Below are 43,713 nucleotides of genomic sequence, written 5' to 3'. Positions count from 1 at the left end.
TCTCGCCCCTTTTCCGCAGGCGTCACCGCCTTCCGTTCCAATCAAGGGTGTTTGTTAGAAGAAGAGCTCGTTGACGCACAGAGGTCATAAAATAAATAACCGAAAAAAAGCGGTGTTCGTCATGAACGTATAGCTTGATTTATGGGCGTTCAGTCATCGCCCTATATGAATGTTCAAATACTTATCTATCCGTTGTCTGACGTTAACCTTGTCAATTGAAATATGACATGTCGTTTAAGTACTTTCTAGGGATGGCACCATAAGAAGCGGCATTCCATCGGCAAGTACCTTGAACTCAAGCACCAATACGGGTATGAAATCGCTTCATTCTCGGGACTCTTAAGTATGGAGTTGAAGGATGCTTTTGCCATATTGAGGGTGAACATTAAACGAATTCTCAAGTTAATGTGGTTATAAATTTCAAAGAAATTCTAAAATCATATGGAGATGTGTATCTGTTTTTTTTATATGCTCTGGTCTTTTAGGAGCAAAAAGCTGTTTTTCAGTGGTAGAACGTCTTAGTGCAAATGGCAGATAAGTTTGAAGTTTCAATATGATATAGTGAAACGAACAGAATAAGTTTCAGGGGTGGTTGTTCACCTGTATTCCTCTCGTCACGTCTAAGGTTTATTCGTCGGTGCTGACGACTGGGAGGGGGTGAGGCGTTTATGTATCTCACTTACGAAGCTGCTACTTTAATCGTACTTGTGGCAACCTTCGTATATATGATCGCAAAAGACGCGAACAACACAAAAAAAGTGACCACCCCTGGCTTCCAAACTAGCGGGTAGTCACCGTCACTGGTGAACATCGCCCCAAAAGGGACTTGTTCTGTAGCGCTCTTGGATGTATCAGCATCCAGGAGTGCTTTTAAATTATGCGAATTCTCGATTCATTATACGTGTAGTGTAGCAGATGGAGCAGATTGTAGCAAATTAGGTAAGGCAGTAAATCATGTAATTTGATAAAGAGAAAATCAAAATGCAGTCGTCAACAGATGAGCGAAAGGAGCACAGGAAAACGTGCGAATCGTATCCGCAAATCAATTACCTAGTGGTAAAGTTGAGGAGTTTCTTATTGAACAATGGGGTAGCAAAGAGATGGTACTATCAACTGGTATATTTGATTGTACGACGTTAGACGGGTTTGCAATTGTCAATGCTAGTGATCAAATTCTCGCCTATTGTACATATGTCCTTGATAAAAAAGAATGCGAACTCATTTCTATTGACAGTTTGGAAGAAGGGAAAGGGCTCGGGTCTTCCTTGCTTAGAAGAGTGGAACAGGCAGCAAAGGAACGTCGATGCAAAAAAATCAAGCTGATTACAACAAACGACAATTTACATGCATTAGGTTTTTATCAAAAACGGGGGTATTACTTAACCGAGGTTTATCCAGGCGCTGTAAGGATTGCAAGAGAGAGAAAACCTGAAATCCCTTTATTCGGGAGAATGGCATTCCAATTCATGATGAAATCCTTCTTACAAAGCGATTAGATGAAAGCTTTGAGTAAAAGTGATACTTCGAAGCATGGGACGAGAATTTGAGGTTTAATTTGTCGGAGAGTTCGTATTAATCTTCTCGTTATCTCGCTCTTCTATAGTTGAGGTTACTAAGACTTCATTAGTTTTATAGGAGGTCGAAACATGAGATTTAAACCAAAAGACGTCATCATTACGTTGCTACTTATTGCAACAACCTTAACAATTGTAGTGATTATTAGTGCAAGTTTGACTAGTGTAATCTTCGGTCAATCTGAACGTACTGCAGTTATGACAGTAGGAGTTATTGCATTGATCACCTTGATTTTCTCTTACATTATTATTGATCGAATTATGTTACGAAGAAACAACCAAGGTTGGCAGGCATTAGGGTTTCGAAAAATTTCACTAAGAAAATCAAGCCATTTATTATGGCAAATTCCAGTTTTTTTATCTGTTTAGCCTATTAGCACAGGGAATGATTATGGTCATTTATCATGCATTCTTCCCCATTTCGCTGACAAACCTGGAAGGAACAACGAATTCACTATATGTAGATGTATCAGTTTTCCCGATCGTGTTCTTTCTTGTTGTCATCTTTGCGCCACTTTTTGAAGAGGTTTTCTTAAGAGGTGCTTTGCAAGAGACATTAACGAGGCGGTATGGAAAAAACGTTGCGATTATACTTGGTGCCTGTATTTTTGTATTGATTCATGCGTTTTTAATTGTATTAGCTCCAGCGTACTTTTTATTTGGTTTCTTTCTTGGTTACCTTTATTACCGTTATCAAAGCATCTATGCACCGTTGTTGTTTCATGTGTTTATTAACTTGGTCAACGTGTTAATGGTCTTTTTCGTAACCGTACTTTAATCATGTAAGTCTAAAAAGGCGTTCCTTGTTAATCAAGGTACGCCTTTTTTTTGGTGAAGGGCGTATCTTTATGAACGTTCCTTTCGTTATAGCAAATAACAAAGGCTAAAAAATTGAAGGAGATGATTTGTCATGGACGTATTAGTACTCGGAGGTTCAAGGTTTATAGGAAAACACATCGTTGATCGACTGCTTCATGAAGGTCATGCCGTTACCGTCTTGAATCGCGGAAATCATTCGTATACTTGTTCTAATGTTGAGCAATTAATTGGTGATCGAGACGGTGATTTAGACGTTCTAAAAGGTAGAACGTGGGATGCCGCGATTGATGTTTCTGGTTATATTCCGAGGACGGTTGATAAAGCAAGTGCATGTTTAGCTCAGGTTGTTGCTCATTACACGTACATTTCGAGTATTTCCGTTTATGAGGACTTCTCGAAGGTGGGCTTAACAGAAGAAGATGCGACAAAGCAACTTTCGGAGGGTGAAATCACAGAGTTAACAAAAGGAACGGCAGGCCCCATTTACGGACCGGACTATGGGGGATTAAAAGCAGCGGGTGAGATCGTTGCAGAAAGAAATATACCAGGCCGTACACTAATCATTCGAGCTGGCTTAGTTGTTGGTCCGAATGATTATAGCGACCGATTGCCTTATTGGCTTCTGAGAATAAAACAAGGGGGCGATGTAATTGCGCCGGGAAATCCAAAGCAACAAGTGCAGTTTATCGACGTTAGAGACTTGGCAAGGTGGATCGTCAGTAGTGTAGAGCAGCAAGTTACTGGGATCTATAATGTTACCGGTCCATCACACGTGATGACGATGGAAGACGTATTAAAGGCATGCAACCGTGTATGCAACGACAACGCAAATTTTGTCTGGATCGATGATGAATTTCTGATTGATAAACACGTATTGCCGTGGGAAGAGCTCCCTTTTTGGTTGCCATCGTCATTAAGCGGCGCAGCTTCAGTGAATAATGAAAAAGCGATCAACAAAGGGTTGTCATTTTCACCTTTAAATAGGACCATTCAAGACACTTACGAATGGTTAAGTACCGTTGAAAATATGACACTTTCCAATCTTAAGGCAGGAATGAGTAAAGAAAGGGAACTAGAAGTCATTTCAGCGTGGCATGCGAAGTAGTTGTTAATAAATAGGAGATCGCTGTTTAGCGCTGCTCACAAATCCGTCAGTTTGTTAGTAGCGTAGCACAAAAAGTGAACGCAATGAGGGCTTCTACTCACATAATGAAGGGTTCTGCACAGAAAACGTTAGTTATGGTGGCAGAACAGACTGACATTCTAGTAATTTGTACCGGTCTGCTCACAAAGTTCAGCCGCTGGTGAGTGTCTAAGTCTATGAGTGTTGAAGCGATTAGGAGGATAACCAAAATGAAAATTGCTGCGATCTATGATATTCATGGGAACTATCGGGCGCTAGATGCTGTCTTACACGCAATCGAGAAAGAGAAGGTCGATAAAGTAATTGTAGGAGGAGACATAGCCTGGGGCCCGCAACCGAAGCAAGTAGTGGAACGACTTTATGCTAAGAAAGATGAGTATCATTTTGTAATGGGAAATAGTGATCGAGAGATTTACGAGCAATACAAAGTAACTCCTCGAGTTATTCATACGATGGCAGAAGAAGTAAATCAATGGTGTATTGAGCAATTATCGGATGAGCAATTGGAGTGGTTAGGTTCGTTTGGATTTTCTCATGCTGAAGAAGGGGTCCTGTTTGTACACGGTTCGCCGAGAAGCGATGTTGAAGCGATAAGAATTAACACACCTGTTAAAGAAATCGAACAGATGATAAGTAATACGAAGCAATCGACGATTGTGTGCGGTCATACACACATCCAATTTAAGCGAATGATAGCTTCGAAAAACATCATCAATGCAGGAAGTGTCGGTCTTCAGAGTCGATCACGAGGCGCTTGCTGGTTATGTATTGATTCAAAAGAGATCGAATTGCGAATGACAGAATACGATGTGGAACGTGCAGCAGAAGAAATTCTTCAGGAGAACGCACCGTACAAAGAAGAATTTGCTGCCCATGTGAGAACTCCTCCATATCAGGGACCATAAAAAGTTAAACGCCTACTATTATCTAGATAGAATTATTTTATGAATCTACGGATTCCATTGCAAAACAAGTCAGTCTGTTAATCGAGAGAAATTAATAAAAAAATAAAGGATTTCGCATCATAGTAAAGAAACAAATCAGGTGAGTTGCTTAGTTACTAAGGAGGTTTTACGATGCACGATCTATGGTTTTCCGTTCAAGAACTTCATCCGAATACATATGCCATAAGTGAATACGGACATTGGGAAAAGGTGCATTCTTTTTTGTTAATTGGAGAGAGGCGAGCAGCATTAATTGATACGGGTCTTGGCATTGATTCAATTAAGCGAATGACGGATCAATTAACAGATTTGCCAATCGATGTGATCACTACGCATGTTCACGTTGATCACATTGGGGGTCATGGGGAGTTCGAACGATTGTACGTCCATTCAGAAGAAGCAGATTGGTTGGAAGAAGGAATTAAAGGCTTAACACTCGATCAAATTCGAAAAGATATTGGACGAGATTTAACAAAGAGTCCACCACAATCTTTCAATCCAGATAAGTTCACGCCCTTTACTGGCAAACCGACAGGACTTCTAGAACACAAAGATCGATTTGATCTTGGCGGTCGCACGCTTGTCGTTCATCATACGCCTGGTCATTCACCAGGACACCTAGTCGTTGAAGATCTGACAAATGGGTTGTTATTCACAGGCGACTTATTGTATATCGACTCTCCGATATATGCGTTTTATCCGACGACGGATCCAGTGAAACTGCTCGATTCGCTGGCGTACATCTCTCGTATTCCGAACATTAACAACGTATATGGTTCACACAACACTTTGAGCATCCCAAATACCATTTGGACCGACGTAACCGAAGCTGTTCGCGATTTGTGTGAAAAAGACTTGGCGCATTTTGGGACAGGTGTACATACATATGGTTTGGTAGAAATTCGGTTTTAGGTTTTTTTAGTTTTAGCAAAAAAAAAGACAACCCCTATCAATCAAACATAAAGGTTGTCACTTGAGAACGTTGCTCATAATAGTGCGTGTTCCTTAACCAGCTCAGAGGGATCCTGCATGACTCTCTAATAATCCAATTCTGTCACAGATGTATAAATCAAGTCGCCGACCATTTTAAGTTTCTCGGTGCTGATTTTATCGATGGTATCCTCTGGCGTGTGGTACCATGGCTCTAAGCTATGTGTGCCTGGTTCTCTCCAAATAAAGTTGGCTGCATCGATGCCGACTTGGTGGAAGGCAACGTGATCGGAGGCGCCACGTTGGAATAGGAACAAGATGTCATTGTTTAACGTGTTTGAGGCAGCGTTTGCCTGATGCCACACGTTATTTGCTTGTCCATCGACGACATTTACATACAGTGTGTCTGCAGGTTCCCAATTGGTTGCGACCATGTCCATATTAAAGTTTCCGAAGCTGCGGTTGATTTCTTCTTCAGTGAGTGTCTCTGCATAACGATAGGCCCCAACGAGACCGATTTCCTCAGCGCCAAGAGCGACAAATCGGACTTCCTTATCAACAGGAATGTCTTGCATGACACGAGCAAGTTCTAGTAATGCTGCTGTGCCGGAACCGTTGTCATTTGCACCAGGGGCATTTGGAACACTATCATAATGAGCCGTCAAATAGACAATCTCTGGGTCCTCAACGCCCTCAGCTTCTTTAATGGCAATAACATTTTGTGATTCTTCAGTACCGTTTCTGATATCGAAGTATTCGATGGCTGTTTCGTAGCCAAGGTCAATAAAAATATCTTCAATGTATTCTGCGGCCTCAACTTCTTCTAAGCTACCAGCGACACGCGGACCGATTTCTACACTTAAGTGTTCGATATGGTCCATCGCAAGATCTTCATCAAATGGTAAGTATGCTGCTCTTAACGATTCACCGTGATGAAAAAGCAGTTCGAAAGCATGATCAGAGATCGCATCTTTTTGGTGATGGAGCAAGTTATGGAACCCACCAGTGTGACGAACGAGCTTTTCATTACTCCCTTGGTTTTCATAATGTGAGAGTGTTGTCGCATGCACAGAGAGCTGACGGTATACGTGACTAGAATCAAAATGACCCTCAGCTTCTAAATCAGTAATCAACGATTGGAGCTCTGAAGCGGTATACGGAGAATCTTCAGCTGCATAACTAGGAGTGGTCGTCATTAAGCCCCCGGCTAAGACAATCATTGCTAAACGTGAAAACATTTTCATGTAAAGAACAACTCCCTCTTTTATAATTATTAGAATTTTAAGTAATTAAATCGTACCATATCAACCATTTGGTACTTGAGAACGGAGGGGTTGAATGACAAAAGTATGAGTAAGAGACTATGTCAAAATATCTTTAAAAGACTAAAGGTAGAACATTCAATAGGGTCATAGGATCTGTAGGAGAAGGTCTAAAATCATGTTGAGAAAATTCTTTCTAGGGATATGTTGCTGTTATTGCGTACTTTATGACTATCTATGAAACGACTACTCTATTCAATGTGTTGTTATTACTAGGAACGTTAAAGATTCAAGAACAAAAAAAAGCTAACCCCAGGTAGGGATTAGCTCTATCTATTCATAGCTTAGTGATTTGCTCTGACACACGATTTCCTAATGATGTTGAAGCTGAACACAAGTAGTTAATGACAGTTTGTTGGACTGAGCGATCAATTCCTGCAAGGGCGACGGCGATATTCATGACAAGGTTTGTTTTTTCACTGGAGTTAAGAGAATGATAGTACTCTCCTGCTTGTGAGAAGTCATCGGTTTTCTTAATCGTGGATCGTGTGAGGTGACCTTCGACAAACCGTCCCTCACCACTTGTCACAAGGTTATTTGGTGTCCAGTTTTTTTGAGCATTGACGGGAACTTTCCGGAATTCTGGACCGATGCGTCTACGTTGTGAGTCGAAATAAATGTTCGCTCTGCCTTGTAACATTTTATCATCAGATAGTTCCGCACCTTCAAGTAAATTCGTCGGTGAAAAAGCTAGCTTTTCAATTTGTTCCATGTAGTTTGTTGGATTTTCATTTAATGTCAGCTTTCCGACGGGATGGAGTGGAATGTGTTCCTCATCCCAAACTTTCGTGTCATCTAGAGGGTCAAACGGTAACAAATGAGCATCTTCAGGGTCAAGAATTTGCACGTATAATCCGTATTCTACGAGCTGACCAGAGGCGATTGTATCGTATAAATCCTGACCAGAATAATCTGGGTTTCTTGAAGCTAATTTTTCGGCTTCTTCACTTGTGATGTACTCTTCCCCTGCAAATGGAATCCATGTGTATTTAATGTAATACCGTTGTCCGCGAGCGTTTCGCCATACATACGTATTAACGCTATGCCCTGGAATTTTGCGTAAGCTTTTTACTGTACCTGCATCTGAATAAAGACGAACGACAAAATGAATCGACTCAGGTGCGCGGGCGACAAATGCCCAAAAGCGTGTCGGGTCAATAAGGTTGTTTGTTGGAGAAGGAAGGAACGCACGAATGGCTTCTGGAAAGCGGATGGCATCTCTAACCGAAAAGACTGGAATGTGGTTAAAGACTAGATCGAATACTCCCTCTTTTGTATAAAACTTCGTCGCAAAACCGCGAACGTTACGGGACGTATCAGGTGTTCCTTTCGTACTAACAGCGAGTGAAAACCTCACCGCAATTGGAACGATTGTTCCTGGTGTTTGCAAAAACGGAATCTTTGTGTAGTTGCTCATAGAACTCATCGTTTCAAATGTCCCAAAAGCTCCAAAGCCTTTTACATGAACAGGTCGTTCAAGAATTTTTTCATAAACAAGGTCTTGGTTTGTTTCGTGTGCAATGCTATCTTGTTCTAGAGTTGGACCATTTCTGCCTACGGTTTGAGAATGAAACTTTGCAGGGGCATCGCTCTCCCACTTCGTATGTGTTGAAGGAGATTTAGGATGACTATGATCGGGGTTACGAACCGGTATTTTCTTAAGGGGTTGCTTTTTCGATTGATCGCTCATGAAACCCTCCCGTAATCGTTGACGTTATGAACATCATATTGAAAAGGTCGGAAGGTTATGATTGAGTGGAGTAAGGATCGTAGAAGCAAAGAGGTTTTTTATATTAGTGGAGGGCAGCCAATCGTCTATAGCCTGATTAGGTAGTAAACAACTACCCTCCAAATCGATAAATACCCGATTTGTGAAAAACAAAACATGAAATGTAGTGGAGGTAGAAAAATGATTCGTTCTTATTGCACCTCAGATGTTCCGTATGTCATTGAAGCCCACCGTAAGATTTACAAAGAAGAATATGAATATGATGAATCCTTCGTTATGTTTATCACGCAAAGCATCACATCGCTCCATAAGCGGAATTATCACCGAGAGAACGTATGGATTGTTGACGAACAAGGGCAACAACGAGGCTCAATAGCGATACAAGAAGCCTCGGAAAAGATTGCAAAGCTTGGATTATTCTTAGTAGAGCCTGTCGCTCGGGGCAAAGGATATGCAGAGCAGTTGTTGCAGACTGCCATACGCTTTTGTATCAATCAAGGGTACGAACAAATTGAACTTATTACAAATGCGAACTTATTAGCTGCCAGAAAATTGTATCGTAATAACGGATTTACTCTTATTGCGTCTTGGACAGAAGAGAAGTCGGGCCAAGTGCTTGAAGAAGAGCAGTGGCGTTTGGAACTCTCACCTATTGCTCTGGGTCATTCATTGCCTTTACAGCAACCTTTGTAACGAAGTATGTGAATGAAAGAATAGCCGTACAGATTACTAAAGCAGTTGGTAATGTCATTGTGATGACTCCTGAGTGGTTGTTAGATACAGTTTGCCATCGTTTTTACACTTGTGGGCGAGTTTATCGGCGAAACGCTTTTTCTAATGACTAAGGTGTCGTTTTTAGTACATAAGATGCGTAGAACGTATATCGCTTAAAATAGGGGATCGTTGAGTTTACAAATTTCTTAATTTTACCAACTGAACAAACAGATATGGTAAATTAAGGGCGTAGGAGATCTTGTTATTCTCCATCCTATTAAACCCTCGTTAGTAGTTTACCAGCAAAAACCACGCGCCCTGCACGCGTGGTTTTTGTATGGATAAGTCCCTATGGTGAGATTGTTACTGACGTACCATTGGAACGAGCCTTGCAAGTTCTTCTACATCTGCGTTATGCATGCGAATGCATCCGTGAGAGACAGCATGACCGATCGATGAGGGGTCATTCGTCCCGTGGATTCCGTAATGTAGTTTTGATAAAGAAAGCCACATCGTTCCGAACGGTCCACCGGGATTGGGTTCACGATCGACAATGACGAAGCTTCCAATGGGTGTTGCAGTAACCATTCGACCGACCGCAATCGGGAAGGTTCTCATTACACGACCGTTGTAGTACAGCGTTAATGTACGAGAATTGACGGAGATGTGGATTGAGTAAGGGACATTTGCAGGATCAGGTAAGTTAGGGATGATTATCATTTGACCTGGGTAAATCCGATTAGGATCAATATTTGGATTTGCTTGCAAGATTGAGGGAAGGGAACGTCTGTAATTGGCGGCGATTGTAGTAAGTGTTTCCCCAGGAAGAACGGTATGACGGTACAAACAATCACACCCTTTCAGTTTTTACTAGTATATGTATCACTTGAGTAATGAGTCTAATATAACAAAATCTAGGACTATATTTTTAATCTTTGTAACTAAAATGTAAATCGTCAAACGAACTTTTTTTACAGTACAATTTTACCCAATGGAGTTTATGGACAAGGGTGGTTCAATGAAACGTGTTGGGTTAATGGGAGTACTTGCTTTCATATGCATAGGTGGGGTTCAACAAGTAGAAGCGAGTGAACAACCACAATTAGTTAGTGAATCAGCAATATTAATGGACGCCAAATCAGGGGAAGTCCTTTACGATAAACAAGGGAATGCACAGATGTATCCGGCGAGCCTTACGAAGATCGCTACGACGATTATGGCTTTAGAACGAGGCGATTTAGATACAAACGTGACGATTACAGAAGAAGCAATTGATGTAGTAGGGACGACGGTTTTTTTAATGGAAGATGAGGAATTACCTCTAGAACAGTTGGTAAAAGGAATGCTCATTAATTCTGGAAATGATGCAAGTAGTGCAGTTGCCTTGGAACTTTCAGGTTCTAAAGAAGCATTTATTGAAGAGTTTAACGAGTATTTACAAACCACGGTCGGTTTAGAAGATACATATTTTACGAATCCACATGGGTTATTTCATGAGAACCATGTAACGACGGCGTATGATCTTGCGACGCTCACTCAATATGCGATGCAAAATGAAGAATTCCGGGAAATGTCAGCAATTGAAACACTTGATTGGCAGAGTGAAAGTTGGGAAACGACGATCATCAACCATCATCAATTGGTGCGCGACCATGAAGAAATTCTCGGGGTGAAAAACGGTTTTGTCTCGCAGTCAGGCTTTACGTTATCCACATTTGCAGAAGTGGACGACACAGAGTTGGTGGCGATTACGCTAAACGCACCAACGGCTGATGATACGTATCGTGACACACTTGAGTTGTTTCGTTATGGTTTTGAAAATTACGCCACTGAAACATTACCAGAAGGGGAGCAGTTCCAAGGCTCAGATGGGTTAACCTACGAGGCAGCAGATGAGATGTTTTATACGACTGCTCGTGCAAATGACGTAACGAAAGAAGTGCAAGACGGTGGCTTACTCGTTGTAAAAAAATGATGATCAAGTTGTCTTAGAAGAGTTGTTAACCCCATTTGAAGAACAAACGGTTCAAGCTAAAAGTGAGAATAAGGAAAGTGAAGACACATCATTTTCTCTTTTTAATTGGATCAAAGATTTATGGCCATGGTAAAGGTGACTTCCTGAATCAGAAGTTTATTTACAGTGTCGAATCAGTGCTGACGGTTAAATTGAGGGAATTTCCGTGTTAACCCCCTCAATTTAGATATAAAATCGCCACATACAAGCGTTTGTGTGGTGATTTTTAAGTTTTATGATGGGATTTTAAAGATTTATCTTCAATTTAAGGGTAAAAATCCAACAGACATGAGGTCATTTGCATTGCTTTTGTAAACATAGCTGTTGTGGTAGAGACGCCTACACCTAGTAAGTGAATGATGAGTATCTAGACCTCCCTAAGGGGAGGTTTTTTAATGTGATTTACATTGTTAACAGAAAATTTATACAATTATTGGTTTATTTATCACAAATTCAAATGACCTCAACATTCAACCGTTACACTAACGTTGATCATATTGATGGAGGGATCATAAATGTTGACGTTGGCGTTAATAGGGGATTTGCATTATCCAGTTTTAGAAAATGAAAGTATCGAGTTTCAGACGACAAGAGAACGATTCTTCAGTAAGTTTATGAATGATTCTTACGTATTCCTGCTGATTATCATTTGTCCATCGGTGATTTGACGCACCATGGGAAACAGGATGAATTTAAGCAAATCTATAACGAAATTACCTCAACAGAAGCAAATTGGAAGCATGTGCTTGGCAATCACGACCTGTATTCACTACGTAAGAAAGAAGTTGAAGTGTTAATCAATCAACCTCGTTACCAAGCCTTTACGACGGAAGAAGGGTTGTTTGTACTTCTTGATACGACAAGGGAAAGGCGACCTGATGATTGGAGTGGAATTATTGATCTTGAGCAGTATGAGTGGCTTGAGAAATTGGTCCATGAACATACTGACCTTCCGATCTTCGTGTTTGCCCATCATCCGTTATACAATACGACGACTCGTTCTGCTGAATGGAATGGATCGATTGTTCGTGAGGATGCTGTTCACCAACTGCTTACGTCACATAAACGTGGAGGCTATTATTTCTGTGGTCATTGTCACGTGCATTCCATCTTCAAACAAAATCAATGGAGCTATATCCAGACAGCAGCGGTGTATGATCATCCAGTTGCAAGGTTGGTAACGATTCATAATGGAAGGCTCGATACGAGTCTTTATGAAATTGGGGATGATCAACTCCTTAAGGATGCTCAATTTATTCACCACAACGTGTACAAACAAGAAACACCATTCCATACACTCGGACGTTATGAAGATCAAAAACGAACGCTCAGTTTATCTTAGGAGGTGAGCAGATGGCAGAGATTCGTTTTGAAAACGTAAAGAAGACGTATGGTGAAGATACGATTATCCCAGATATGAACATGACGATTAAAGACGGTTCTTTTACGGTCATTGTAGGTCCATCGGGCTGTGGGAAATCCACGACGCTTCGAATGATTGCAGGACTTGAAACACAAACGGAAGGAAACATTTACATTGGTGATCGACTCGTAAATGACGTGAGTCCTGGGAAACGAAACGTATCGATGGTATTCCAAAATTACGCACTATATCCAACGATGAGCGTGAAAGGCAATATTGAGTTTGGATTGAAAAACCGTAAAGTTCCGAAAGCAGAACGACAGAAGCTAATTGAAGAAGTCGCAGAGATCGTGGGTCTAACTCCTTACTTAAATAAGAAGCCTCAAAAATTGTCAGGAGGGCAGCGTCAACGTGTGGCACTCGCTAGAGCCATGGTGAAAAAAACCAGATGTCTTTATCCTTGATGAGCCGTTGTCGAATCTTGATGCAAAATTAAGGCAACAAATGCGTTCCGAGCTCGTTCAACTCCATGCCAAGCTTGGAACAACGTTCGTGTATGTCACCCATGATCAAGTAGAAGCAATGTCTATGGGGGATGAAATTGTGTTATTAGATCAAGGGGAAATTATGCAGATGGCACCGCCACTTGATTTATACAATTATCCAGCAAATCGCTTTACAGCACAGTTCATCGGTACACCACCAATGAATCTTGTGTCCGTCGATCAGTTGCCATCTGCGGGTTTTAGTGAAAAAGCTGTCGAACAGATTGGTTTTCGACCAGAAAAAGCAAAATTACGACATTTCCCGGGAAATGATCAGTTTTCAATGCCGTGTACGATTTTAAATCGGGAAACCCTCGGTTCAGAAATCATTTATCGACTGGATACGTTCGCAGGGAAGTTGTATGCGAAGACGTTTAATGAACCGGTCGTTGACGACGAGCAACTATTTGTATCGGTTAATAATGAAGATATTTATTACTTTAAAGAAAACGGTCGTTGCATCGCGCCATACCTTAATCGAGAGACTCCAATAAAAGTGAGGAGTACAGTGTAATGAGTCGTTGGTTGGAACGTTTTCGGCCGTATCTAATGGTCGCTCCTGCGATCATCGTATTCGTTTTGTTTTTTTATCTATCCGATTGGCTATATGATTTATTTAAGTTTTCATGAATGGGACTTTATTAGCCCGGACAAACAATTTGTCGGGCTAGATAATTTCGCTGGATTAAGTGAGCATCCCGAATTCCTGAAATCACTAGAGAATACGTTTGTGTTTACGTTTTTTTAGTGTGGGGATTACGACAGTCTTAGCACTTCTACTGGCCCTTTGGATTAATCGTCCGACGAGATTCTATGGATTTGTTCAAGGTGCGGTTTTTAGTCCACATATTATATCACTCGTATCCATCGCCATGCTTTGGATGTGGTTAATGGACCTCAATACGGACTTCTAAACTGGGGCCTAGAAATGTTTGGTCTGCCTCAATCAGAATGGCTTGCTTCACCTGAAACCGCGTTGTACTCCATTATTCTTGTCGCAATTTGGAAAAGCATTGGGTTCAATACACTGATCATTATTGCAGGTTTACAGAGCATTCCGCCTCATCTGTATGAAGCAGCAGCATTAGATCAGAGTAGTCGGTTTACGTCATTTGCGAAGATTACGTTTCCGATGATTTCACCGACGTTGTTTTTCTTAATTATTATGAATCTAATTGGGAGCTTTCAAGTATTTGAAACGATCGACATCATGACGCAAGGTGGACCACTTCAATCAACAAATACGCTCGTCTATTACATTTATGAATACGGGTTTCGCTTCTTCCAACTCGGTTATGCGTCATCAGCAGGTGTCATCTTACTAATCGTTCTATCGATATTAACGGTTCTTTATTTCTTCCTCATGAGTAGGAGGGTGCATTATCAATGAAAACGAGTCGCTTTGCTTTAAAAGGATTAAATGTACTCGGTTTGCTCATCGTCATTGCGATCTTTGCTACACCATTTGTGTGGATGGCAGTGACCTCGGTTAAATCGTTAAGTGAAACGATTACGTTTCCGCCTGTATGGGTTCCTGAGACGATTCGTTTTGAGAACTTTGCGCTCGCATGGGATTCTGGTCCGTTTCTTAGGTATTTTGTGAACAGCCTTATCGTTACCTTGTCGATTCTCGTGTTGCAATTGTTCACGATTGTGCCTGCTGCTTACGCGTTTGCAAGGTATCGTTTTTTTTGCTGATCGGGCGTTGTTTGCACTCACGATGATTACATTAATGATCCCTACTCAGCTAATCTTTCTTCCAGTGTATTTGCAATTTAGCTCTTGGGGTCTTTTGGATACACATCTAGCGTTGATTTTACCGTTTGCTGCCAATGCGTTTGCGATTTTTATGCTTCGACAGACGTTTAAGCAAGTCCCAGAAGAGTTGTTGGAAGCCGCTCGCTTGGATCAAGCTAGCGAGTGGAAAATTATGTATATGGTTATGGTGCCGATGGCAAAGCCGACGATCATTACATTGTTGTTATTTAGTTTTATTACGCATTGGAATGATTATTTTTGGCCGCTCGTTATGACGACAACGGACGCTAGCCGGACGTTGCCGGTAGGAATTTCTGCGCTTACTAACGTTGAAGGTGGTGTTGCGTGGCACATTATGATGGCCGGCAACATGATTCTAGTTGTACCGATTCTGATTATCTTTTTTTATCGCACAACGTCATATTATTCGTGCATTTGTGTACACCGGTGTGAAATAACGTAAAAGGAGGCATCATCTGATGCGAAATTATCCACTAGCATTTGCAATTGCTTCATCAGCAGCACTGATTCTTGGAGGTTGTACAAATGAGTCAGAGGAGAGTGCTGCACAGTCAACGCAATCTGGAGACGGTCCGGTAGAGATTGAATTTTGGTATGCGTTTGGTGACAAAATTGGTGAGAACAACGAGGCGCTTGTTGAAGAGTTTAATGCTTCTCAAGATGAGATCGTCGTTAATGCCCATTATCAAGGGGATTATGCTGATCTTCACTCACAGACACAAGCAAGTGTTGCTGCAGGGAATGCGCCTCACGTCACGTTAAATGAAATTGCATCGATGGGGGCGTTTGCTGAGGCAGGAATGACCGAGGATTTGACACCTTACATTGAGAATGATGATGTAGACTTAGATGACTTTGTTGAAGGATTAATGGGCAATTCCTACGTTAATGATGGCATCTACGGATTACCATATTTAAGAAGTACACCGATTCTTTACTTAAACAAGACGTTATTAGAAGAGGAAGGGTTGGACCCAGAAGGTCCACAAACGTGGGAAGAATTTGAGCAATACTCAGAAACGATATCTAATGATGAAGGTCGAGTTGGGATCACACTGCCAGTTAACGTCTGGTTCTACGAGGCTTTCGTTAAGCAAAGCGGTGGGTCGGTCCTAAATGAAGATGAGACAGAAGCTAGCTTTAATGAAGCACCTGGCGTTGAAGCAGTCGACTACATTAAAGGGATGTATGACAGTGGGAGCATTAAAGTACCAACAGGAGATGAAGCAGGTCAAATCGCATTGCAAGACTTCTCAAATCAACAATCTGCAATGGCGTTTAGTTCAACAGCAGATCTAACGAATTACATGTCCATTGCCGAAGAAAATGGCTTTGAATTAAATACTGCATTTATGCCGAAGAACGAACAATTTGGCACGCCTACAGGTGGCGCGAATCTCGTTATGATCTCGAGTCATCCTGAAGAAGAAAAAGCAGCTGCTTGGGAATTTATCAAATGGATGACTGAGCCAGAACAAACGATCACAGCTAGTCAAAACACAGGTATTTACCAATGCGACAATCTGCCATTGAAAGTGATGAGATGCAAGCTTTGTATGAGGAAGTTCCCCAATTTAAAGTTGCCGTAGACCAATTAGAATATGCTGGACCAAGACCATTAAACGCTAACTATTCAGAAGCACAAAACATTCTCAGAGATGCAATTACATCTGCACTCATTCAAGAAGACGTTACTACTCAAGAAGCTCTTGATGAAGCGGCAGAACGAATTAATGGGTTATTGAAATAAAGGCAGAAGGAAGGAGAGACAGTCTACATGTCCCTCCTTCTTTTGTGTGTGTAAAAATATTTTTCATACAGTTTTTCGATCATTTAGTTGATCGGACTTGTTCAGGAGCAATCTAGAACCCTTTGATACATAAGGAGTTTCTACTGACCAACATTTTTTACGATGCAACATAGGTTTGCTTTTGGAGAAAAAGGTTTCTGTAGACCCACTTGATTTGGCTTTGCTAAGCTTCGATTACAAGATTGTGAGGGTGGGGAGTAGCGATGGAACAAAAGCGTTATTCTGATTTGAAGCGCGGTGAGCGAGGGGCATATTTAAGTTTAGTCACCTATATTTTACTAGCTGTTGTGAAGATTTGGGTTGCTTACATCACAAGTTCAGCCGCTTTACGAGCAGATGGTCTAAACAATGCAACGGATATTATCGTTTCAATCGCAGTTTTAATCGGATTACGTATTGCGCAAAGACCACCAGATCACAATCATCCGTACGGTCATTTTCGCGCAGAAACAGTCGCATCACTTGTTGCATCATTTATTATCATGCTGATCGGTTTGCACGTACTATTTGAAGCAATGATGAACTTGTTTTCAGGAGAAGTGGTCAAGCCTGATTTAACAGCGGCTTGGGTCGGGGCCGTGAGTTTCATTGTAATGATGGGTGTGTATCGCTACAACGCCAAGTTAGGAAAACAAATCAAAAGCCAAGCAATCCAATCTGTTGCAAAAGACAACCTATCTGATGCGCTCGTTAGTGCTGCAGCAACGTTAGGAATTTTAGGTGCACAGTTTGGATTGCCATGGTTAGATGTTGTGTTGGCGGTCATTGTCGGTGGAATTATTTGTAAGACGGCCTTTGACATTTTCCGTAAAGCAACGTATCACTTAACCGATGGTTTTCAGGAGCAGGAGTTACAAGCTTTTCGTAATACGATCTTGTCAATCAGTGAAGTTGAACAAGTCAAAGAAGTGAAAGCGCGTTATTATGGAAGTAGTAGTGCAGTGGAAGTCGTCATTGCAGTTGATCGTAGGCTTGATATTGTCGATGCGCATAACATTTCAACAGCTGTCGAAAAACGAATGATTGAAGAACATGAAGCGATTGGTGTCCTCGTTCACGTTGAGCCGTCTTGAGTCTTTTCCAATTTACGTTTTCGTTTATGCGCTTCAAAATCCCATTTTGACAGGAATTTCGTAGCGGAATCGTAGCCCGATTGGTAAAGGAAGGCAAGCATGTCTTCTGATAGATCAAAGTCAGTAGCAGTAATATCGCCGGTTGGAATTTTAATCGTACGATCTGAAGTGGATGCGGTAAAGTACTTCATATCATGAGCTTGCATCATCGTTTTGAAGATGCTTTTGGCAAGGTGAATGGGAGTTGCAATCGTTGCTTGTACATGAACTTCATCTTTTACGAAATGGAAACCGAACGTTGGAAATTCAGGATTCTCACGGTCAAATAACCAAATCGGAAAATTACTCAAAATCCCTCCATCAATAATATAGGATTTTTTAGCGTTGTTTGTACGCCAAACGACAGGACGATAAAAGAATGGAAGTGACGTACTCATCGCAACCGCTTTTGAAATGTTGAACTGCTCGATATCAATGCCATAACGGTCCAGGTCATCAGGAAATACAATCATTTGACCGTTTGTAATATCTGAGGCAATGATTTTAAGTCGTTCTTCAGGTAAATCTGCAAAGGTTTGCACACCTTTAGATAAAAGACGCTCATGAATCCATCGCTCCAAGTAATCGTTGTTATAGAACCCTAAATGAACAAACAAATGAATCACGTTTCCAATAATCGGGATACGATTGAGCCATGTGCGTCCTTTAAGTTGGTGATAGTCAAAGTCGAGTAGTAGCTTACGAATTTCTTGACTTGAATATCCAGCAGCAAGGAGCGCAGCGATAATTGAGCCGACTGAAGTGCCTGCTAACCGGACCCATTCAACATCATGTTCTTCCATTGCTTGAAGGCACCGGCAAACGCAATTCCACGAATGCCTCCACCTTCAAAAACGCCATCAGCTTTCATAGAGTTCACCTCATTTTTTTAGCATATGCTCATCCCATAAAGGTAAATGCAGAAAGGATATGCAACATTTTATCGAGAAATGGGTGAAAAGGTTGTCAAATGATATGAAAGGCGGATCGCAACCCATATTTGAATTATCGATTCAATAATGAGTTATAAATCCAACAATAACGCCTTTATCGTAAGCGCTTTCATTTGGTATGGATTTTGCATCTACTGTAATGCAGATAGAAAGGAGGAGGATGAAGGTGAGTAGGATAAAACTTGGAGTTGGATTACTTACATGTAGTTTATTGTTAAGTTCTTGCCAGTTAGGCGGTGAACGTAGCGATTATCAACATGCACACATTTCAGGACCGACAGGATCTGGGTGGTACCCTCTGTCGACGCTTTTCTCTGATATATGGCTTGATGAAATTGATGAACTGCAGGTAACCGTTGTTGAGGGCGGAGCAATTGGCAACATTCGTGAAGTTAACACAGCAAGAGACGTGCAATCGGGATTTGCGTTTGCATCAGATTTCATTGATGCACTGAATGGTCGTGGTGCTTTTGAAGGGGAACCTCAAGAAAATGTACGAGCACTCGGCGCTTTTTACCCGACGATGTGGAATTTCGCGGTACTTGAGAATAGTCCGTATGAGTCACTTGATGATGTGCTCTTGCACGGGGCAGATGCGATCAATGGTAACCCTGGTGATGCAAGTGAAGCGACATTTCGTAGGGTGTTTGAAGCGATGGGGTATGACCATGTAGTTTTAGAAGAAGAACATGATGTAGGCATTAGTTATGGGGGTTACGGAGATGCAGCGAATCAACTCCGAGACGGTTTGATTGACCTTACGGTACAGGGAGGTGGGCCTGGAGTGCCAGCGTTAACAGAAGTTGACGCAATGCGTCCGCTCAGGTTGTTAGAGATTCCTGATGAAGCGCTTGAAGCACTCGAAGAAGGCGGGTACGGCTACTCTACCGATTTAAGCATTCCAGCTGGAACGTACTCGAACCAGACGGAAGATGTGAATACAGTCGCAAGTTGGGCGATGATGGTCGTTAATAAAGATATGAATGAAGATCTCGTATACGAGATGACAAAACAAATTTGGGAACACGTCGATCGGGTTCAAGATGAACAACCGAGTCGGGGCGCCTGGTTTGATCCTGAGATGGCAGTTAGTGTGATTGATGATCCTGAGGAGAACTTCCACCCTGGTGCACTTCGTTATTATGAGGAGGTTGGTGCATTTGAAAGGGGGAGTGAGTCGTGACGAACAAACTAAAGCTAACGCCAGATGGAAAAATAGATTTAAAAGTTGCAGAAGAAAAGAATAATACAGACATCGAACGTGCGTTTAATAACCCTGATGGAGAAGTAGGCTGGAGAAGAATTCGACGTTTCATTATTGCGGCGATTGCGATTGGACTCGCGATATACGTTCTTTATTATGCAGCGTATGGTGGATTTCCGGCATGGCAACATCGCGCCATCTTCACCTCAATCGGATTAATTCTCTGTTTTGCTTGTTTTCCGTATAAAAAGGGGAAAAAGCAAGGTCACTTACTTTTTGATGTATTGCCTTTAGTATTATCGATTTCCTTATTGATTCATGCGTTTTTAGCTTATCCAGATATTGCATTGCGTCAAGGAGCGTCCTCGACATTTGACCAGATCGTTGCAACATTAATGATCTTTTTAATTATCGAAGGTGTTCGCCGTACAATCGGTCATGCAATGGCGGTTTTGGCACTTTTCTTTTGGGCGTATATTTTTATTGGTCCGCTCTTCCCAGGTATTCTCGGTCACCAAGGGTTTAGCTATGGAAGAATGACGGATGCGTTGTTTATTACAACGAATGGGATCTTTAGTGACCCGATTTATGTCGCTTCTACTGTACTTATCATTTTCTTGATCTTTGCAGCATTTATGATGCGTACTGGAGTCGGACAGTTTTTCATTGAGTTTGCCTTTGCATTAACAGGTCGTATTCGTGGCGGCCCTGCACTTGCCTCGGTTCTTTCCAGTGGGTTGCTTGCAACGATTACTGGGAACGGGGCAGCGAACGCGTCCATGACAGGTCCATTTACCATCCACTCATGAAGCAAGTAGGATACAATCGTACATTTGCAGCTGGGGTAGAAGCTGTATCTTCTCAAGGTGGACAAATTATGCCACCGATTATGGGGGCAGCAGCCTTTGTTATGGCAGAGTTTACAGGAATTCCTTACATTGAGATTGCGGCTTACGCATTAATACCAGCGTTGTTGTTTTTCACTGTAGTAGGTGCTGTAATCTATTTCCAAGCAAGAAGACTCGGATTAGAAGGTATACCAAGAAAGCAACTACCGAATTTGAAACATATTCTACTAACAAAAGGGTATTTAATTATTCCACTCGTGCTAATCATCGTGTTAATGGTGTTAGGAACGAGCCCGATGAGAGCAGGGCTTTGGGCATTAGGTTCAGTTATTGTACTTAGTCTATTCAGAAAAGAAAGTCGATTGAATTTACTCTCTGTTTTAGCTGCACTTGAGGCAGGAATAAAAAATGCAATTCCAACTGTGATGGCTTGTGCAGGTGCAGGGATAATTGCAGGCTCGGTGATTATGACCGGACTAGGAATGAGTTTCTCTAGATTCGCCATTGACTTGTCAGGTGGTCAGCTTCTTCCTATGCTTCTTATGATTATGATTGCCTGTATCATCCTTGGAATGGGTATGCCAACCGTGTCTGCATACGTCATTTTAGCAACAGTAGCAGCAGGTGCACTCGTACAACTCGATGTTCCAGTAATCGTTGCACATTTCTTTGTGTTCTACTTTGGGATCTTTTCTGGAATTACACCACCGGTTGCGATTACGTCCTTTATTACGGCCGGGATTGCGGGTAGTAATCCACTTAAAACGTCTGTTTACTCGTTACGAATTGGGATGGCAGGATTTATTCTACCGTATATGCTCGTTTACAATCCTGCACTTTCGTTAGAAGGAAGTACGTTTGATATCGTGTTTGGTATTTTCACAGCAACGTTAGGACTTGTTGCCTTTGCTGCCTTTGTTGAAGGTTGTGTGTTAAAACGAGTGAACATCGTCGAACGCTTAATTCTTCTTGTGTCAGCGATCTTGCTCGTATACCAAGAGATTTATACTGATTTGATTGGAATTGCACTCGTTATTGGAATCTTTGTCTATCAATGGAAGAAAGGCAATTCGACAGATCTTAAGGCGGGTAAGCAATCACTTAACCAATAACTCAATTTTGACTTGATGGTTGGGGAGATGTTGCGGAACGATGGCTTCCTAAGGGTGGCATCGTTTTTGCAATATATTGAATCAGATTCAGATTATTTGAGGAGGAATTTTTGATGGACTTTAAATTAACAGAAGAAAACTTACAGATGAAAACGATGATTCGTAATTTCGTAGATAAAGAGGTTGATCCTTACGCGAATGAAATTGAAGAAAGTGAAGAAATTCCCACTCATCTTCTTGAAAAGGCTAAAGAGCTCGGATTATTCGGTTTAAGCATTCCTGAAGAGTACGGTGGAATCGGTTTAAACACTGTCGGGAAATGTACGGTCTTAGAGCAACTAGGCAGAACACACAACGCCTATGTATCACTAATTGGGGCACATACTGGAATCGGAAGTATGGGAATCGTACGCCTTGCAAACGAACACCTTAAGGAAAAGTACTTACCAGACCTAGCATCGGGCAATAAAATCGCTTGTTTTGCTTTGAGTGAGCCTGGTGCGGGTTCTGATGCGACGAACCTTTCAACGACAGCTGAAAAAAGAGGCGATCACTGGATTTTAAATGGGACAAAGCATTTCATTACGAACGCTCCGTTTGCGGATGTCTTCACTGTTTTTGCATTGACGGATCGTGAAAAAGGCGCTAAAGGTGGCATTACAGCCTTTGTTGTTGAACGAGACTTCCCAGGAATTACAATCGGTAAGCCGGATAAGAAAATGGGACTTAGAGGTTCAAAAACAGCACAAGTTGTCTTTGAAAACTGTGAAGTTCCAGCTGAAAATGTAATCGGTGAAGTAGGCATGGGGTATGTTAGTGCTTTGACAATTCTCGGTGAAGGACGAGTCGGCCTTGGCGCTCGTTCCGTCGGATCATGTGACAAATTAATCGAGTTATCAACAGAATATGCACTCGAGCGTAAGCAATTCGGAAAGCCGATTGCTGATCAACAAGCAGTGCAATTTATGCTCGCTGATATGAAAACGGAAACAGAAGCTGCTCGTTCTTTAACCTATCGTGGTGCTTGGTTACTTGACCAAGGCGAGAAAGCAATTCAAGAATGCTCAATGGCGAAACTGTTCGCAACAGATGTGTACAACCGTGTGGCTGATAAAGCAGTTCAAATCCATGGTGGAATGGGTTATATGGCAGAGTACCCAGCAGAGCGTTACTATCGCGATGCAAGAATTACGAAGATTTATGAAGGGACGAATGAAATTCAACGAGTAATTATTGCAAAGCAGTTACTTAAACAACAAGCAAAGGTTACGAACTAAATGAATCCATCCTTAACGAAACAGAATAGCGTCATCAATCAAATACCAGAAGGTTCTTTGTTTCAGTTTTTAGAAGAGAGTGCCGTAACGTATCGGGATCGCATTGCGGTCATTGATGACGGCAGAGAATTCACCTATGATACGCTCTACAAACAGACGCTACACTTGTCAACGCTTCTTGCATCTAAAGGCGTGAAACAAGGGGATCGCGTGATGCTCATGCTTCCAAATTGCGTCGAATATGTCCTTTCTTATTATGCAATTCTTCGACTCGGTGCCATTGTCGTACAAGTGAATCCAGGTTATCAGAGCGAAGAGTTAAGTCATATGTATTCGATTGCTGAGCCTTGTTTATGGATTGGGGAGTCGATTCATAAAGATAAGGTTGAACCGTTGAAGTTGCAATGTTTGTTCGTTGATGAAGACCTTAGTACACATTCAAATGAAGATCTTGAACGTGTTGACCTACCAGACGTGACCATTAATGCAAAGGAAGATGTTGCGGTCATTCAATTTACTGGTGGGACAACGGGCATTCCAAAAGGAGCGATGTTAACACATCGTAATTTAATGGCTAATGTTGTTCAGACGTTTGCCTTTGCACATGGCACATATGAACGGGGCGAAGAAGTGTTTTTAGGTGTGTCGCCGTTTTATCATGTACTCGGTATGTCGAGCGTGATGAATCAAGGTTTGTACGCGGGTGCAACAATCGTAACGATGAGAAAATGGAACGTGGAACAAGGCTTACGTTTAATTGAGACGTATGAGCGACATACTTTCCAGCGGTTCCAACGATCTATATTAGTATTTTAGACTATGCAAAAGAGCATCCCGTCCATTTAAAGAGTTTCAAAGTGATGACGAGTGGCAGTGCGCCTATGCCAGTAGAAATCATTCGTCAAATGGAGAAATTAAGTGATGGTGGGGTTATTTCAGAAGGCTATGGATTATCAGAGTCATCTCCAACGACACACCGCAATCCATTTAGTGGCTTAAGAAAGATTGGTAGTATCGGCATTCCACTACCAGATACCGAGTGTCGCATTGTTCATGTCGATCATGGCGAGGACCTTGGAATCAATGAAGCAGGGGAACTGCTTATCAAAGGTCCTCAAGTGATGAAAGGCTACTTTAGAGACGTGGAGTCAACCGCGATGCAATTGCAAGATGGATGGCTCGCAACCGGTGATATTGCAACCGTCGATGAAGACGGCTATTACTACATTGTCGGACGAAAGAAAGAAATGGTCATCGGAAGTGGCTATAACATTTATCCAAATGAAGTCGAAGATGTTCTGTACACGCATGAGTTCATACTCGAAGTTAGTGTGTACGGCGTACCTGACCGTTACCGCGGCGAAACGTTAGCAGCATCTGTCGTCTTGAAAAAAAGGAACAGCACTAACAGAAGACGAGTTAAGAGCATGGTGTAAAGAACGCCTTGCCGCCTACAAAGTCCCTAAAATGATTGAGTTTCGAAAAGAATTGCCGAAAACAAACGTCGGTAAAGTATTACGACGCAAGTTAGCTGAAGAACATCGTGAACGTCTTAAAGCGAATGGTAATTAAGGAGCTTTAGCGCGAGAATATGAAATCAAGTTGATTGTAATAAATAAAAAAAAGCCCAGTTATGGGCTTTCAGGTTGTTGAGAGTCTTAAATGTACCAAATGAGTACTCGTAAATGAGCAAGCGGCTTCTGTGGCTACGCTTGCCGCGGGCGTTGCCTCAGCTATCGTGCTTCGCACGATGATCTCGGCTAACGCTACTCCCGCAGGCGTCTTCGCCACGACAGCCGCTTTTATACGGCATGTTGAGTTTACAAAAGCAAAAGTAAAATGTATAACTTCGATACTTTGAAATCTATAAGTCATTAACTCTTCACTTCATTTATACAAGAACAGCACTTTTTTTCGACACTCTGAAAGCCCAGTTATGGGCTTTTTTTATTTATTAGGGGGGTATACTTTGTTAGATACAAATACTCCTGTGAAAACACCAAGTGTAGTAATTATGACGGTTACAATTGTATGGTACGGTGACGGGAGGTCAACTAAATAAAAGAAAGGAAACCCTAGCACTAGAAACACAAACCTGCTGTTAGTGCCGACACTCCTGCTGGGGTTTGAAATGCGCCACCCCGTTTATTCGTCATAAGTATCGCTCCTTACTCCTACATTAAGTATCGTTTCTGAAGTTAGTAGTCAGCGTACCATAAGAATGAGAGTTGCGATATTTCATAATTGTTAAGGATAGGAACTTCTTATGAAGCCATGTAGTGAAGATCCTGGTGGTTAATATGCTCTCTCATATTGGAAATTAAAAGCCCCTGCAAGTAAATACATGCTTTTGCAGGGGACTAAATGGTTGTTACGATTTAAAAATATAGTTGCCGATAATGACACGCTGGATTTGATTTGTTCCTTCGTAAATCTGAGTAATTTTAGCGTCACGCATCATTCGTTCTACAGGATATTCTTTAATGAACCCGTAGCCACCAAGGAGTTGAACCGCATCTGTCGTGACACTCATGGCCATATCAGAGGCAAAGCATTTGGCCATGGAAGAGTGTAGAGCAACGTCTTGTTCACCTTGATCGAGCTTTGTAGCTGCTTGATAGACGAGAAGCCTCGCCGCTTCAATCTTCATACGCATATCTGCCGCCATCGCTTGAATCATTTGGAAGTTGTCCAAGGTTTTCCCGAACTGTTTACGATTTTTAACGTAATCAATCGCATAATCATACGCGCCTTGCGCAATTCCAACCGCTTGTGCACCAACGACAGGGCGGGTTTCATTAAAGACATTCATGAGTATTTTGAAGCCTTTCCCTTCGTCTCCAAGCATATTCTCCTTCGGAACACGAACATTGTCTAGAAACACTTCACGAGTCACAGAGCCGCGAATCCCCATCTTATCTTCTTTGTTTCCAAACGTGAGTCCTTCCATTCCTTTTTCGGCAATGAACAGTGTGATGCCATTTGTACGGTCCTCGGATGTTCTCGTTACGAACACATAGATTTCTGATTCACCGGCATTCGTAATAAACACTTTCTGCCATTTAAAAGATAATCATCGCCATCTTTCGTTGCTGTTGTCGTTAAACTTGAAACGTCTGAGCCAGAAGAAGGCTCTGTAATTCCAAATGATCCGAGAACTTCTCCCCTTGCAAGACGTGGAATGTATTTTTGTTTTTGCTCTTCGGTTCCTGCAAGTAAGAATGGAGCCATCGTTAATGCTTGTGTAGACAGTGCAACGCTCGTTGACGCACAAGCACTAGCAATTTCTTCGATAACGGCAACGTGACTTAACATGTCGCTACCTGCTCCGCCATATTCTTCAGGCACATGAACACCAAATAGCCCATTTTCAGCGAGGACTCGGATGTTTTCCCACGGCATTTCACCGAGTCGGTCGACTTCTTCAGCGTGTTTTGCAACGACGTCACGAGCGATTTTTTTTCGCAACGTCTTTCATCATTTTTTTGTTCTTCAAGTAACATCAGTTAGCGAACTCCTTTGTTGTAAGTTTGAGATTATAAAATGCAAAAAGCATGCCACCTCATGATGTGAATGAATCAGCATAAATCGATGAAGTGGTGAAAAAAAGCACCAAAACCCGGTGTGATAATGCACCGGATTTTGTTACAACTCGTACCGCTGAATCTTTCTAACTAACGTTGAGTGATCAACTCGAAGAACTTTGGCGGCTTCACGAATTGAAGTACTGTGACGAAGCACTTTTTGAATATGCTCTTTTTCTGCCTGTTCTTTGACATGCTTTAATGAATGAATCGGGCCGTCTAACGTAGAGGGTTCAGGGTTTTGACGAATCTCACTCGGTAGCGAATCAACGTCAATTTCAGGACGTTCAGTTAAGATGACTAAATGTTCAAGAAGGTTTTCTAGTTGCCGTATATTACCCGGCCAACTGTAATGATAAAAGGCTTCAATCACGTCTTCAGTCACAACATTCTTTTTATGATATTTACGATTATATTTCGCTAAAAAGTAGTCGACGAGTGGACGTATATCTTTTTTTTCGTTCCCGTAGCGCGGAATCGAAATCGGAATTACTTGTAAGCGATAATAAAGATCTACGCGAAACTGGCCTGCTTGTACAAGGTCATCTAAATTTTTGTTCGTTGCGGCTATGAACCGTACGTCTAACTTTCTCGGCTTCGTTCCACCGACGCGGGTGACTTCATTGGTTTGTAAGACACGTAGTAATTTAACTTGCAAATGTAATGGCATTTCTCCGATTTCATCTAGCAATAATGTTCCACCATTTGCGGCTTCAAGTAGTCCTTCACGTGACGATTGGGCGCCTGTAAATGCACCTTTTTCATACCCAAAGAGTTCAGATTCAATCAAGTTCTCAGGAATTGCTCCGCAGTTAATTTGAATGTAAGCAGCATCGTGGCGGTTACTTTGCTTGTGAATGTTTTTGGCAATAATCTCTTTACCGACACCAGATTCACCAATAATTGTAATGACAGCATCTGTGTTCGCGACTTTTGTAACGAGATCTTGTAGGTGCTTTGTACTTTGTGATTCACCAATCCAATCATCCGTATGTAAAAACTGTGAGCGTAGTTGCTTTAGTTCGGTATATTTCATTTCCATATTTCGCATGTGTTCGGTATACAAGTGATTTAAAGAAGAGAGATCATAATAGTTTGCAATGAAACATTGAATCTCACCGTTACTTCGGTAAACCGGCTTACTCGTAATGAACACTTTCGCATCGTTATGTAGTTTTTGAAAGATTGTGAGCGGATTTTTTTTGGAGTACTTCCATCGATTGTTTAATAATAATTCCTGCTTCTTCCATTTCTTTCGGCGTTTTACCTACTATCTCTTCAAGGGGGGCACCAGAAATTTCTGACACCCGTTCATTTGCATAAAATATTCGACCTTCTAAGTCAGAAAGTAGAATGCCTACATACGATTGGTCGATGCTTCTCATGAAATCTACTTCATTGAGCATGGTAAGGTGGTGCATACAGTCACCTCTACGTTTTCATAATGGTATTAGTTTATCACGAAAGGAATTGTTATGTTCAGAAATATTTTAAAACATTGAAGGATCACCAGCATTAAGTTTAACAAGTGTGATTGAGGGAACATTCTAATAATAAGACTTTTTGTGGAGGGATTAACGATTCGATATCCGACTTGGGTCATTGTTCCGATAAGCGTGGTAGCACTTAGTGGGTGCAATCAGGTGGAGCAACAAGTGCAACAATTGGGTGAAGAATACGCAATCACAATGGCTACAGAGGAAGCCACAGAAGAAGAACAAGAAGAGTTATTGGAATTAGACGTTGAACAAGTGGAACATATGCTGATGTACATTCGAGAATCGCTTGATAAAGAAAAAGCGGAATCCGTCTCTCTATCTAATCCACCATACCGATTAAGAGCTGGCGGTACAACTTCTGTAGAATTGGAAACCCAATATGACCCTGATGAAAATGATCATCCGTTTCACATTAAGCGTCATTTTTCATTTGCCTATGAGCTAGAGGAAAGTGACGTTGACCTAGCTCTCGCAGAGGATGAGGAGTTGCCAAGTTTTGCAGGGTTAATCAAGAAGCGTCTTTTATTACGGGAATGATACCAGGTCTTGAGTGGCATGAATTAACCGCGCAAGTTAGTCCAGTCGGTTATGAAGATTCACAGGAGTTGTCGTTCTCAACGATTGGAGAGTGGCGTGGGGAGTTTATTTATGAAGATCAAAAGGTCGTGTTTACTGCTGAAGATGAATGGGCAGGAGTCATGAGCGTTGAAGAGTGGACACAAGATTAACTTTCTCAGTTTTAGAGAAAAGGGAGAAGGGTAAAGCCAACTACAATCACGTTCATTCTATAAAACGGAGGGTTCACTCATGGCATTTGCAGATGTGACATTAACTCCAATCGGAGAAGGAACAGCGAGTTTCTCACAAGAAATCGCTCACTTTCATGAAGTGTTAGATCGTTATGATGGTATTACGTATGAGAAAACATCGATGAGTACGATCATTGAAGGCGATATGAACGATTTATGGGTTGTTTTGCAAGAGCTACACAAGACAGCTGTAAATCGAGACTGGGAACGGATTTCGATGAACGTTCGGATCGATGATCGCAGAGACGGTAAAGAGCAGAGCATCGAAGGTAAAAAAACTATCTGTACAATCTCAGAAAGCGTAGCTTTTGACATAATAAGCATAGGTTTTTAACCTATGCTTATTTTATTTGAATAGTAAAGGTGACGTATCGTTTAAATGAGCAACGATAGAAATTAGTTTGAAAATGTCTATTGATTTTTCTGAATGCTAGTCGTATAGTGTTTGTATACAATTTTATAGATCTACAACTTCGGGGCAGGGTGAAATTCCCTACCGGCGGTGATAAGGCGAAAGCCTTTCAGTCCGTGACCCGGGTCGAATGTTTTCGATTCGGTGGATCTGGTGAAACTCCAGAGCCGACAGTTAAAGTCTGGATGGGAGAAGTGAGGAAACGGTACAACTGAGCGAGTATGCTTAGCTTATTTGTTATACCGTACGAATGGCACACGTGTATGCGTAGGTGCTCACTTTAACGATTTCTTAAACTTCCTGAAGTTCTCTTCAGGAAGTTTTTTTGATGCCAATTTAGAGGTGTAGAGGAAAGGGAGAAAATGTCTAACCAGAATGAGTATATGAAATTTGCTTTAGAGCAAGCCAAGATGGTAAGTGGCAAACGTCTCCAAATCCGACGGTCGGTGCAGTCATTGTGAACGAAGGTGAGATTGTTGGCGTCGGTGCACATTTACGAGCGGGAGAAGCTCACGCTGAGATTCATGCTCTTCAAATGGCTGGTGAACGAGCGAGAGGATCAACGTTATATGTCACGTTAGAACCGTGTCAACATCAGGGACGAACGGGACCGTGTACAACAGCAATAATTCAAGCAAATGTATCCCAAGTCGTCATCGCCATGCTTGATCCAAATCCTGAAATGCAAGGAAAGAGTGTGAAAGTGCTTGAACGTTCAGGAATTACTGTTGATGTTGGTATGCTTGAAGAAGAGGCAAGGCGTATGAATCGTGCATATATTCACTGGATGAAAACGAAAAAGCCTTACGTCACCTTGAAAATGGCGGGTTCATTGGATGGCAAGACGGCTACCTCACAAGGGGAAAGTCAGTGGATTACAAGCCAAGCTTCAAGAAGTGATGGTCATGTGGAAAGAAAGAATCATGATGCCATTCTCGTTGGGGTTGAAACGGTGATTCAAGACAACCCAGCACTTACGTCAAGAGATCCTTACGTGCAACCAATTCGAGTCGTTTTGGATCGTAATTTACGCATTCCAAGGAGCTCAAAGTTATTAACCGACACTTATCCAACGATTATTTATACGGAACAACCGTCAGTTTTTGAAACAACGAAACAAATCGTTACGCTTTCAAAAGTAACACCCGAATCTGTTTTACAAGACTTAGGGAATCGCAATGTTATATCGCTATTAGTAGAGGGTGGAGCAACGATCCATGGTGCTTTCTTTGCGGATCGTGTTGTACAAAGAACGATTACTTATCTAGCTCCGAAACTAATTGGTGGAACAAATGCTCATGGTTTTATAGCAGGCAGCGGTGCGGTACAGCTTAAGGATGCACTTCAAGTGACATATGAGCGTATTGAACACATTGATGGAGATATAAAAATAACAGCGATTGTAGGTGAAGAGGATGTTTACAGGCATTGTTGAAGAGGTTGGCACGATTGAAGAACTTGAGACGTTCAAGATTCAATAACAGTGACCATCCGGGCAAACGTCGTATTAGAGGATGTGCAAATTGGTGACAGCATCTCTGTTTCTGGCGTCTGTTTGACCGTTCGTACGCACACGAAGACGACATTTACAGCAGACATTATGCAAGAAACGTTACTTCATTCAACACTGAACCATTTGAATAAAGGTAATACTGTGAATCTTGAAAGATCAATGCGTATGAATGATCGCGTCGGCGGACATTTTGTTGCAGGTCATGTAGATGGCACGGGAACGATTCAACAGATGACGGAGTTAGAAGGTTCAACCCTTTATGAAGTCGCTGTTCCTGAGCAATTGACGAAGTACATGATAAAAAAAAGGTTCGGTTGCAATCAACGGTACAAGTTTAACAATTGCAGATATTAAAGAGAACGTGATGACTGTATCCATCATTCCCCATACAAAAGACGTGACACAATTCCAAACCATTATGGTCGGAGACTCAGTGAATCTTGAGGTTGATCAACTTGGGAAATACGTGGAGAAGTTACTCGAAAGGAGAACCTCATGACTTTCCATACAATTGACGAAGCAATCGATACGTTGCGAGCAGGAGGAATGGTCATCGTCTGTGATCGGGAAGACCGTGAAAATGAAGGCGATTTAGTCGCACTTGGTGATCGAATTACGACCGAGACCGTCAATTTTATGGCGACACATGCTCGTGGACTCATTTGTGCCCCGATTACAAAAGCGATTGCGAAGCGCTTGCGCTTGCCACTCATGACGGATGAATCAACCGACCCACATGAAACAGCTTTTACGATTAGTGTTGATCATGCATCAAGTACGACAGGAATCTCGGCTGAAGAACGGGCAACGACAATTCAAGCACTCGCAAACGATTATACTTCCGAGTTTGATATGCAGCGTCCAGGCCATATCTTCCCACTCATTGCAAAGAACAATGGTGTACTAGAACGAGCAGGTCACACCGAAGCAACGGTTGATCTCGCCAGGCTTGCAGGTGCAAAAGAAGTTGGTGTGATTTGCGAAATTATGAATGAAGACGGAACGATGGCGAGAGTTCCAGAGCTCTTGGAATTCTCTCAAATACATCAAATCCCTATTATTTCGATAGAAAAATTGATTGAATACCGTCAACGACAAGCAGCAGCCATCGCAGAAACGACGGAAACAGAGCTCGAAACTGAATATGGCACATTCCAGATTTACATTTTTAAAACAGACGACCATAAAGAACATATGGCCTTAGTGAAAGGTTCGCTTACGGACGCAGGCCCTATTACGACACGCATTCATTCTGAGTGCCTCACCGGTGATTTATTTCATTCTAAACATTGCGACTGCGGAGAGCAACTTCATCAAACGCTCGAAGCGATGCAACGCGAAGAAAAGGCGATTCTTCTCTATTTACGACAAGAAGGCAGGGGCATTGGCTTATTCGAGAAGATTAAAGCGTATGAGTTGCAAAAAGGTGGCTTAGATACGGTGGAAGCCAATGAAAAGCTTGGGTTCAAAGCGGATGAACGCGACTTCTCCATCGCTGGGAACATGTTACACCAGCTGGGTGTAAACACCATCTCTCTTATTACGAACAATCCAGAAAAAGTGGAGAGCATCAAATCACAAGGCATTCACGTGCATCAAGTGATTCATACGAAACCGACGATTTACCCGGCAAACGAACGCTATGTAATGACAAAACAAGAAAAGCTTGGGCATTTAATTCCCTAAGTGAAGGAGAGACTGAAATGACAACGATTCAAGGTTCAGTAGTTGGAACAAATAAGAAGGTGGCGATTATTAAAGCAAGATTTAACGAGTTTATAACGAATCAGCTGCATGAAGGTGCACTCGCGATCCTTGGACAACATGACGTTCAAGATGATCACATCGATACGATTGTCGTTCCTGGTGCAGTCGAAATCGTTTATGCTGCAAAGCAAGCGGTAGAAAGCGGGCACTATGACGGGGTAATTACGATCGGTGCCGTCATCCGCGGAGAGACACCGCACTTTGATTATGTGTGTAACATCGTTTCAAGTGGCATTACTCAGCTTAATACACGGGAGAATAGTAATTGTCCCGTGGTGTTTGGTGTCATAACGACCAATACGAATGAAGAAGCAATCGCGCGAACGGGGATTAAACACGATAATCAAGGAAGTGCAGCAGCCCGGGCAGTACTTGAAATGATAAACCTTGATGTAAAGCAGCACTCAACAGCATTGATGTAGTGGATACGCCTATCTTTTTTTTAAAGGTAGGCGTATGTTCATGTTAAGATGAAGAGCATAGAAAGGAGTGAAGATATGAAACGATTAGATGTTGTTTATGCTTTAATACGAAATCAAAACGATGAAGTCCTCATTGTAGAAAACGAAAACAGTCGCTGGAGTTTACCTGGAGGTGCTGTAGAAGAGGACGAGACGTTAGAACAAGCGCTCATTCGAGAAGTGTATGAAGAAACGGCTCTTCATGTCGAACGAAAAGGACTAGCATTAGTGAATGAGACAAAGTTTCAGGAAAGCGGTCATCATTGCGTATTTTTTACCTTTCATGTTGATGTTGTCGGAGGGACAATTGAACGCCTTTACCCGGAAGAAATTACGAAAATTGAATGGGTTTCGTGCGAGATTGCGAACGAACGGATGCCGTATCTTGCAAGTGGCATCGAGCCATTGTTCGACCAACACGTAACGTATACATACCAGTAGTAAAGTGATGTTAGCGCGCTTGCTGATCAAGTGACGCTTTTTTTGTGTTCAGAATACGACAAAACGAGACAAAAAAAATACATTGGGGGTTTCTTCTATCTGAACTATACTAATAATTAAGATAATTAAAGGGGTGAATGAATGAACACAACAACGTCTATGGACCAAATGGTAAAGCGAGTGAGAAGACAAACCTTAGGTGATCTACTCAAACGAACGAGTGCACGTATGCCAAACAAACTAGCCATCGTGTATGAAAATGAACGGTTAACGTACGAGCAATTAGCAAAGTTAGTCAATCAAACCGCATATACGTTTACGTCTAGAGGGATGAAGAAGGGGGATCGGGTAGCGCTTCTCTCGAAGAACAGCTTAGACTTTGTCGTTGTTCAGTTTGCCTTAGCAAATATTGGGGCGGTTATGGTCCCGATCAATTATATGTTAACAGCATCAGACATTCGCTACATCTTGAACCATGCAAAAATAGAAACGTTAGTCGGATCAACGGAGTATGCGCCATTATTAGAAGAATCATCAATGGAGATGACCATGGCTAACCGCTACCTGATCGACACAGACTCACAGCGAGAAGGTTGGGGAACGCTTCGTGACCAAAGAACGTCACAACCAGACACGGATAGTGAAGTTGAACTTGATGACGATGATCTGGCACAAGTGCTTTATACAAGTGGAACAGAGTCTCGACCGAAAGGAGTTATGCTCACCCATAAAAGTTTAATTAGCGAATATGTAAGCGCTATTATTGATGGCAAGATGGAAACGCGCGATGTAATGATTCAAGCATTGCCACTGTATCATTGCGCCCAACTTCATGTTTTCTTAGGCCCGAGTGTCTATCTTGGTTGCACGAATATCATATTAAGTGCTCCAAAGCCAGAAGCGATGTTTGATGCGATTGAAAAGGACGGGGCTACCCAGTTATTTTGTCCACCTACCGTCTGGATTGCGCTGTTACGTCATCCCTCTTTCGATGAACGCGATTTATCGAATTTAGAAAAGTGCTATTACGGAGCTGCGATTATGCCGAGGGAAGTCTTAAAAGAGTTATCTACTCGTCTACCAAATGCTCGTTTTTGGAATTTCTACGGCCAGACAGAAATCGCACCGCTCGCAACGGCATTGCAACCTGAAGATCAGCTTCGAAAACTTGGCTCAGCTGGCGTGGCTTCTTTAAATGTCGAGACGCGCATTGTTGATGATTATGATCTAGAAGTGCCACGAGGCAAATGGGTGAAATCGTACACCGAACACCACATGCGATGAAAGGGTATTTGGATGATCCGGAGAAAACGGCAGAAACGTTTAAAGGTGGATGGTTCCATAGCGGAGATTTAGGGGTTATGGATGAAGAAGGGTATGTAACAATCGTTGACCGTAAAAAGGACATGATCAATACCGGAGGCGTGAATGTCTCGAGTCGAGAAGTAGAAGAGACATTATATGAATTGGACGGCGTGTCAGAAGTTGCCGTGATTGGTACGCCTGACCCGTATTGGATTGAAGCGGTAACTGCACTCGTCGTTACGAAGGCTGGAAGTGAATTACGAGAAGAGACCGTGATGAAGTTTTGTGAAGAGCGGTTATCGAAATTTAAAATACCAAAGCAAATTAAAATCGTCCCTTCCTTACCGAAAAACCCAAGTGGAAAGATTTTGAAACGATCACTACGCGAAGACTAAAAAAACAGTGGGGTTCATGAACCCCACTGTTTTTAGTCTTCGCGTAAATCTTCAATGGAATCAATGTCCATGTAAGATGGAACAGCTAACCCGATACGAGCACCTTCTAGGTTAGGTCCAAGATCAAGGACGTCATCTTGGAACGACTCATATTGAGCAGCGTGGGTATGCGGAAGCCATGCCGCGACATGTGCATGGGCATCACCTTGTGCGACCGCTTGCCACATAATCGTAACTTCTAAATTATTGACGCTGACTTCATAACCGATTTCTTCTAGAACATGTTTAACGACAGCAGTAGACGATCGCTCTGAATCCCAAGCACCAGAAGCGAGTAGGAACTCATCTCCATCCACAGGTTCTACACCCTCAATCCACTCATCAACTACGTCACGGTTGTCAGTAATCCAATCGATAGCAGCTTCATCGTCGTCAGTTCCTTCGTAGAGTAATCCTTGGACATACCCCATATCATCTTCTGTCCAATAAAAACGATCTAACACTTCAAATGCACTCGGATGTTCTTCTTCAACACTTGGATGAACAACTGTATGAATGTCTTCGGATTCACCAAAAGCAAGCTCTGGGTCATCTAGAAACTTCAAATCATATTCAATGAATTTCCAATGGGGAGTCCAAGCCGTCACGACAATTGGTTCCTCTTCTGCATAACGGGATCCAAGTTCAGACGTCATTGCTGCATCTGAGCTAGAAAGCACATTGAAGTCTAAATCGTACGTTTCAATAGCAACATCAGTAGATGCCATAACGCCGGTTCCCGCATCGATGCCGATAATTTCATAATCTAATTGTTCTTGAACTGTTTGGTTGGATGTGTCTTCATCTCCGCAAGCAGCGAGTGTAAACGCTAGCGCCGAAGTCACACCTAGCATTGTGAACTTCTTTGTATTCATAGTGATGTACCCCTTGTATGTAATTTATTTTAAATGACTATTACATATTAAAGAGATTATTAAACTACGTCAAAGTGCTCTGTGCAGCGTGTAGCATGAAAAATCATGCTCATTCCACGGATACACTATCCACAACTTGCAGACGCCTGTTTTAAACAGAATACGCTGTTTGAAAGTGTAAACGATCTTTCAAATGATTACTTGACGTAGTCGAAGGTTTATTTTATCCTAAGTGTATTAGTTAATGTAGTACACATAGTTCACTTAAGGAGCGAAGCTATGATTAATATTGATCCATCAAGTAAAGAGCCGATTTATCGCCAAATCGTAACGGCATTTAAGGAACAAGTGGCGCGGGGGGTCTTGGAACAAAACGAGAAAATCCCTTCGGTTAGAGAATTGTCTTCGCAGATTGTCGTGAACCCGAACACGATCAGCAAAGCTTATCAAGAATTAGAGAGAGAAGGGATCATTATCACAGTTCGAGGACGGGGAACGTTCATCGCTGAACAAGTGGTTAAAGAGATCGTTTCTAAAGACATAGAAGAAGTAAAAGAAAAGGTAAAACAACTCGTACTAGAAGGGTATTACGCCGGAATTGAAAAAGAAGTGATGCAAGATTGGGTTGCTTGTTATTACAACCAGTTTGGAGGGAAATCATGATCGAAGTACGTGGACTTTCAAAGAAATTCGGGAATAAAACTGTACTAAACAACGTATCGTTTTCTGTCGGTAAAGGATCGATTACGGGAATCGTTGGACGAAACGGTGCAGGGAAAACTACGCTATTAAAGGCACTTGTCACAATCGTTGACCCTGATGAAGGAACCGTAACGGTTAACGACCAAGACATCTTCCGTGAACCAAAAGCAAAAAAACAAAGTGATGTACGTATCAGATAGTGTTGAAGCATTGAAAAACTTCTCCATTCAACAAATTACGTCATTGTACCGCGACGTCTACGATCAATTCGATGAAGCTTACTTCCAAGAACTACTGGAGCGCTTTAAAATGCCGAAAGTAAAGAAGATCAAAAACTACTCTAAAGGACGAAAAGCACTTTTCTCACTCATTCTAGCATTTGCTTCTAAACCAGAATATGTCCTGCTTGATGAACCAACAGACGGATTAGATGTCATCGTCAAAAAAAGAATTGATGCGATTTTTAGTAGATGAAGTCTCCAAAGAAGAGATGACGATAATTATCGCCACTCATCGACTGGATGAACTTGAAACGCTTTCAGATCAAATTCTCGTTATGAAAGATGGCACAATGAAAGAGACATTCCAATTGCATTCATTACAAGAAGACTATCAAAAATGGCAAGTCGTTTATCAGGAGTCGATGCCGGAAGCGCTAAAAGCGGATGTACACATCTTGAATCAGACAGGTCGAGTCTACAGTCTCTTGTTCGAAGGCGAACAAGAAGAAGGAAAAGCAAAGATTGAAGCAACGGAACCACTTTTATACGAAGCGTTACCACTATCACTAGAAGATATCTTCGTGGCGAAATTAGGAGGTGAACAAATTGCTGAATAAAGGATTACTTAAAATAGACATGCGTTCAACGTCGATGGTTTTAGGGATTCTTGCTATTCTCTTATTCTTGCAATATCCACTTCGAGCATTACTTGAATTAGAATGGCTTCGTTCAATTGCAGAAGATCCATTGAATAATCAACAAATGATCAACAGTCAATATGGTTACTTTATTGAAGATTTATTCGGTCCAAGTGCATTTTCTCTTTTTGTGATTGCAGCAATTTTAATTATAGCGGGTATGCTCATTGGATTAGAGCGGAATACGAGACGACATGATTTTAATTTGTCGCTTCCATTTTCTCGCAAAGAGATTTTTCTTACGAAAGCAACGCTAGGTGTAGGGATGATTACACTTTTGTTCTGGTTAAATATTGGATTGACACTTATCATCATTCAGTTCTCTGAGTTTAGCCAAACACTTTCTCACTTGAATGTGCTTGAAATGATGATCGTCCCGTGGATGAGTTTACTTGCCATTTTTATGTTCACGTTATTTATGGGAACAATTTCAGGAGAGATGATTTCACAAATCGTGTTGAGTGTAATCTTTCTTATTTTCCCGTATGGCTTTACGATGCTAATCGGAATTGCTTTTACGGTTCATATGGGGAATATGGGTCGCTTTTGGATTGGAATGGATGAATTTATATTAGCGTTCACAATTCCATTTCACTTATTTAACGTCTATCACGCTATTGATCACATATCAATTGTGTATATCGCTGTTTCCTTAGCAGTGTTCGTACTAAGCTTAGTAGTAGGTACGTTCTTATATGAGAAAGGAAAAAGTGAGAAAAACGGTGAATTTCTGCTTTTCCAATCTCTTGAACCGATCTTTTTAATTGGAATCGTCGCTTGTTTCGGAATGCTTGGAGGAACAATCTTCACATTCTTTATCTGGCATTCAGCGGGGCGATTTTAATCTATTGGTTTGGGGCACTAGTTGTTGGAGGTATTGCCTTTTTGATTACGAGGCGATTGCTACAAATGAATGTTACGTTAAAGACAAATAGGTAAAGGTTTGGGGTGCACTTGGTGAACGAGTGCACCTTTTATGTTTAATGATGAAAGCGTAGCGTATACAATAGTAGCAAGAGACGACGAATTCGATGATGAAAGAGGATCGTATGAATTATAAATATGAAACTGAGAATAAAGATTATCGTGATTTTGCAAGTGGAAGGGTTTTATTGAACGCTAAGAAGACGACAGCTTTCCCCATTCGGATGGCGAGTGAAATTATGCAACATTGTATCGCATCACTAGAGAAAAAGGAGAGCCTCACCCTCTATGATCCTTGTTGTGGCGGAGCACATTTATTGACGGCAATGGGGTTTATACACGGTAAAGCGATAAAATCAGTTTATGGTTCAGATTTTGATCGTGATGTGATTGAGGTTGCAACAACAAACTTGTCTTTACTTACCGACGACGGGTTAATAAAGAGGGAGAATCAGTTATCCTCTCTGTTCGATGCGTACGCGAAGGAATCTCATAAGGAAGCTCTAGAAAGTGTGGAACGATTACGAAGCATGTCTGCACAAATGACTTCACCCATTATCTCGAGTTTTACTTGGGATATTACGAGTGGGCCACCACCTGTAAACGAGAAGGCAGATATTGTCATTACCGATATCCCTTATGGGAACACAGTAGGTTGGCAGACGACGTCAAGCGATCCAGTACAAGATCTACTCGGTCACTTAGAGCCTATCATGAATAAGGAAGATTCAATCATTGCCATTGTAAGTGAGAAAAAGAAACGATCACTCATGATCGTTTTGAAAAAGTGAAAACGATGAAACACGGAAAACGGAAAGTAACCATGTTGAAGCCGAAGTAAAGAATAGGGGAGAGCGATGAACGCAGACATTTATCGTGAAGTTCAAGAGGCTTATGGTTTTAAATCAGCTCAGTTTGACTGCCTAGGAGGCTACGAAGACAACGTATTCGTTAGTGAAGAAGATGACGTTGTCATTAAGTTCCTTGATGCTTCAAGACATTCGCTAGAACAATTGCAACAAGAAGTAGATTGGATGCAATTGATGGACCGAAATGGAGTTCACGTTCCCCGTTCAGTTCTGTCTAAGAATGATAAGGCGATCGAACGAATAACCGGCATTGAACCGTGTTTTTATGTGACCGTTACAGAGCGAATTAAGGCGACAACGTCGAAGTCGTTCCTTAACGATTCTGTTCTAATTGAACGGTGGGGAAGGACGCTCGGAAAGATGCACGCGATTTCAAAGCAACATGCTGATTGGCACTCGTCGTATGCACCGTGGAATTATGATCATTGTCATCGTAATTTTATTCTGACGGCTGATCAAGACGTGCAAAGCATTTGGATCTCGTATCAAGATCAGCTCCAAGCGTTGTCTAAGACGAAAGATACGTTCGGCGTCGTTCACCATGATTTGCATCATGAGAATCTGCTTCTTCAAAACGATGATCTTTATGTTCTTGATTTTGTTGATCTTCGAAACAGTTGGTATGTATATGACATCGCGATCGCAGTGCATACAGCCCTTGAAAACAATCGTTTTCGCCAATTTGAAGAGGAACATTCCTACAAATTGCGTTTTACAGAAACGTTTCTGCGTGGTTATGAGCGGGAAACGTTATTAATAGAAGAAAGCCGGGCATTGTTACCTTTCTTTTTAAAATATCGACTCGTGTATTCGTATATGTATTTCCAGCACACACTTACCGATGCGAAAAAAATTAGAAGTTGCTCAGATCTTAAACGATATGAAAAAAAAGAATCGTATCAGGTGAAACGACCGATTCATGACAAGGAATGTGATTTGTTTATGATAAATCCGAATCTGAAGGGAAAAGCCATTCTCATTACTGGAGGTAATTCAGGAATTGGAAGTGCAATGACTGAACAGTTTGCAGAGATGGGAAGTAAAATTATCATCCACTATTATGATAAGGAAGAGAAAGCGACACAACTCGTACGCACAATTCAAGAAAGTGGCGGAGAAGCAGTTGCTATTTATGCAGATTTACGTCAAGAACAAGACATCGATCAGTTAATGGAGAAGTCCATTAAAGCATTCGGAACCGTAGATGCGCTCATCAATAATGCTGCTGCTTGTGTATTGGATACAATCTTTGATACAACAGGCGAAACGATTGATGAACATTTTGAAATGAATGCTCGTGTGCCTGTGCAACTTATGAATCGCTTTGTGCTTCTGCATAAAGAACAAAGAAAACAGGAAGGAAGCATCGTTAACATTTCAACTGATGCATCCCAAAAGTTTGCGAGGCAAATTTCTTATGGAGCAAGTAAAGCAGCATTAGAAGCTTACACAAGAAGTGTTGCAATCGAGGCAGGTCCACACGGAATCACCGTCAATTGTATTTCCCCAGGACCGACCCAGACAGGATACATTGATGACCAACTTGAAAGAATGGTGATGCCAGATATTCCGATGCGCCGACTAGGCGAGCCGAAAGATATCGCTGAAGCAGCCGTCTTTTTTTGCATCAAAACAAGCAAGATGGATTACTGGACAAGTGTTACTCGTATCTGGTGGTCATTACATTTAAGCAACCGACCATGAAAAGGAATCTTTTCATGGCCGGTTTTTTTTATTCAGAGCGTTTCATACGCGCATAATTAAAGGGTCCCTCATAACGAGTTAATTGGCCGTCTTCAAGCCAAAGAGTCGTTGATAAAGACTTGTTAAGAAAATACCGGTCGTGCGAGACAGCAATTAGAGTACCTTGGAAACTTTCAAGTGCTTCTTCGAGCATTTCCTTCGAGTCGATATCAAGGTGATTCGTCGGCTCATCGAAAACCAATACGTTATGATGCTGTTGCATCAACTGGGCAAGCCTAAGACGCATAGATTCACCACCACTTAAATCAGAAACGGACGTAAACACATCGTACCCATAAAATAGAAACTTCGCGAGAATATGCCGTGCTTCTGCCTCGGTAACCGTTGCAGCATTACGAAAAGCTGAAAGTACGGTATCTGTACTCGTACCAAACTCTAAGTGTTGGGATAAGTAGCCGATCGAAATGTTATGACCAACTGTCACTTCGCCAGAATCAACGTCATGTTGTCGCAACAACGTCTTTATAAGCGTTGATTTACCAGCACCGTTTGGACCAACAATTGCCACTCGTTCCCCGTGTCGTATATGAAGAGACACACCATTAAAAATTGGAGTGTTATCAAAGTGTTTGACGATGTTTTCGCACGTAAACACATCGTTTCCACTGCGTTGTTCGGTGTCAAAAGCTAAAGCAACTTGCTTTGTTTCAACGGGGCGCTGCAAGCGTTTAATACGATTCAAAGCTTTCTCCATGCTTTTTGCCTGACGATGCATACTTGCATTAGGTGGCTTTGCACGATTCGCCCATTCTTTTAAACGTTTAATCGTTTCTGTCATTTTCTTAATCTTTTTTTGTTGGTCTTCATAATGTTGAAATTGACGTAGAATTCTAGCTTCTCGTTCCATCACATAGTCTGTATAGTTCGTGTGATAAATGAATAGTTCACCGTGTTCAAGCTCCCATATCTTCGTCACTGTATCATCAAGAAACGTTCGATCGTGGGAGATGATGAACACACTCCCTGTGTAATCTTTAATCCATTTAGATAACCAATCCAACGCATAAATGTCGAGATGATTGGTCGGTTCATCAAGAATTAATAGATCAGGCTTTTGTAAAAGGAGTTCAGCGAGTTCGACCTTGGTTCGCTCACCCCCGCTTAAGGTCGACCAAGTTTTTTTCTAACAGGTCGGCAATACCTAACCCTGCAGCAACGCGTCGAATATTCGCCTCAGTCTCATAACCTCCTGCTTTTTCAAATTGATCCAGTAACGAGCCGTATGTGTTAAGAGTTGCTTCTAGATCCGAGGTGTTCGGGTTAGAAAGTTGGGATTCATAGTGTCGTAATTGCTGTTGCAATTGATTTAGTTCGCTAACGTTGAAGTAAATCATAGATAGTGATGTCCTCACGTGCAGGGGTTTGGGCGAGCATTCCTTTCGTTGATTCTTTTTTTCCAGCCAATCGTTCCTGTAGTAGGGTTTTCAAGACCAGCAATCAACCTTGCAAGCGTAGATTTCCCTTCACCATTTCGGCAACAAGACCAATAATTTCACCTGAATGAATTTGAAAAGATAACCCTGTGAAGATTGTAGTTCCTCCGTATATTTGCTCTACATTTTTTTTCCGTGACATACAATCATGTTCGTTCCTCCTAAAGTAGAGGAGACGTGAACATAAAAAAAGACGACGGAGAATCGCTCCGTCGCCTTCAAATCATCATGATGTGATGAATAGACACGTCTCTTCTCAGTGAATTTCCGGTATCGTTTTGTAAAAAAAGGACAGACTGATCCAATTTCAAAACGATTGCCGAAAATATCGTCCGACACCGCGACAAAAACGCACCAATTGTGCCAGACTTCCACTAAAAAGACTCATGCCTACTCACCTCCCGAACGTTTAATTACTTCTAATGTAGCGAATGTATTCAGAAAAGTAAAGAATCTATTTCGTATAAGGTAGTGAAAGTGGGCGTAAAGAGCAACGTGTGAAATGTCGCTAAAACCGTTGTGAAAAGTGAACAGAGCTGATAAATTATTTTGGGCGCGTGTTCGGATCAAGGGTAGGAGAGCGCGGAACAAGAGAAGACGAGCGTGGAACAAGAGAAGACGAGCGTGGAACAAGACGGGGCAAGCGCGGAGCAAGAGAAGGTGAGCACGGAACAAGAGAAGGCGAGTGCGGAACAAGAGAAGGCAAGCACGGAACAAGAGAAGGCAAGCGCGGAACAAGAGAAGGCAAGCGCGGATCAAGAGGAGACGAGCACGGAACAAGAGAAGGCAAGCGCGGAACAAGACAAGGC

At 41.9% G+C, this 43,713-nt stretch carries 41 protein-coding genes, 12 pseudogenes and 1 riboswitch; of the genes and pseudogenes, 42 read left to right on the top strand and 11 right to left on the bottom strand.

What is annotated here, in order from left to right; translation table 11 throughout:
- Nucleotides 1-261: 261 nt before the first annotated feature.
- From JCM19055_RS30610 to JCM19055_RS20190, 7 genes and pseudogenes are all read left to right on the top strand, one after another.
- A pseudogene (locus JCM19055_RS30610) lies at nt 262-417 on the top strand (IS5/IS1182 family transposase); the annotation flags it as partial.
- Between the two features lie 605 nt (nt 418-1,022).
- Nucleotides 1,023-1,513, top strand: a pseudogene (locus JCM19055_RS20215) (GNAT family N-acetyltransferase).
- A 133-nt stretch (nt 1,514-1,646) separates the two neighbouring features.
- Nucleotides 1,647-1,943, top strand: coding sequence for a hypothetical protein (locus JCM19055_RS20210; RefSeq protein WP_042361031.1), 297 nt, complete (start codon nt 1,647-1,649; stop codon nt 1,941-1,943).
- A 22-nt stretch (nt 1,944-1,965) separates the two neighbouring features.
- Nucleotides 1,966-2,352 (top strand): CPBP family intramembrane glutamic endopeptidase, encoded by a 387-nt coding sequence (locus JCM19055_RS20205; protein WP_052366605.1) that lies wholly within the window; start codon nt 1,966-1,968, stop codon nt 2,350-2,352.
- 132 nt (nt 2,353-2,484) lie between these two features.
- On the top strand, nt 2,485-3,498 hold the full coding sequence (locus tag JCM19055_RS20200; RefSeq protein ID WP_042361030.1) for an NAD-dependent epimerase/dehydratase family protein: 1,014 nt from the start codon (nt 2,485-2,487) through the stop codon (nt 3,496-3,498).
- Between the two features lie 248 nt (nt 3,499-3,746).
- Nucleotides 3,747-4,442: a metallophosphoesterase gene (locus JCM19055_RS20195; RefSeq protein ID WP_042361029.1), complete on the top strand. Its 696-nt coding sequence runs from the start codon at nt 3,747-3,749 to the stop codon at nt 4,440-4,442.
- A gap of 171 nt (nt 4,443-4,613) precedes the next feature.
- On the top strand, nt 4,614-5,393 hold the full coding sequence (locus JCM19055_RS20190) for an MBL fold metallo-hydrolase (RefSeq protein WP_042361028.1): 780 nt from the start codon (nt 4,614-4,616) through the stop codon (nt 5,391-5,393).
- A gap of 125 nt (nt 5,394-5,518) precedes the next feature.
- On the opposite strand, the gene JCM19055_RS24845 is transcribed toward JCM19055_RS20190, so the two are convergent.
- The gene (locus tag JCM19055_RS24845) at nt 5,519-6,655 is read right to left on the bottom strand and encodes a M28 family peptidase (RefSeq protein ID WP_052366604.1); all 1,137 of its coding nucleotides are present in this window, start codon (nt 6,653-6,655) and stop codon (nt 5,519-5,521) included.
- A gap of 355 nt (nt 6,656-7,010) precedes the next feature.
- Entirely contained in the window at nt 7,011-8,423 is a 1,413-nt protein-coding gene (locus JCM19055_RS20180) for a catalase (protein WP_081833866.1), read from the bottom strand.
- Nucleotides 8,424-8,642: 219 nt separating this feature from the next.
- On the opposite strand from JCM19055_RS20180, the gene JCM19055_RS20175 reads away from it, so the two are divergent.
- Entirely contained in the window at nt 8,643-9,155 is a 513-nt protein-coding gene (locus JCM19055_RS20175) for a GNAT family N-acetyltransferase (protein WP_042361027.1), read from the top strand.
- Nucleotides 9,156-9,525: 370 nt separating this feature from the next.
- Here the strand turns inward: JCM19055_RS20175 and JCM19055_RS20170 are convergent.
- Nucleotides 9,526-10,022: pseudogene (locus JCM19055_RS20170) on the bottom strand (L,D-transpeptidase family protein).
- Between the two features lie 145 nt (nt 10,023-10,167).
- Here JCM19055_RS20170 and JCM19055_RS20165 point away from each other — a divergent pair.
- The 11 genes and pseudogenes from JCM19055_RS20165 (at nt 10,168) to JCM19055_RS20135 (ending at nt 17,760) form a co-directional block, all read left to right on the top strand.
- On the top strand, nt 10,168-11,151 hold the full coding sequence (locus JCM19055_RS20165) for a D-alanyl-D-alanine carboxypeptidase family protein (RefSeq protein WP_081833864.1): 984 nt from the start codon (nt 10,168-10,170) through the stop codon (nt 11,149-11,151).
- 554 nt (nt 11,152-11,705) lie between these two features.
- The gene (locus tag JCM19055_RS27710) at nt 11,706-11,858 is read left to right on the top strand and encodes a hypothetical protein (protein ID WP_193745520.1); all 153 of its coding nucleotides are present in this window, start codon (nt 11,706-11,708) and stop codon (nt 11,856-11,858) included.
- Entirely contained in the window at nt 11,840-12,532 is a 693-nt protein-coding gene (locus tag JCM19055_RS20160; protein ID WP_193745519.1) for a metallophosphoesterase, read from the top strand. The genes JCM19055_RS27710 and JCM19055_RS20160 overlap by 19 nt, the downstream gene beginning before the upstream one ends.
- Before the next feature lie 11 nt (nt 12,533-12,543).
- Nucleotides 12,544-13,017, top strand: a complete 474-nt coding sequence (locus JCM19055_RS32390) for an ABC transporter ATP-binding protein (RefSeq protein ID WP_370543247.1) — start codon at nt 12,544-12,546, stop codon at nt 13,015-13,017.
- Nucleotides 13,018-13,024: 7 nt separating this feature from the next.
- Entirely contained in the window at nt 13,025-13,612 is a 588-nt protein-coding gene (locus JCM19055_RS32385; protein ID WP_370543246.1) for a hypothetical protein, read from the top strand.
- A gap of 235 nt (nt 13,613-13,847) precedes the next feature.
- Nucleotides 13,848-14,012, top strand: a complete 165-nt coding sequence (locus JCM19055_RS30605) for a hypothetical protein (RefSeq protein ID WP_265182414.1) — start codon at nt 13,848-13,850, stop codon at nt 14,010-14,012.
- Nucleotides 14,013-14,026: 14 nt separating this feature from the next.
- Complete coding sequence (locus JCM19055_RS30600; RefSeq protein WP_265182413.1) at nt 14,027-14,488, top strand: carbohydrate ABC transporter permease; 462 nt, start codon at nt 14,027-14,029, stop codon at nt 14,486-14,488.
- Nucleotides 14,485-15,314, top strand: a pseudogene (locus tag JCM19055_RS20145) (carbohydrate ABC transporter permease). The gene JCM19055_RS30600 and the pseudogene JCM19055_RS20145 overlap by 4 nt, the downstream one beginning before the upstream one ends.
- 21 nt (nt 15,315-15,335) lie before the next feature.
- Nucleotides 15,336-16,466 carry an ABC transporter substrate-binding protein gene (locus tag JCM19055_RS20140; RefSeq protein ID WP_052366602.1) on the top strand — a complete coding sequence of 377 codons (1,131 nt, stop codon included), beginning with the start codon at nt 15,336-15,338 and terminating at the stop codon, nt 16,464-16,466.
- A complete protein-coding gene (locus tag JCM19055_RS24840; protein WP_052366601.1) occupies nt 16,421-16,627 on the top strand; it encodes a hypothetical protein in 207 nt (68 codons plus the stop codon). Before JCM19055_RS20140 ends, JCM19055_RS24840 begins: the two co-directional genes overlap by 46 nt.
- Before the next feature lie 263 nt (nt 16,628-16,890).
- The gene (locus JCM19055_RS20135) at nt 16,891-17,760 is read left to right on the top strand and encodes a cation diffusion facilitator family transporter (RefSeq protein ID WP_042361025.1); all 870 of its coding nucleotides are present in this window, start codon (nt 16,891-16,893) and stop codon (nt 17,758-17,760) included.
- On the opposite strand, the pseudogene JCM19055_RS20130 reads toward JCM19055_RS20135, so the two are convergent.
- A pseudogene (locus JCM19055_RS20130) lies at nt 17,742-18,670 on the bottom strand (patatin-like phospholipase family protein). The gene JCM19055_RS20135 and the pseudogene JCM19055_RS20130 sit on opposite strands and share 19 nt — an antisense overlap.
- Before the next feature lie 248 nt (nt 18,671-18,918).
- Between JCM19055_RS20130 and JCM19055_RS20125 the strand changes: the two are divergent.
- From JCM19055_RS20125 to JCM19055_RS32370, 6 genes and pseudogenes are all read left to right on the top strand, one after another.
- The gene (locus JCM19055_RS20125; protein ID WP_042361024.1) at nt 18,919-19,935 is read left to right on the top strand and encodes a TAXI family TRAP transporter solute-binding subunit; all 1,017 of its coding nucleotides are present in this window, start codon (nt 18,919-18,921) and stop codon (nt 19,933-19,935) included.
- Nucleotides 19,936-20,351: 416 nt separating this feature from the next.
- Nucleotides 20,352-21,916: pseudogene (locus tag JCM19055_RS30590) on the top strand (TRAP transporter permease).
- A gap of 113 nt (nt 21,917-22,029) precedes the next feature.
- Nucleotides 22,030-23,193: an acyl-CoA dehydrogenase family protein gene (locus JCM19055_RS20115; RefSeq protein ID WP_042361023.1), complete on the top strand. Its 1,164-nt coding sequence runs from the start codon at nt 22,030-22,032 to the stop codon at nt 23,191-23,193.
- Nucleotides 23,194-24,009: a class I adenylate-forming enzyme family protein gene (locus JCM19055_RS32380; RefSeq protein ID WP_052366598.1), complete on the top strand. Its 816-nt coding sequence runs from the start codon at nt 23,194-23,196 to the stop codon at nt 24,007-24,009.
- Complete coding sequence (locus JCM19055_RS32375; protein WP_370543248.1) at nt 23,991-24,629, top strand: AMP-binding protein; 639 nt, start codon at nt 23,991-23,993, stop codon at nt 24,627-24,629. Before JCM19055_RS32380 ends, JCM19055_RS32375 begins: the two co-directional genes overlap by 19 nt.
- 28 nt (nt 24,630-24,657) lie before the next feature.
- Nucleotides 24,658-24,765, top strand: a pseudogene (locus JCM19055_RS32370) (hypothetical protein); the annotation flags it as partial.
- An 802-nt stretch (nt 24,766-25,567) separates the two neighbouring features.
- Here the strand turns inward: JCM19055_RS32370 and JCM19055_RS32365 are convergent.
- The 3 genes and pseudogenes from JCM19055_RS32365 to JCM19055_RS24815 all read right to left on the bottom strand — a co-directional run.
- Nucleotides 25,568-26,595, bottom strand: a pseudogene (locus JCM19055_RS32365) (acyl-CoA dehydrogenase family protein); the annotation flags it as partial.
- Nucleotides 26,596-26,838: 243 nt separating this feature from the next.
- Nucleotides 26,839-27,933: a sigma-54-dependent Fis family transcriptional regulator gene (locus JCM19055_RS20095; RefSeq protein WP_052366596.1), complete on the bottom strand. Its 1,095-nt coding sequence runs from the start codon at nt 27,931-27,933 to the stop codon at nt 26,839-26,841.
- Between the two features lie 10 nt (nt 27,934-27,943).
- Nucleotides 27,944-28,198 carry a PAS domain S-box protein gene (locus tag JCM19055_RS24815; RefSeq protein WP_052366595.1) on the bottom strand — a complete coding sequence of 85 codons (255 nt, stop codon included), beginning with the start codon at nt 28,196-28,198 and terminating at the stop codon, nt 27,944-27,946.
- A gap of 234 nt (nt 28,199-28,432) precedes the next feature.
- Between JCM19055_RS24815 and JCM19055_RS20090 the strand changes: the two genes are divergently transcribed.
- The 10 genes and pseudogenes from JCM19055_RS20090 to JCM19055_RS20050 all read left to right on the top strand — a co-directional run bounded on the left by JCM19055_RS20090 (nt 28,433) and on the right by JCM19055_RS20050 (nt 35,379).
- Nucleotides 28,433-28,813, top strand: a complete 381-nt coding sequence (locus JCM19055_RS20090) for a hypothetical protein (protein ID WP_152549997.1) — start codon at nt 28,433-28,435, stop codon at nt 28,811-28,813.
- Entirely contained in the window at nt 28,810-29,004 is a 195-nt protein-coding gene (locus tag JCM19055_RS20085) for a hypothetical protein (protein ID WP_042361020.1), read from the top strand. The genes JCM19055_RS20090 and JCM19055_RS20085 overlap by 4 nt, the downstream gene beginning before the upstream one ends.
- Nucleotides 29,005-29,083: 79 nt before the next feature.
- Entirely contained in the window at nt 29,084-29,419 is a 336-nt protein-coding gene (locus JCM19055_RS20080) for an MTH1187 family thiamine-binding protein (RefSeq protein ID WP_042361019.1), read from the top strand.
- Nucleotides 29,420-29,550: 131 nt separating this feature from the next.
- Nucleotides 29,551-29,698: riboswitch (FMN riboswitch) on the top strand.
- A gap of 187 nt (nt 29,699-29,885) precedes the next feature.
- Nucleotides 29,886-30,932, top strand: a complete 1,047-nt coding sequence (ribD, locus tag JCM19055_RS20075; RefSeq protein WP_081833860.1) for a bifunctional diaminohydroxyphosphoribosylaminopyrimidine deaminase/5-amino-6-(5-phosphoribosylamino)uracil reductase RibD — start codon at nt 29,886-29,888, stop codon at nt 30,930-30,932.
- A 48-nt stretch (nt 30,933-30,980) separates the two neighbouring features.
- Nucleotides 30,981-31,364: a riboflavin synthase gene (locus JCM19055_RS30570; protein ID WP_265182411.1), complete on the top strand. Its 384-nt coding sequence runs from the start codon at nt 30,981-30,983 to the stop codon at nt 31,362-31,364.
- 7 nt (nt 31,365-31,371) lie between these two features.
- Nucleotides 31,372-31,509, top strand: coding sequence for a hypothetical protein (locus JCM19055_RS30565; RefSeq protein WP_305047356.1), 138 nt, complete (start codon nt 31,372-31,374; stop codon nt 31,507-31,509).
- Nucleotides 31,506-32,696, top strand: a complete 1,191-nt coding sequence (locus tag JCM19055_RS20065; RefSeq protein ID WP_042361018.1) for a bifunctional 3,4-dihydroxy-2-butanone-4-phosphate synthase/GTP cyclohydrolase II — start codon at nt 31,506-31,508, stop codon at nt 32,694-32,696. Before JCM19055_RS30565 ends, JCM19055_RS20065 begins: the two co-directional genes overlap by 4 nt.
- Nucleotides 32,697-32,713: 17 nt before the next feature.
- Nucleotides 32,714-33,199, top strand: coding sequence for a 6,7-dimethyl-8-ribityllumazine synthase (gene ribH / locus JCM19055_RS20060; protein WP_042361017.1), 486 nt, complete (start codon nt 32,714-32,716; stop codon nt 33,197-33,199).
- A gap of 75 nt (nt 33,200-33,274) precedes the next feature.
- Nucleotides 33,275-33,679, top strand: coding sequence for an NUDIX hydrolase (locus JCM19055_RS20055; RefSeq protein WP_042361016.1), 405 nt, complete (start codon nt 33,275-33,277; stop codon nt 33,677-33,679).
- A 141-nt stretch (nt 33,680-33,820) separates the two neighbouring features.
- Nucleotides 33,821-35,379 (top strand): annotated as a pseudogene (locus JCM19055_RS20050) (acyl-CoA synthetase).
- A gap of 32 nt (nt 35,380-35,411) precedes the next feature.
- Here the strand turns inward: JCM19055_RS20050 and JCM19055_RS20045 are convergent.
- The gene (locus JCM19055_RS20045) at nt 35,412-36,293 is read right to left on the bottom strand and encodes a glycine betaine ABC transporter substrate-binding protein (RefSeq protein WP_042361015.1); all 882 of its coding nucleotides are present in this window, start codon (nt 36,291-36,293) and stop codon (nt 35,412-35,414) included.
- 279 nt (nt 36,294-36,572) lie between these two features.
- Between JCM19055_RS20045 and JCM19055_RS20040 the strand changes: the two genes are divergently transcribed.
- The 6 genes and pseudogenes from JCM19055_RS20040 (at nt 36,573) to JCM19055_RS24810 (ending at nt 41,411) form a co-directional block, all read left to right on the top strand.
- Nucleotides 36,573-36,956, top strand: coding sequence for a GntR family transcriptional regulator (locus JCM19055_RS20040; RefSeq protein ID WP_042361013.1), 384 nt, complete (start codon nt 36,573-36,575; stop codon nt 36,954-36,956).
- A pseudogene (locus JCM19055_RS32360) lies at nt 36,953-37,469 on the top strand (ATP-binding cassette domain-containing protein). The gene JCM19055_RS20040 and the pseudogene JCM19055_RS32360 overlap by 4 nt, the downstream one beginning before the upstream one ends.
- Complete coding sequence (locus tag JCM19055_RS30550) at nt 37,426-37,833, top strand: hypothetical protein (protein ID WP_265182408.1); 408 nt, start codon at nt 37,426-37,428, stop codon at nt 37,831-37,833. The pseudogene JCM19055_RS32360 and the gene JCM19055_RS30550 overlap by 44 nt, the downstream one beginning before the upstream one ends.
- Entirely contained in the window at nt 37,823-38,758 is a 936-nt protein-coding gene (locus tag JCM19055_RS20025; protein ID WP_042361010.1) for an ABC transporter permease, read from the top strand. Before JCM19055_RS30550 ends, JCM19055_RS20025 begins: the two co-directional genes overlap by 11 nt.
- A 205-nt stretch (nt 38,759-38,963) precedes the next feature.
- Nucleotides 38,964-39,629, top strand: a complete 666-nt coding sequence (locus JCM19055_RS20020; protein WP_052366594.1) for an N-6 DNA methylase — start codon at nt 38,964-38,966, stop codon at nt 39,627-39,629.
- Between the two features lie 66 nt (nt 39,630-39,695).
- Nucleotides 39,696-41,411, top strand: coding sequence for an SDR family oxidoreductase (locus JCM19055_RS24810; protein ID WP_052366593.1), 1,716 nt, complete (start codon nt 39,696-39,698; stop codon nt 41,409-41,411).
- Nucleotides 41,412-41,439: 28 nt separating this feature from the next.
- Here the strand turns inward: JCM19055_RS24810 and JCM19055_RS30545 are convergent.
- The 3 genes and pseudogenes from JCM19055_RS30545 to JCM19055_RS30535 form a co-directional block, all read right to left on the bottom strand.
- Nucleotides 41,440-42,540: pseudogene (locus JCM19055_RS30545) on the bottom strand (ABC-F family ATP-binding cassette domain-containing protein); the annotation flags it as partial.
- A 22-nt stretch (nt 42,541-42,562) separates the two neighbouring features.
- Nucleotides 42,563-42,805 carry a hypothetical protein gene (locus JCM19055_RS30540; protein WP_052366591.1) on the bottom strand — a complete coding sequence of 81 codons (243 nt, stop codon included), beginning with the start codon at nt 42,803-42,805 and terminating at the stop codon, nt 42,563-42,565.
- 14 nt (nt 42,806-42,819) lie between these two features.
- Nucleotides 42,820-42,912 carry a hypothetical protein gene (locus tag JCM19055_RS30535; RefSeq protein ID WP_265182406.1) on the bottom strand — a complete coding sequence of 31 codons (93 nt, stop codon included), beginning with the start codon at nt 42,910-42,912 and terminating at the stop codon, nt 42,820-42,822.
- 549 nt (nt 42,913-43,461) lie between these two features.
- Here JCM19055_RS30535 and JCM19055_RS20005 point away from each other — a divergent pair.
- Nucleotides 43,462-43,713 (top strand): annotated as a pseudogene (locus JCM19055_RS20005) (hypothetical protein); the annotation flags it as partial.

Origin of the sequence: Geomicrobium sp. JCM 19055, from assembly GCF_000698185.1 — a bacterium.
Taxonomy (GTDB): domain Bacteria; phylum Bacillota; class Bacilli; order Bacillales; family Marinococcaceae; genus Geomicrobium_A; species Geomicrobium_A sediminis.
Note: the sequence above shows the minus strand (reverse complement) of the source record. Positions and strands in the feature narration are given on the sequence as shown.

What these genes read in the sequence shown, in the direction of transcription:
- JCM19055_RS20210 (WP_042361031.1), top strand. Translation starts at nt 1,647, where the DNA reads ATGAGATTTAAACCAAAAGACGTCATCATTACGTTGCTACTTATTGCA.
- JCM19055_RS20205 (WP_052366605.1), top strand. Translation starts at nt 1,966, where the DNA reads ATGGTCATTTATCATGCATTCTTCCCCATTTCGCTGACAAACCTGGAA.
- JCM19055_RS20200 (WP_042361030.1), top strand. Translation starts at nt 2,485, where the DNA reads ATGGACGTATTAGTACTCGGAGGTTCAAGGTTTATAGGAAAACACATC.
- JCM19055_RS20195 (WP_042361029.1), top strand. Translation starts at nt 3,747, where the DNA reads ATGAAAATTGCTGCGATCTATGATATTCATGGGAACTATCGGGCGCTA.
- JCM19055_RS20190 (WP_042361028.1), top strand. Translation starts at nt 4,614, where the DNA reads ATGCACGATCTATGGTTTTCCGTTCAAGAACTTCATCCGAATACATAT.
- JCM19055_RS24845 (WP_052366604.1), bottom strand. Translation starts at nt 6,655, where the DNA reads ATGAAAATGTTTTCACGTTTAGCAATGATTGTCTTAGCCGGGGGCTTA.
- JCM19055_RS20180 (WP_081833866.1), bottom strand. Translation starts at nt 8,423, where the DNA reads ATGAGCGATCAATCGAAAAAGCAACCCCTTAAGAAAATACCGGTTCGT.
- JCM19055_RS20175 (WP_042361027.1), top strand. Translation starts at nt 8,643, where the DNA reads ATGATTCGTTCTTATTGCACCTCAGATGTTCCGTATGTCATTGAAGCC.
- JCM19055_RS20165 (WP_081833864.1), top strand. Translation starts at nt 10,168, where the DNA reads ATGGAGTTTATGGACAAGGGTGGTTCAATGAAACGTGTTGGGTTAATG.
- JCM19055_RS27710 (WP_193745520.1), top strand. Translation starts at nt 11,706, where the DNA reads ATGTTGACGTTGGCGTTAATAGGGGATTTGCATTATCCAGTTTTAGAA.
- JCM19055_RS32390 (WP_370543247.1), top strand. Translation starts at nt 12,544, where the DNA reads ATGGCAGAGATTCGTTTTGAAAACGTAAAGAAGACGTATGGTGAAGAT.
- JCM19055_RS30600 (WP_265182413.1), top strand. Translation starts at nt 14,027, where the DNA reads ATGTTTGGTCTGCCTCAATCAGAATGGCTTGCTTCACCTGAAACCGCG.
- JCM19055_RS20140 (WP_052366602.1), top strand. Translation starts at nt 15,336, where the DNA reads ATGCGAAATTATCCACTAGCATTTGCAATTGCTTCATCAGCAGCACTG.
- JCM19055_RS24840 (WP_052366601.1), top strand. Translation starts at nt 16,421, where the DNA reads ATGCAAGCTTTGTATGAGGAAGTTCCCCAATTTAAAGTTGCCGTAGAC.
- JCM19055_RS20135 (WP_042361025.1), top strand. Translation starts at nt 16,891, where the DNA reads ATGGAACAAAAGCGTTATTCTGATTTGAAGCGCGGTGAGCGAGGGGCA.
- JCM19055_RS20115 (WP_042361023.1), top strand. Translation starts at nt 22,030, where the DNA reads ATGGACTTTAAATTAACAGAAGAAAACTTACAGATGAAAACGATGATT.
- JCM19055_RS32380 (WP_052366598.1), top strand. Translation starts at nt 23,194, where the DNA reads ATGAATCCATCCTTAACGAAACAGAATAGCGTCATCAATCAAATACCA.
- JCM19055_RS24815 (WP_052366595.1), bottom strand. Translation starts at nt 28,198, where the DNA reads ATGCACCACCTTACCATGCTCAATGAAGTAGATTTCATGAGAAGCATC.
- JCM19055_RS20085 (WP_042361020.1), top strand. Translation starts at nt 28,810, where the DNA reads ATGATACCAGGTCTTGAGTGGCATGAATTAACCGCGCAAGTTAGTCCA.
- JCM19055_RS20080 (WP_042361019.1), top strand. Translation starts at nt 29,084, where the DNA reads ATGGCATTTGCAGATGTGACATTAACTCCAATCGGAGAAGGAACAGCG.
- JCM19055_RS20065 (WP_042361018.1), top strand. Translation starts at nt 31,506, where the DNA reads ATGACTTTCCATACAATTGACGAAGCAATCGATACGTTGCGAGCAGGA.
- ribH (WP_042361017.1), top strand. Translation starts at nt 32,714, where the DNA reads ATGACAACGATTCAAGGTTCAGTAGTTGGAACAAATAAGAAGGTGGCG.
- JCM19055_RS20055 (WP_042361016.1), top strand. Translation starts at nt 33,275, where the DNA reads ATGAAACGATTAGATGTTGTTTATGCTTTAATACGAAATCAAAACGAT.
- JCM19055_RS20045 (WP_042361015.1), bottom strand. Translation starts at nt 36,293, where the DNA reads ATGAATACAAAGAAGTTCACAATGCTAGGTGTGACTTCGGCGCTAGCG.
- JCM19055_RS20040 (WP_042361013.1), top strand. Translation starts at nt 36,573, where the DNA reads ATGATTAATATTGATCCATCAAGTAAAGAGCCGATTTATCGCCAAATC.
- JCM19055_RS30550 (WP_265182408.1), top strand. Translation starts at nt 37,426, where the DNA reads ATGTCATCGTCAAAAAAAGAATTGATGCGATTTTTAGTAGATGAAGTC.
- JCM19055_RS20020 (WP_052366594.1), top strand. Translation starts at nt 38,964, where the DNA reads ATGAATTATAAATATGAAACTGAGAATAAAGATTATCGTGATTTTGCA.
- JCM19055_RS24810 (WP_052366593.1), top strand. Translation starts at nt 39,696, where the DNA reads ATGAACGCAGACATTTATCGTGAAGTTCAAGAGGCTTATGGTTTTAAA.
- JCM19055_RS30540 (WP_052366591.1), bottom strand. Translation starts at nt 42,805, where the DNA reads ATGATTTACTTCAACGTTAGCGAACTAAATCAATTGCAACAGCAATTA.